At 46.6% G+C, this 43,492-nt stretch carries 48 protein-coding genes, 12 tRNA genes and 1 riboswitch (1 of these 61 cut by a window edge); of the genes, 16 read left to right on the forward strand and 44 right to left on the reverse strand.

Features of this window, described 5'->3' with window-relative positions:
* From G4O42_RS14350 to G4O42_RS14400, 11 genes are all read right to left on the reverse strand, one after another.
* Positions 1 to 677, reverse strand: partial view of an ABC transporter ATP-binding protein gene (locus tag G4O42_RS14350; protein WP_007613227.1) — the 5' portion only. It extends 76 nt beyond the left edge of the window; 677 of the gene's 753 nt are visible here — the first part of the coding sequence; it begins with the start codon at positions 675 to 677; its stop codon lies off the left edge, out of view.
* 105 nt (positions 678 to 782) lie between these two features.
* A complete protein-coding gene (locus tag G4O42_RS14355) occupies positions 783 to 1,787 on the reverse strand; it encodes a sensor histidine kinase (protein WP_032873576.1) in 1,005 nt (334 codons plus the stop codon).
* Complete coding sequence (locus G4O42_RS14360; protein ID WP_007613229.1) at positions 1,780 to 2,475, reverse strand: response regulator transcription factor; 696 nt, start codon at positions 2,473 to 2,475, stop codon at positions 1,780 to 1,782. The genes G4O42_RS14355 and G4O42_RS14360 overlap by 8 nt, the downstream gene beginning before the upstream one ends.
* 63 nt (positions 2,476 to 2,538) lie before the next feature.
* Entirely contained in the window at positions 2,539 to 3,849 is a 1,311-nt protein-coding gene (locus G4O42_RS14365; protein WP_012118242.1) for an ABC transporter permease, read from the reverse strand.
* A complete protein-coding gene (locus tag G4O42_RS14370; RefSeq protein ID WP_007408816.1) occupies positions 3,839 to 4,534 on the reverse strand; it encodes an ABC transporter ATP-binding protein in 696 nt (231 codons plus the stop codon). Before G4O42_RS14370 ends, G4O42_RS14365 begins: the two co-directional genes overlap by 11 nt.
* 15 nt (positions 4,535 to 4,549) lie before the next feature.
* On the reverse strand, positions 4,550 to 5,530 hold the full coding sequence (locus G4O42_RS14375; protein ID WP_032873574.1) for an ABC transporter permease ytrC: 981 nt from the start codon (positions 5,528 to 5,530) through the stop codon (positions 4,550 to 4,552).
* Positions 5,531 to 5,566: 36 nt separating this feature from the next.
* Positions 5,567 to 6,553, reverse strand: coding sequence for an ABC transporter permease (locus G4O42_RS14380; RefSeq protein ID WP_032873572.1), 987 nt, complete (start codon positions 6,551 to 6,553; stop codon positions 5,567 to 5,569).
* A gap of 15 nt (positions 6,554 to 6,568) precedes the next feature.
* Positions 6,569 to 7,549, reverse strand: a complete 981-nt coding sequence (locus G4O42_RS14385) for an ABC transporter permease subunit (RefSeq protein WP_032873570.1) — start codon at positions 7,547 to 7,549, stop codon at positions 6,569 to 6,571.
* Positions 7,543 to 8,421 (reverse strand): ABC transporter ATP-binding protein, encoded by an 879-nt coding sequence (locus tag G4O42_RS14390; protein WP_007613240.1) that lies wholly within the window; start codon positions 8,419 to 8,421, stop codon positions 7,543 to 7,545. The genes G4O42_RS14385 and G4O42_RS14390 overlap by 7 nt, the downstream gene beginning before the upstream one ends.
* Positions 8,414 to 8,806, reverse strand: a complete 393-nt coding sequence (gene ytrA / locus G4O42_RS14395) for a GntR family transcriptional regulator YtrA (RefSeq protein ID WP_003152275.1) — start codon at positions 8,804 to 8,806, stop codon at positions 8,414 to 8,416. The genes G4O42_RS14390 and ytrA overlap by 8 nt, the downstream gene beginning before the upstream one ends.
* Positions 8,807 to 9,154: 348 nt before the next feature.
* A complete protein-coding gene (locus G4O42_RS14400) occupies positions 9,155 to 9,427 on the reverse strand; it encodes a YtzC family protein (protein WP_016938496.1) in 273 nt (90 codons plus the stop codon).
* 236 nt (positions 9,428 to 9,663) lie between these two features.
* Between G4O42_RS14400 and mnmL the strand changes: the two genes are divergently transcribed.
* From mnmL to G4O42_RS14415, 3 genes are all read left to right on the forward strand, one after another.
* Complete coding sequence (mnmL, locus tag G4O42_RS14405; protein ID WP_007408822.1) at positions 9,664 to 10,632, forward strand: tRNA modification radical SAM protein MnmL/YtqA; 969 nt, start codon at positions 9,664 to 9,666, stop codon at positions 10,630 to 10,632.
* The gene (mnmM, locus tag G4O42_RS14410; RefSeq protein ID WP_032873567.1) at positions 10,629 to 11,210 is read left to right on the forward strand and encodes a tRNA 5-(aminomethyl)-2-thiouridylate-methyltransferase MnmM; all 582 of its coding nucleotides are present in this window, start codon (positions 10,629 to 10,631) and stop codon (positions 11,208 to 11,210) included. The genes mnmL and mnmM overlap by 4 nt, the downstream gene beginning before the upstream one ends.
* Before the next feature lie 122 nt (positions 11,211 to 11,332).
* Positions 11,333 to 11,527 (forward strand): hypothetical protein, encoded by a 195-nt coding sequence (locus G4O42_RS14415; RefSeq protein WP_003152265.1) that lies wholly within the window; start codon positions 11,333 to 11,335, stop codon positions 11,525 to 11,527.
* Between the two features lie 17 nt (positions 11,528 to 11,544).
* Here G4O42_RS14415 and G4O42_RS14420 read toward each other — a convergent pair whose 3' ends face one another.
* The 3 genes from G4O42_RS14420 to G4O42_RS14430 form a co-directional block, all read right to left on the reverse strand.
* The gene (locus G4O42_RS14420; RefSeq protein ID WP_032873564.1) at positions 11,545 to 12,354 is read right to left on the reverse strand and encodes a glycerophosphodiester phosphodiesterase family protein; all 810 of its coding nucleotides are present in this window, start codon (positions 12,352 to 12,354) and stop codon (positions 11,545 to 11,547) included.
* A 106-nt stretch (positions 12,355 to 12,460) separates the two neighbouring features.
* Positions 12,461 to 13,540: a tetraprenyl-beta-curcumene synthase family protein gene (locus G4O42_RS14425; RefSeq protein WP_025285155.1), complete on the reverse strand. Its 1,080-nt coding sequence runs from the start codon at positions 13,538 to 13,540 to the stop codon at positions 12,461 to 12,463.
* A 20-nt stretch (positions 13,541 to 13,560) separates the two neighbouring features.
* Positions 13,561 to 14,340: an alpha/beta hydrolase gene (locus tag G4O42_RS14430; protein WP_003152261.1), complete on the reverse strand. Its 780-nt coding sequence runs from the start codon at positions 14,338 to 14,340 to the stop codon at positions 13,561 to 13,563.
* A gap of 46 nt (positions 14,341 to 14,386) precedes the next feature.
* On the opposite strand from G4O42_RS14430, the gene G4O42_RS14435 reads away from it, so the two are divergent.
* Positions 14,387 to 14,902, forward strand: a complete 516-nt coding sequence (locus tag G4O42_RS14435; RefSeq protein ID WP_029326247.1) for a gamma carbonic anhydrase — start codon at positions 14,387 to 14,389, stop codon at positions 14,900 to 14,902.
* Between the two features lie 176 nt (positions 14,903 to 15,078).
* On the opposite strand, the gene alaP is transcribed toward G4O42_RS14435, so the two are convergent.
* The 3 genes from alaP to metK all read right to left on the reverse strand — a co-directional run bounded on the left by alaP (position 15,079) and on the right by metK (position 19,931).
* On the reverse strand, positions 15,079 to 16,482 hold the full coding sequence (gene alaP, locus G4O42_RS14440) for an alanine permease AlaP (protein ID WP_032873562.1): 1,404 nt from the start codon (positions 16,480 to 16,482) through the stop codon (positions 15,079 to 15,081).
* Positions 16,483 to 16,686: 204 nt separating this feature from the next.
* Positions 16,687 to 18,585, reverse strand: a complete 1,899-nt coding sequence (gene asnB, locus G4O42_RS14445; RefSeq protein WP_003152255.1) for an asparagine synthase (glutamine-hydrolyzing) — start codon at positions 18,583 to 18,585, stop codon at positions 16,687 to 16,689.
* Positions 18,586 to 18,728: 143 nt separating this feature from the next.
* The gene (gene metK, locus G4O42_RS14450) at positions 18,729 to 19,931 is read right to left on the reverse strand and encodes a methionine adenosyltransferase (RefSeq protein ID WP_003152253.1); all 1,203 of its coding nucleotides are present in this window, start codon (positions 19,929 to 19,931) and stop codon (positions 18,729 to 18,731) included.
* A gap of 169 nt (positions 19,932 to 20,100) precedes the next feature.
* A riboswitch (SAM riboswitch) is annotated at positions 20,101 to 20,240 on the reverse strand.
* Positions 20,241 to 20,437: 197 nt separating this feature from the next.
* Between metK and pckA the strand changes: the two genes are divergently transcribed.
* Positions 20,438 to 22,021: a phosphoenolpyruvate carboxykinase (ATP) gene (gene pckA / locus G4O42_RS14455; protein WP_007613256.1), complete on the forward strand. Its 1,584-nt coding sequence runs from the start codon at positions 20,438 to 20,440 to the stop codon at positions 22,019 to 22,021.
* A gap of 42 nt (positions 22,022 to 22,063) precedes the next feature.
* Here pckA and G4O42_RS14460 read toward each other — a convergent pair whose 3' ends face one another.
* Positions 22,064 to 22,306, reverse strand: coding sequence for a DUF2584 domain-containing protein (locus G4O42_RS14460; protein ID WP_003152249.1), 243 nt, complete (start codon positions 22,304 to 22,306; stop codon positions 22,064 to 22,066).
* Positions 22,307 to 22,363: 57 nt separating this feature from the next.
* Complete coding sequence (locus tag G4O42_RS14465) at positions 22,364 to 23,137, reverse strand: alpha/beta hydrolase family protein (protein WP_032873560.1); 774 nt, start codon at positions 23,135 to 23,137, stop codon at positions 22,364 to 22,366.
* A gap of 139 nt (positions 23,138 to 23,276) precedes the next feature.
* Here G4O42_RS14465 and G4O42_RS14470 point away from each other — a divergent pair, with 139 nt between their 5' ends.
* The 3 genes from G4O42_RS14470 to G4O42_RS14480 are packed head-to-tail and all read left to right on the forward strand — an operon-like array spanning position 23,277 to position 25,862.
* A complete protein-coding gene (locus G4O42_RS14470) occupies positions 23,277 to 24,281 on the forward strand; it encodes an ABC transporter substrate-binding protein (RefSeq protein ID WP_032873558.1) in 1,005 nt (334 codons plus the stop codon).
* A gap of 11 nt (positions 24,282 to 24,292) precedes the next feature.
* Positions 24,293 to 25,075, forward strand: a complete 783-nt coding sequence (locus G4O42_RS14475; protein WP_032873555.1) for an ABC transporter ATP-binding protein — start codon at positions 24,293 to 24,295, stop codon at positions 25,073 to 25,075.
* Positions 25,050 to 25,862, forward strand: a complete 813-nt coding sequence (locus G4O42_RS14480) for an ABC transporter permease (protein WP_032873553.1) — start codon at positions 25,050 to 25,052, stop codon at positions 25,860 to 25,862. The genes G4O42_RS14475 and G4O42_RS14480 overlap by 26 nt, the downstream gene beginning before the upstream one ends.
* Before the next feature lie 35 nt (positions 25,863 to 25,897).
* Here the strand turns inward: G4O42_RS14480 and ytkD are convergent, their stop codons facing one another.
* The 3 genes from ytkD to G4O42_RS14495 all read right to left on the reverse strand — a co-directional run bounded on the left by ytkD (position 25,898) and on the right by G4O42_RS14495 (position 27,503).
* Positions 25,898 to 26,377: an RNA deprotection pyrophosphohydrolase gene (ytkD, locus tag G4O42_RS14485; protein ID WP_003152244.1), complete on the reverse strand. Its 480-nt coding sequence runs from the start codon at positions 26,375 to 26,377 to the stop codon at positions 25,898 to 25,900.
* A gap of 132 nt (positions 26,378 to 26,509) precedes the next feature.
* Positions 26,510 to 26,914: a phage holin family protein gene (locus G4O42_RS14490; RefSeq protein WP_007408834.1), complete on the reverse strand. Its 405-nt coding sequence runs from the start codon at positions 26,912 to 26,914 to the stop codon at positions 26,510 to 26,512.
* A gap of 151 nt (positions 26,915 to 27,065) precedes the next feature.
* Positions 27,066 to 27,503 (reverse strand): Dps family protein, encoded by a 438-nt coding sequence (locus G4O42_RS14495; RefSeq protein ID WP_007408835.1) that lies wholly within the window; start codon positions 27,501 to 27,503, stop codon positions 27,066 to 27,068.
* Positions 27,504 to 27,627: 124 nt separating this feature from the next.
* On the opposite strand from G4O42_RS14495, the gene ytzI reads away from it, so the two are divergent.
* Positions 27,628 to 27,777 carry a YtzI protein gene (ytzI, locus tag G4O42_RS14500; RefSeq protein ID WP_007408836.1) on the forward strand — a complete coding sequence of 50 codons (150 nt, stop codon included), beginning with the start codon at positions 27,628 to 27,630 and terminating at the stop codon, positions 27,775 to 27,777.
* Here the strand turns inward: ytzI and G4O42_RS14505 are convergent.
* Complete coding sequence (locus G4O42_RS14505) at positions 27,774 to 28,217, reverse strand: FixH family protein (protein WP_014418701.1); 444 nt, start codon at positions 28,215 to 28,217, stop codon at positions 27,774 to 27,776. The two genes, ytzI and G4O42_RS14505, sit on opposite strands and share 4 nt — an antisense overlap.
* Before the next feature lie 114 nt (positions 28,218 to 28,331).
* Entirely contained in the window at positions 28,332 to 28,805 is a 474-nt protein-coding gene (locus tag G4O42_RS14510) for an S-ribosylhomocysteine lyase (protein ID WP_003152237.1), read from the reverse strand.
* 124 nt (positions 28,806 to 28,929) lie between these two features.
* Here G4O42_RS14510 and yidD point away from each other — a divergent pair, with 124 nt between their 5' ends.
* Positions 28,930 to 29,157, forward strand: a complete 228-nt coding sequence (gene yidD / locus G4O42_RS14515; RefSeq protein WP_007408838.1) for a membrane protein insertion efficiency factor YidD — start codon at positions 28,930 to 28,932, stop codon at positions 29,155 to 29,157.
* On the opposite strand, the gene G4O42_RS14520 is transcribed toward yidD, so the two are convergent.
* On the reverse strand, positions 29,154 to 29,723 hold the full coding sequence (locus tag G4O42_RS14520; RefSeq protein ID WP_003152233.1) for a beta-class carbonic anhydrase: 570 nt from the start codon (positions 29,721 to 29,723) through the stop codon (positions 29,154 to 29,156). The two genes, yidD and G4O42_RS14520, sit on opposite strands and share 4 nt — an antisense overlap.
* 117 nt (positions 29,724 to 29,840) lie before the next feature.
* Complete coding sequence (locus tag G4O42_RS14525; protein ID WP_007613295.1) at positions 29,841 to 30,089, reverse strand: type B 50S ribosomal protein L31; 249 nt, start codon at positions 30,087 to 30,089, stop codon at positions 29,841 to 29,843.
* A 197-nt stretch (positions 30,090 to 30,286) separates the two neighbouring features.
* Here G4O42_RS14525 and G4O42_RS14530 point away from each other — a divergent pair, with 197 nt between their 5' ends.
* The 4 genes from G4O42_RS14530 to G4O42_RS14545 all read left to right on the forward strand — a co-directional run bounded on the left by G4O42_RS14530 (position 30,287) and on the right by G4O42_RS14545 (position 33,286).
* Complete coding sequence (locus G4O42_RS14530) at positions 30,287 to 31,618, forward strand: cytochrome ubiquinol oxidase subunit I (protein WP_003152226.1); 1,332 nt, start codon at positions 30,287 to 30,289, stop codon at positions 31,616 to 31,618.
* A 22-nt stretch (positions 31,619 to 31,640) separates the two neighbouring features.
* Positions 31,641 to 32,681: a cytochrome d ubiquinol oxidase subunit II gene (locus G4O42_RS14535; protein ID WP_032873551.1), complete on the forward strand. Its 1,041-nt coding sequence runs from the start codon at positions 31,641 to 31,643 to the stop codon at positions 32,679 to 32,681.
* Between the two features lie 57 nt (positions 32,682 to 32,738).
* Positions 32,739 to 32,897: a DUF1540 domain-containing protein gene (locus G4O42_RS14540; RefSeq protein ID WP_007408842.1), complete on the forward strand. Its 159-nt coding sequence runs from the start codon at positions 32,739 to 32,741 to the stop codon at positions 32,895 to 32,897.
* A 98-nt stretch (positions 32,898 to 32,995) separates the two neighbouring features.
* Positions 32,996 to 33,286 carry a hypothetical protein gene (locus G4O42_RS14545; RefSeq protein ID WP_108720616.1) on the forward strand — a complete coding sequence of 97 codons (291 nt, stop codon included), beginning with the start codon at positions 32,996 to 32,998 and terminating at the stop codon, positions 33,284 to 33,286.
* On the opposite strand, the gene menC is transcribed toward G4O42_RS14545, so the two are convergent.
* The 6 genes from menC to G4O42_RS14575 form a co-directional block, all read right to left on the reverse strand.
* Positions 33,270 to 34,385 carry an o-succinylbenzoate synthase gene (menC, locus tag G4O42_RS14550; RefSeq protein WP_032873547.1) on the reverse strand — a complete coding sequence of 372 codons (1,116 nt, stop codon included), beginning with the start codon at positions 34,383 to 34,385 and terminating at the stop codon, positions 33,270 to 33,272. The genes G4O42_RS14545 and menC overlap by 17 nt on opposite strands.
* Positions 34,382 to 35,845 (reverse strand): o-succinylbenzoate--CoA ligase, encoded by a 1,464-nt coding sequence (locus G4O42_RS14555; RefSeq protein ID WP_032873545.1) that lies wholly within the window; start codon positions 35,843 to 35,845, stop codon positions 34,382 to 34,384. Before G4O42_RS14555 ends, menC begins: the two co-directional genes overlap by 4 nt.
* Positions 35,846 to 35,932: 87 nt before the next feature.
* Positions 35,933 to 36,751: a 1,4-dihydroxy-2-naphthoyl-CoA synthase gene (menB, locus tag G4O42_RS14560; RefSeq protein ID WP_007408846.1), complete on the reverse strand. Its 819-nt coding sequence runs from the start codon at positions 36,749 to 36,751 to the stop codon at positions 35,933 to 35,935.
* Between the two features lie 58 nt (positions 36,752 to 36,809).
* The gene (menH, locus tag G4O42_RS14565; protein ID WP_032873544.1) at positions 36,810 to 37,634 is read right to left on the reverse strand and encodes a 2-succinyl-6-hydroxy-2,4-cyclohexadiene-1-carboxylate synthase; all 825 of its coding nucleotides are present in this window, start codon (positions 37,632 to 37,634) and stop codon (positions 36,810 to 36,812) included.
* Positions 37,622 to 39,358, reverse strand: coding sequence for a 2-succinyl-5-enolpyruvyl-6-hydroxy-3-cyclohexene-1-carboxylic-acid synthase (gene menD / locus G4O42_RS14570; RefSeq protein WP_032873542.1), 1,737 nt, complete (start codon positions 39,356 to 39,358; stop codon positions 37,622 to 37,624). The genes menH and menD overlap by 13 nt, the downstream gene beginning before the upstream one ends.
* Positions 39,355 to 40,767 (reverse strand): isochorismate synthase, encoded by a 1,413-nt coding sequence (locus tag G4O42_RS14575; protein ID WP_032873540.1) that lies wholly within the window; start codon positions 40,765 to 40,767, stop codon positions 39,355 to 39,357. The genes menD and G4O42_RS14575 overlap by 4 nt, the downstream gene beginning before the upstream one ends.
* A 282-nt stretch (positions 40,768 to 41,049) precedes the next feature.
* On the opposite strand from G4O42_RS14575, the gene G4O42_RS14580 reads away from it, so the two are divergent.
* Complete coding sequence (locus G4O42_RS14580) at positions 41,050 to 41,769, forward strand: TraR/DksA C4-type zinc finger protein (RefSeq protein ID WP_007613312.1); 720 nt, start codon at positions 41,050 to 41,052, stop codon at positions 41,767 to 41,769.
* Positions 41,770 to 41,925: 156 nt separating this feature from the next.
* Positions 41,926 to 42,396: a TspO/MBR family protein gene (locus G4O42_RS14585; protein WP_032873537.1), complete on the forward strand. Its 471-nt coding sequence runs from the start codon at positions 41,926 to 41,928 to the stop codon at positions 42,394 to 42,396.
* 34 nt (positions 42,397 to 42,430) lie between these two features.
* Here G4O42_RS14585 and G4O42_RS14590 read toward each other — a convergent pair.
* From G4O42_RS14590 to G4O42_RS14645, 12 genes are all read right to left on the reverse strand, one after another.
* A tRNA-Glu gene (locus G4O42_RS14590) sits at positions 42,431 to 42,502 on the reverse strand.
* A 3-nt stretch (positions 42,503 to 42,505) separates the two neighbouring features.
* Positions 42,506 to 42,596: transfer RNA gene (locus G4O42_RS14595), tRNA-Ser, on the reverse strand.
* A gap of 3 nt (positions 42,597 to 42,599) precedes the next feature.
* Positions 42,600 to 42,674 (reverse strand) — tRNA-Asn (locus G4O42_RS14600).
* Positions 42,675 to 42,684: 10 nt separating this feature from the next.
* Positions 42,685 to 42,761 (reverse strand) — tRNA-Ile (locus G4O42_RS14605).
* Between the two features lie 15 nt (positions 42,762 to 42,776).
* Positions 42,777 to 42,850, reverse strand: a tRNA-Gly gene (locus tag G4O42_RS14610).
* An 8-nt stretch (positions 42,851 to 42,858) separates the two neighbouring features.
* Positions 42,859 to 42,934 (reverse strand) — tRNA-His (locus G4O42_RS14615).
* 20 nt (positions 42,935 to 42,954) lie between these two features.
* Positions 42,955 to 43,030, reverse strand: a tRNA-Phe gene (locus G4O42_RS14620).
* Positions 43,031 to 43,040: 10 nt separating this feature from the next.
* Positions 43,041 to 43,117 (reverse strand) — tRNA-Asp (locus G4O42_RS14625).
* A gap of 6 nt (positions 43,118 to 43,123) precedes the next feature.
* A tRNA-Met gene (locus G4O42_RS14630) sits at positions 43,124 to 43,200 on the reverse strand.
* A gap of 19 nt (positions 43,201 to 43,219) precedes the next feature.
* Positions 43,220 to 43,312 (reverse strand) — tRNA-Ser (locus G4O42_RS14635).
* A gap of 7 nt (positions 43,313 to 43,319) precedes the next feature.
* Positions 43,320 to 43,396 (reverse strand) — tRNA-Ile (locus G4O42_RS14640).
* A gap of 2 nt (positions 43,397 to 43,398) precedes the next feature.
* Positions 43,399 to 43,475, reverse strand: a tRNA-Met gene (locus G4O42_RS14645).
* Positions 43,476 to 43,492: the final 17 nt, after the last annotated feature.

Raw genomic sequence — 43,492 nt, forward strand, 5'->3', positions numbered from 1 at the left:
TTATTCAGCTGTGTATACACACGGCCGTCTTTAATGAAAACCACACGTCCGGAATAGCTGGCGGCAACCGGATCATGCGTCACCATCACAATGGTGGCGCGGCGTTTTTGATTCAGACGGCTGAGTTTATTCAGTAAATCCATGGCAGCCTTTGAATCGAGCGCTCCGGTCGGCTCATCAGCAAAAATAATGCCCGGTTCGTGAATAACAGCTCTTGCGGCAGACGTCCGCTGTTTTTGCCCGCCGGAAATTTCACTCGGATACTTATGTCGCAAATCATAGATCCCAAGCTCCTCTGCCGTCTCGGCAAATCGCAGGTCCGCCTCTTTCTTAGACATTTTCGTAATGGATAACGGCAGGAGTATGTTTTCCTTCACGGTCAGCGTGTCCAATAAATTATAATCCTGAAAAATAAAGCCGAGATGCCGTTTTCTGAATTCGGCAAGCTGTTTTTCTTTCATGGATGTTATCTCCGTCTCATTCAGTTTAATGGTGCCCGCGCTCACTTTATCAATGGAGGAAAGCACATTCAAAAGGGTCGTTTTCCCTGATCCCGACGGGCCCATAATGCTGACGAATTCCCCTTTGTGAATCTGAAGATCAATTCCTTTCAGCACCTCTTGTTTATTCAGCTTGTTTCCGTAGCTTTTTTGTATATTGCCTGCTTCTAAAATCATCGCGTTATGATTCTCCTTTTACATTGGTTATCTTTATTTTAAAAACAGAAGCCGTTTTTTTCGTTTGATTAAGCGAACAAAAGAGAAAAGCATGTGACACTTTTGTCACACGCTGAACATGCTGACGGCATCGTTCTGTTTCGGAAACACCAAGGTAAAAACCGTGCCGCTTTCCGGCTCAGAGCGCACGCTGATCTGTATGAGAAGCGGAGCCGCGGCTTTTCGAGCCAAATACAGGCCCATCCCCGTTGACGCGTGATCACGCCTCATTCGCGTCGAAGTAAATCCCTTTTCAAAAATGCGCGGAAGATCTTTGGGCTCGATGCCGATGCCGCGGTCTTCAATATCCACGTGCACCCGGCCGTTTTGTTCATAGCTTTTTACGGTAATGTCATCCGCTTCACTGTATTTGACGGCATTGCTTAACAGCTGCCTGATGATGAAGGAAAGCCATTTTCCGTCACTGTGAACGTCTGGTGAATCAAGCTGAATGTCAAACCCGATCCCTTTTTGTATACACCATGATTGCAGATTTTTAATTTCTTTGAAAACGAGCGGTCTGAGCTGAACGCGCTGGAATGATAAATCATTTTCAATAAAGGACAATCGTTTCTGATGAAGCTGCTGGTCCAGGAGATGGTGAATCCGCAGCCATTCATACAGCAAAGGGGCTTTCAGCGGCTGTTCATCAAGGCGCTCAATCATGAGATGCATCGCTGTCAGCGGTGTTTTGACCTCGTGAATCCATGACATCAGATCGTCCTTTTCATGCTCTGAAGCCGCCTGAAGGTGAAGTGAGCTTTTTCGTAATTGCTCCGTCTGCCCTTCAATGCTTTCTTCAACGATAGACTCAAACGGACTGTCAGGCGCTTTAAGATAAGACATGTCTAAATTGGCGTCCCACTCTCTTAAGCTTTTATAATAGGCGGTCTCTTTACGATAGCGGAACAAGAGAAATACAAGAAACACAAGAAGCGACAGGTAAACGAAATACAGCACTGAAAAAAACGGAATAGACGGATCAATATATGCCGCAAAAAGGAGCACAGCCTGCTGCAAAAGAAACATCGCAATCCAGCTTTTTCTTTCGAGCAGAAATGATTTAATCATAAAGACCGTCTTCTTCCTTTGCGATGTATCCCTGCCCCACCTTGGTTTCAATCATTTTCCCGATGCCTAATTGTTCGAGTTTTTTCCGCAGCCGGTTGACATTCACCGTCAGCGTATTATCACTGACGAAACGTTCATCATTCCAAAGGCTTCTGATGAGTTCTTCCCGACTGACGATTTTATTTTTCTGCTCAGCCAGCAGTTTTAAGATCAGCATTTCGTTTTTGGTCAGCTCGACCGAACCGTTTTTACGGCTGACCGTGTTGGTTTCTGTGTCAATGACCGCCCCGCACCATCTTTTCATCAGCGCCGGTTCTGTGCCGTATTGATGCACACGGCGGAACACCGCCTGTATTTTCGCGATTAACACATCAAAGTGAAAAGGCTTCTGAATAAAATCATCTGCCCCGAGCTGCATCGACATGACCATATCCGCGGGATGATCACGCGAGGACAAAAAGAGAATCGGCACGTTTGATTGGGAGCGTATCATTCTGCACCAATGAAAGCCGTCAAATTTCGGCAGCTGTACATCAATGATCACCAAATCAGGCTTGATTTCGGAAAACTCCCGGATGACCCGGCTGAAATCTTTTATTCCGTGCACCGCAAATGACCAGCCCGTTAATCTCTCTTTCATCTCGTGAAACAAAGTGTTATCATCTTCTATTAACAAAATGTGAAACATGGTATCCGCCCTTTTCTGATAAATAGAGGAAAAACCGGCTGATGTCCAGCCGGCTTTTTTCCTTTACAGTTCTCTTCTTAATGCGGTCAGAACGTTGGTTTTTGTCGCTTTGCGGGCCGGATTCATACCGGAAATCACCGCGACCCCCGCACAAATGACAACTGCGATCACAACGAGGCTGAGCGGGATATAGGAGAAGGTATAATGAAGATCTTCAGCTCCGGTGTTTCCCCCTACCGCTTTTAAGATAACCGGCACAGCCAGATTGACGGCAAAACTCACTCCGTAAGAAATGATAATCCCGATGACAGAACCTAATATCCCGATATAGGCGCTTTCCATCAGGAACATTCTGCGGATGATGGACGGGCTTGCGCCGATCGCTTTCATAATCCCGATTTCCTGCGTTCGTTCCGTCACCGCCATCGTCATCGTATTGAAAATACCGATAGCAGAAATCACGACGGCGATAAAGCCGACAAAGATCAGGCCGATTTTAAAGACGAGGAAAAAGGTGTTGACGCCCTTCAGCTCGGTAGTGACAGACCTGACATAAAAGCCGTCATCCGTGAGGTCATGGGTAAGCTGATCGACATGATCGAATTTGTCCGCATACACATTGATGCTTTTTTCCGCATTTCCATTCTTCAGATCCAAGAATGTCGAGAAGTCTTTCTTGAATTGATCACTCACAAAAATATTTGTATCCTCCATCCAATCTTGGGACGGTTTTTTTGTAATTCCAACTACTTTAAAGTCGTACGTTTTCGTTTTTTCAACGTCTCCGTCTTTGTTTGTTTTGGAGATGCTCAGCTGTATCGTTTTATTAAGCAGGTCTTTCGTATAGCCTTTTGGTTTTTTCACCTCCGACATGTCGCCTTGGTGATCCTTTAACTCTTTGTCGTAAGCGTCAGCCTCTTTTTTCGTCAATAGGTTCTTCGCAAAATCATAGCCGACCACGATTTCATTCTCTGTGCGGGCGACCCTTCCCTGATCAAGCTCCATATTGGCTTTGACTTCATCGTTCATGTTTGTCAGCACAATGGCTGAATCTTCATTTGTTCGGTTTCCCAATGACGCTTTATTCGGTTCATACACTTGTGTTCTTTCAACGACAGACTTGACATTTTTATACTTTTCCAAGTCTGATTTCTTCACGGCTTTTCCGTTTTCTTGGCCGAGTACGTTGATTTCCGTAACAATCTGCTGGCTCATCGTAATGTCTGTAATCGTTTTTTGGATGCCGAATCCGACGGAAGCCAGCACCACTAAAAACGCGCACGCCATTGTCGTTGCCAGCACCGTCATGAAAACACGCAGCCGGTTTTTCTTCATATTTCTTCTGATAAAGTGAATCTGATCCTTAAATCTCAACAGTAACGCCCCCTTTTAATACACCGTCATGCAGCTGGAATTTTGAATGCGCGATCGAAGCGACTTCATCGTCATGCGTAATGATGACAAATGTAATCCCGCGCTCCCGGTTCAGCTGCTGAATTAATGCAAGCACCTCAAGTTCCGTCTCTGAATCAAGGCTTCCCGTCGGCTCATCAGCTAAAATAATCGACGGATTTAAAATCAGGGCTCTTGCGATACTGACACGCTGCTGCTGGCCGCCTGACAGCTCATTCGGATAATGATTCGCATGATTCTCAAGTCCGACCCGTTTCAGCATATCCGCGACCTTCTGCTTGCGTTCAGACGGTTTGACGCCTTTTAAGGCAAGCGGCATTTCAACATTTTCATAGGTTGTCAGACTCGGAATGAGCTGAAAACTTTGAAAAATAAAGCCGAAATGCCCGAGGCGGAACTGCGCCCACTCTTTTTCACTGAAGCCCGTCACATCAGTGCCGTTAATGACGATACGGCCCTTCGTCGGCGCTATGTATCCGGATATTAAATTCAGAAGCGTTGATTTTCCGGAACCGCTCCGACCGACGATACAGGCAATTTCCCCTTTTTCAACGGTCAAAGAGACATCCTTCAATACCGGAACTTCACTCTCTCTGCCTTTCCTGCCGATTTTAAATGAATGATCAATATGCTGTACTTCTATCACGTACACCACTCCCCCTTATATCTGTTTCGTTTTTTTATAGATGAAGTAATAACTGATGAAAAACCCGATAATCGCACCGAGAAGCATGCCGAATATGTAACCGGTATACGAGCCGTTATAAGCATATCCGCATACCCCCGCACTTCCCAGCATACTGAGCACCATGACGAGCACTTGAATGATGCGCTCAATGTGTTTGCTCAGGATAAAATGACCGCTTCGTTCACTCGGCATTTTCAGGAAATTCGCATAGCCGAATAGATAGAAACAAAATCCCATTAATGCGGAGATTAACAATGCGTGTTTCATGTAATACATCCATGATGTATGGATGTAAGCGGCAGGCATGAAATAGATCAGAAACCCGCTCCAAGGGAAATCAATATCCGGCACAGCCTGCCTGCCAAAAAGGAACTCAGCGTTTAACAGGTAAATCGTCATAACCACGATCGGAAAGACGGAAACCGTAAACGCCGTGATCAGATGTGCCGCTAAATTGCCCGTTATCGTGCCGGCAGCTGTCACTAATGCATAAATCATCAAGCTGATGACCAGCATCCCTGCGCTGAATGATTGAAAATGATGGACAGCGTCAGGTTTAAGCGCCAGAAACAATATGTCAGATACTCCGTAAGAAACAAATTGCGAGCCGGCTAACACGGCTGCTCCCAAGAAAAACTTCGTATGAAATATCCGGCTTCTCGAATACGGAAGACTCAGTGTAAACATCCTTTCAGCCCGGCCTCCTCTTATCAGAAAAAGCCCCATCATAACCGGAGGAATGAAATGCAGCCCGATCAAATTCCGATTGCTGTAATCAATGCTGAACGTACAAACTGAATCTGAATATTGATGAAGCGCACTCAAACAATCCTTATAGTGAAAATATTCATTTATAATTGCCAAAGGGCCTAAAATAGCTAAGAACCCCGCTGTAAGAAGCAGCAGCGTCTGCCGCTGCTTCCATTCTTTATAAAGCAAACCGCTAATCGGCACCTTGCTTTCCTCCAAACTGTTCATTTTCAAACAGATCTACATATGCTTTGACTTCCTGTAAACCGTAAAATAACTGATGAAAAACCCGATAATCGCGCCGAAGATAATGCCGGCTAAATAGCCGAACATCGTGTCTGTGACCCCATATCCGAAAACGCCGAAACCCATAACGGCAAAGGCAATCACCAATATCTGCACCGGCCGGTCCAATTTTCTCCAAAGAAAGAATCTGCCGTTCCGTTCATTCGGGTGTTTCAGAAAGCTGACGTAACCGATCAGATAAAAGACAAGGCTCATCACAATCGGAATGATTAAAATCAAATCTCTTTCTCTGATCCAGTCGTTAAACACATATACAATAGGGGTTATAAATATAAAAAGACGGGATTCGATATAACTGCTGATAAAAGAAAATTGATCTCCGACACTAAAATCGAAAACGACCTCCAAATTCGCGGCCGGCAGACCGATGAGTAAAAAGGGCAGAACCGTTACTGTAAACGCCGTTAACAGCTGGGCGAATATCTGTCCCGTTAATGCTCCGGATGCCATTAACAAGGCGTAAGCCATAAAACTGATGACAATCATTCCGATTGAAAAATGATCAAAATCGTACGTATGGCTCGGTTTCAGCAAAGATATCAGCAATGACGCCGCTCCATAGCCTATCACCTGAGGAACAACAATGACTGCCCCGCCGAGCCAGAATTTCGTCTGAAAGATTTGGCCTCTGCTGTAAGGCATGCTTAACAAAGCATCCATCGTTCCCTTTGTCCGTTCTAACCCTAATAAGAAGACAGCAATGATAACACTCACAATCCAGCTGAAGGAAAGAAGCGACCCATTCGTATAATTAACAACGAATTCACAATCTTGAAGAGCTGGGTTATTCAAACATTCTTGATATGTTGAGTAGTTGTTATAAACCATAAAAGGGTTTGCCGCCATTAAAAGAATGCCGCTGCATAAAAACAACCACTGATTTTTCTTCCATTCTGTGTACAACAATCCCCGCGGTATCATTCCGGCCCTCCTTTCTTATACATGCTTCGTTTTTTTAAATATGGCAAAGTAACTGACCAAAAATCCGATCGCTCCTCCGACCAGCATCCCGGCCACATACCCTGTCATCGTCTGTCCCATCGAGTACCCCGCCAGGCCAAAACCGAGAACGGCGATTAAGATCACCACAATCTGAATGGGCCGGTCAAGCTGTCTCCAGAGAAAAAAACGGCCGTTCCGTTCCACCGGCTGCCTGACATAGCAAAAGTACCCGATGGCATAAAATACAATGCTCATCACTGCCGGAATGATTAATATATACTTGCTGGCAGATACCCAGTCCGTATTAACATACATGATCGGAATCAGATATTGAAACGAATCGTTTAAGTAAGCATTGACTGATGGCATCAGCTCATGCATGCCGACCCCGAAGATAACTTCCGCATTTGTCAGCGGCAGCGTAATAATCAGGTAAGGCGCTATCGACACGGCAAACGCCGTTAACAGCTGGGCGAACGTATTGCCCGTTAAGCAGCCTGCGCTCGCGACCAATGTAAAAGCCAAAATACTCACAATGATTTCGCCGACGCTGTAATGGTGAAAGAAATATACGCGCTCAGGCTTTAACAGAAGAATGAGCAGCTCAGCCAGCCCGTAGCCGATCACCTGAGCGCCGGTAATGACCGCCGCCCCGAGCCAAAATTTGGTGTGAAACACCTGAGCGCGGGAATAAGGCAGACTGAACAGCGCATCAATCGTTCCTTTTGTACGCTCCAGTCCGAATAAGCAAACCGCCAAAATCACAGCGGGCGCCCAGTTCAAGTTCAGCATTCCGCTATCCAAAGAATTCACATAAAACTTACAATATGCTCCGTGGGTATCCAGACAGCCCTGATAGACAAGATAGGTATTTAACACTTCAAATGGATTGACCGCCGCTAAAAAAATGCCGACCATCACAAGAACAGTTCGATTCTGCACCCATTCCCTGTACAGCAATCCCCTGTCTACCATCTCCGGTTCCCTCCAAACTTCGCGATGAAGACTTCTTCTAAGTTGACAGGAAGTTCGTTCCATACTTTCGGCTGCAGCTCTTGCAGAAAGTTCTTTTTCTTTTCATCATTCTTTTGAATCAGCACCGTATAAAACACACCGGCATGGTCGAGAATCGGTATATTTTGTTCTCTGATCTTCAAGGCGACGTTTTCTTCAAATGCCATTTGGATTTTCATGTACTCTTCCTTCATATCATCCAAGTCCATCACATTCGTCAGCTGATTTCCTTCCAAAAACCCGATCCGGTTGCACATTCGCTCAATATCTTCTAAACGGTGTGAGGTAATCAGAATGCTCGTTTCCCGTTCAGCCACTTCATCCACCATAAGCTGAAGCACATCATGACGCGTTACGGCGTCAATTCCGTCCGTCGGTTCATCCAAAAGGATAAGTGCCGGGCGTGAAGCAAAGGCAAGGACGAGCGCAAGCTGTTTTTTCAGGCCTGTCGATAATTCACGGTATTTCTTCGTTTCCGGAATGCCGTACCTGTTCATCAGCTCATTGGCGTAAGTCACATCAAAATTCGGATAGATTCTGCTTACAATCGCAACAAGCTGTTTATATGTATACTTGTCATAAAAAGGATTTTCAACAGGCATATAAATGATGTTCTGTTTTACTTTCGGATGCCGCTTTATTTCCACCTGATTAAATAAAACCGTCCCTTGATCCGGCAGCAGAATCTGCTGAATGAGCCGGAGCAGTGTTGTTTTCCCTGATCCGTTTCGCCCGAGCAGCCCGAAAATTTCCCCTTTTCCGATGGTGAGCGAAATATCCTTGAGCACTTCTTTACCGTCTATCGTTTTTGAGAGATTCCGCAATTCAATCATGATCCTTGCCTCCTTTCACATCAGCGCTGATTTCCTTTATCCATTCCTGCAGCTTCTCCAGCTCAACTCCCGCGTAATGGGCATCGATGATGAGCTGTTTCAATTGCTCTTTTATCATCGTCATCTTCCCTTCAACCAATGTCGTTTTTGCATTCTCCGATATATACGTTCCTCTTCCCCTCAGCGTTTCAATGACACCATCGCGTTCGAGCTCCTTGTACGCTTTGCTGACTGTGTTCGGATTGGCGATAATGATCGTTGCCAATTCCCTGACAGAAGGAAGTTTATCCCCCGGCTTCATGATCCCTTTTAAACAAAGCTCTTTCAGTTGCTGTATGATCTGCTCATAAATCGGAGTTGAGCTTCTCGGATCGATTTGAATCATTTACTTCCCTTCTTTCTTTTACGAGCTGCTCTCTTTCTTCAAATGTTCTGCCATTGAAATCCGAGTACGACAAGAACGGCAAACAGACTGCTGGCCAAAACCGAGGCGGCGATAATAAGAGGCACATCTTGTTTTACGGATCTTTTGTTTTTCATGAAAGTTCCCCTTCCCTATGCTTAACATTTATATATCGATTTCATTTTTTGAGTGTTTTATGTGTATTACATCAAGTAGTACACGTAATACAATAAACACACTCAGGCCTATTGTCAATTCTTTTTTTAAAAGAAATACAAAAAAACCCGCCGGGATTCCGGCAGGTTTGCTGAACCATTTGAAACGGCGCGGTCAGTAATCAAAATTACGCTGCAAAATCATATTGTTTTGCAAGGTCTGCAGCTGCAATCTCATTCGGTAAAGCTGCTCTCTTTGCTGATCATTCGCAGATAATGACAGCTTGTTTAATTCATTCACCGCGTTTTCAAGCATCATTTGCGCTTCACTGTACTCATTATCATTATAATGCTCTTGTTTTGAAGCGGTTATAAATTGCTCATTCGCAAATTCATACGCCTGTTCGCTTCTTTGGAGATGTTCATCTACTGATTGTCTTGTTGCCAACGAAACCCCTCCTCAGTGAATGGGAAATCAAACTTAGTTTGAGCGGACCAAAAATAATAACACCCGAAGGTTGAAGGAAAGAGAACCAAATTTTCCGTGTTTAACTAAAGGAATGAGAATCCTGCCTGCAGTCATAATAAACAAAAGAAAGCCGCATCCTGTTTTCAGATTGTGAACCCCCATCATTCATGCTACAATTTTAGGATGCATCTGATGTGAGGGAGGCTTTTTGAACATTGAACGAGAATAACCCTTTTCCTTATTCAAATACGGAAAAACGGTACCATACATTAAATTATCATCTGCGGGAGCATTTCGGGCATAAAGTGTTTAAAGTCGCGCTTGACGGCGGTTTTGACTGCCCGAATCGGGACGGCACGGTTGCACACGGAGGCTGCACATTCTGCAGCGCGGCGGGCTCCGGCGATTTTGCCGGCAATCGGGCCGATGACTTACTCACGCAATTTCACGATATCAAAAACCGCATGCACGAAAAGTGGAAAGACGGCAAATATATCGCATATTTCCAAGCGTTCACGAATACGCATGCCCCGGTAGAGGAGCTGCGTGAAAAATTCGAATCCGTCCTCAAGCTTGACGGCGTTGTCGGCATGTCGATCGCGACCCGTCCGGACTGCCTGCCGGACGATGTCGTGGAATATTTGGCCGAACTGAATGAGCGGACCTATTTGTGGGTTGAACTCGGGCTGCAGACCGTGCATGAGCGGACCGCCCTTCTGATCAACCGCGCCCATGATTTTGACTGCTATGTTGAGGGTGTCAATAAACTGAGAAAACACGGCATCCGCGTTTGTTCCCATATCATTAACGGGCTTCCGCTTGAAAACAGGGACATGATGATGGAGACGGCCAAAGCCGTCGCTGATTTGGATGTACAAGGCATTAAAATTCACCTGCTTCACTTATTAAAAGGCACACCGATGGTGAAGCAATATGAAAAAGGAAAGCTGGAGTTCCTTTCTCAAGAAGAATATGTAAGTCTTGTATGTGATCAGCTCGAAATCATTCCCCCGGAAATGATCGTTCACCGCATTACGGGAGACGGGCCGATCGAATTAATGGTCGGACCGATGTGGAGCGTCAATAAGTGGGAAGTACTGGGCGCCATTCAAAAAGAGCTGGAAACACGGGGAAGCTATCAAGGGAAGCTCTTCAGAAAGATCGGGGAGGAGACCGCCCTATGACCTTAATGCACATCCTCCCTTTCAGTAAAGAATTGCTGAAGTCCGCCGCACAGGAAGGTGATATCACAGTTGACGCGACGATGGGCAACGGACATGATACATATTTCCTGGCCGGCCTTGTCGGTGAGACAGGACATGTCCATGCCTTTGATATTCAAGCGGACGCACTGGCTAAAACGAAGGAGCGGCTCGGTGCCGACTTCGGCCCGCGCGTCACGCTTCACCATAAGAGCCATGATCAAATAAAGGCATCGCTGCCTGAAGATGCGCACGGTCGTGTGGCTTGCGCCGTGTTTAATCTCGGCTATCTGCCCGGCGGCGATAAAAGCATTACGACAAACGGTCACTCAACCATTTCCGCGATCGAACAGCTCCTTGAACTGCTGAAGGAGAACGGGCTGATCGTTCTCGTTGTGTACCACGGGCATCCTGAAGGCAAGACGGAAAAAAGTGCATTACTGGAGTACTGCGGCAATCTTGATCAGGAAAAAGCGCGCGTGCTGAGCTACGGCTTTCTCAATCAGCGAAACGACCCTCCGTTTATTATAGCGATTGAAAAGAAATCTGCCGGCAAATAAAGAATCGGCCTGTCATAAGCGGGCCGATTCTTTTTGTGTTTACTTTTCAAGAAAAATCAATTACTATGAAATAATGGAAAAAATCATATCTTTTAAGTGTAACATCTGGGAGGAGCGGCAGTTTGAATATTCTTCGCATCATATTTTCAAGTGTTCCCTATGTGATGTTCGTCATCATTTTATCAAGACATTTAGGATTTGAGTTCGCAAAAACCTATTACTGGTGGTTTGCTGCATTTTTTGTCATCGGGCTGATCGGCAAATTCGCAATGCACCTTGCGGCAAAAAAGAAACCGTTAAAAAAAGAGACAGCGTAAAATGCGCATGTCTCTTTTTATTTACTGTTTTGCAGCACGCTGCGTGTATAAGCGGGATTGTTTGTAAAGATACCATCTGCTTTTTGTTTCAGCATAATAGGCGTCAGCGTATGCTCGTCTTCCTTATCAAAAAACACGTGCACTTTCATCTTATTGTGATGAATGCGCTTCACGACTGCTTCATTTGCCAATTTGGCGTTGAGCCCGACTGTATCAGCATACGTTCTGATGGTTTGCAGCTGCTTATCATTTATCTCCTCAGCCTCGTTATCTTTTAATAATCGAACAAGAGGAACTTTTTTATTCATAGATCGAACTTTCTTTAAGCTCTTCCCGCTAAAAGACTCAATGACTGCTTTATGGCTGGAAATCAGCTTATGTTTTTGTAATATGTCAATCAGTTTCTTTTCCATCACCAGGCTGCCGTTGCTTTCTCTTGTCTCAATATAGTAATTGGCAGTTTGTCCGAATTTCTGTATGATTTCTTCTAATGTTAAAATCTTTTCTCCTTTTCCCGCATTCAGTTTCTTAATCTGAGCCAAAGACAGATCATCTGTCATCCCTTTACCATCTGTTGTCCGATCTACCGTTTTATCGTGAATGGCAATCAGATGGCCGTCCTTTGTCTCCCGTAAGTCTATCTCAATATAATCTGCTTTGTCTTTAATGGCACGCGCATAAGACAAAGCTGTATGTTCCGGCTCAATCGCAGAAGAGCCCCTGTGCGCTATCAAGACAGGATGATAGCCGGCGGAAGCATGGATGACGGAGCAGCCTCCGGAAATGGAAAGTAATGCTATGACGGCTAAATACTTTAATTTTTTCATAAAATTAAAGTATCATATTCTGCAGGCGCAAACAATGTTTCATTCTTCACGTCATAAATAAAAAAACTGCGCCGTCATGATTTACACGAGAGGCGCAGTCCACCCATTACGAACTTTTCGTCCAAGCCATCTTCTGAAATTTGCGGTAGGCTCTTCCGTTAATATAAAAGAAAAATGACGTTTTTCCGCTTGCCCTGATCAGCTTTCGCGCGAGGCGGCCCATTTCTTTTTGGCCGGCGACTTTGTCATCGGATAAATAGACGCCGAGCAGCCCCCTGTTGATCAGCCGGTGAAAATTTTCATGCGGAATGCCTTGCAAATGTTCATCCGCTTTTTCAATAAAATGCTGCAGTCTCTGCATCATTTCTTCATGAGACTGATAATACGTACAGAAATTCAGATCGCCTTCAAGCAGATCCTCTTCCTGGTCAATTAAATAATCAAGCAGTATATGCAGCCCTTGTATGTACGGAAAATAACTGCTGCGGATTTTCTCAGCGGTATGTTCGTTAAAATCAGGCTGGAATGAGTAAGCAACGAGACAGAAAATGCCTAACGTCGATCCGGCGCAGGCCGAGAACTCAAACCACTCCATTTCCGGAAGCTGTGACCGGTACTGCTCAAACCAGCCTTTAAGCCTCGGAACGCGTTCATGCTCAACGACATGCTTATGAACCTGAAGGTCGCAATAATAATCACACAGCTCAAGCAAATAAGGTTTAATGATACCGTAATGTTCTATTGACCCGAGCACCCGCTGGCATGTTCTCACCAGCTCATGAAGATAACCGCCGTCATCCCGCTCGTCTCTGTACTGATAGTACGGCCGCACCTCGGCGCCGACCGTCAGCGCGTCACGCATGGAAAGATGAAGCATGCGGAAGTCCTCGGGATCAAGCGAGGTGCTGCGGTCGCACAGATTGTCCAGATAATCACTGATTGTCTGATACGCGATGATAAATTGCACGCATTTCTGTTTCTGCTCTCCCGAAAGCAGGGCTAAAATGCCGCCGCCTTCACAATGAAACGATTTATCGCGGATACTTGCGGCCGCCTGCTGCCGCAGTTCGGTATTTTTAATGGAATCTGATTTTTCCCGCCACATGTTCAATTCCTGATGAACGAGCGGAAAAATTTCCCGATACACTTTTGCCATAAGGTTAAAAGGATGTTCCGGTACTGTCAACATATGCACCCCCAGCGAATTCAAATATACTGATCTGTAAAGGCTTTTGCCGCCTTAAACACAGTTTCTCTTTCCGGTTCATTAAAAATTTCATGATAAAGCCCTTCCCATTCGCGGTACGATTTATTATGGGAAGCCACACCGGAAAACCATTTGCGGACCTTCATTTTATCGACGATTTTGTCATCACCGCCCTGCATAAGCAAAAGCGGCACCTTTAAAAACGCATCAGTCGGCACCATAGCGGCATCAATGGTTTTTAAAAGCTCTCTATACCATCTTACGGATACCTTCGTGACATATAAAGAATCGTTTTGATCCGCTTCAATCATATCCGCATTCCTCGTTGCCATATCAGGTGATAAGCCGGAATCCACTCTGAGGGACGGAGCGAGGACGTTCAGTCCTTTAGACGCAAAATCAAGGACTTTATTGACTTTTATTTGCAGACCCAGACAAGGTGATGATAAAATGAGTGCCGTAATGCGGGGATTTCTCTGCTGCTTAAACCATTCTATCGCAATCAGTCCGCCCATGCTGTGGCCCAAAAGGAAAACGGGCGCTTCAAGCGTTCTCGCTTTATCAATCCATATATCTACTTCATCAATGTATTCTTGGAAAGAGCGAATATGCCCTCTGGCGCGGGTCGACGTTCCCTGACCGGGCAAATCGCCCATCACCACGTTATATCCGGAAGATCTCCACATTTCAACGAGCCATTTATAGCGCCCGTGGTATTCGCTCGCCCCGTGGATAATGACAATGGTACCGACGGGCCTGTCTGCTTTCCAAGTCCACATGCAGTTCACCTCTTACATAAATTTAGAGAAAGAAGGATGAGACATGATAATCTACCCTTATAAACAATTTACGCCTGACATACATCCTGAAGCGTTCATTGCGGATAACGCCGTCATTACGGGCGACGTCGTGATCGGAGAACAATCGAGCATTTGGTTCTCGGCAGTCATCCGGGGGGATGTTGCGCCGACAAGGATCGGAAAAAGAGTCAGCATACAAGACTTGAGCTGTCTGCATCAAAGTCCGAACCGCCCGCTTCTTATTGAAGATGACGTCACGATCGGCCATCAGGTTACACTGCACAGCGCAATCATCAGAAAGAATGCTTTAATCGGTATGGGCTCCGTCATTCTTGACGGGGCGGAAATCGGAGAAGGCGCGTTTATCGGCGCCGGAAGTCTCGTTCCTCCGGGCAAAACCATTCCTCCCGGCTGTCTTGCGTTCGGCCGGCCCGCAAAGGTTATCCGCCGGCTGACAGAAGAAGACATACGGGACATGGAAAGAATCAGAACGGAATATGTTGAAAAAGGCCGATACTATAAAACACTGCAAGAGAAATAAAAATAGATCAGCTTTGTTTTACTACTGTACCATTTTTCAAAATATTATTTAAGTAATAACCATTTGCGTTCCGCTGATTGTCAGGAAACAGTAGCAAAATGTTCAGGAATTTGTTTTATTCTTCCCCCTTTTACCCGATCCTATGAAAAAAGAGCCCATTTCAGCGGGCTCTTTTTTTACGCTTTTTCGGCGAATGTCTGTCCGTTTTCCAGGTTTATGTGTTTTCTTTTGTGGAAGCCTTTCCCGTAATAGGCTGCTAATAAAATGCCGAACCAGACAGGGCCGATGATGACAGCCACCCTGGTTTCTGCATCAAAAGCCATCAGCACAACGACAAAAGCCAGAAATGCCAGCGAGATATATGAGGAAAAGGGGTATAAAGGCATTTTATATTTCAGTTTTTTCCGTTGTTCCGGCTGTAAGCTTTTACGGTATTTCATTTGGGAAAGCAAAATAATCGACCATGTCCAAATCGCCCCGAACGTCGCAATGCTCGTCACCCACGTAAACACTTTCGCCGGCACCACGTAGTTCAGCAAAACGCCGATGCATAACGCACCCGCTGAAACCAATACCGCTTTTCCCGGCACGCCGCCTTTTGTGACCGTACCGTATGCTTTCGGGGCTTCATTTTGCTCCGCGAGATTAAACAGCATGCGCCCCGTGCTGAAGATCCCGCTGTTGCAGGAAGAAAGAGCCGCCGTCAAAACGACAAAATTAATGATTCCGGCCGCTGCGGGAATTCCGATTTTTTCAAATGTCAAAACAAACGGACTTCCGACTGAACCGATTTCCTGCCACGGATAAATTGACATAATGACAAACAAAGCTCCGACGTAAAAAATGAGAATGCGCCAAAAAACAGTATCTATGGCCCGCGCCAGTGATTTTTCCGGATTTTTGACCTCACCGGCTGTGACACCGATCAGCTCAATCCCGAGATAGGCAAACATGACCATTTGAAGCGACAGCAGCACCCCTTTAATCCCATTCGGGAAAAAGCCGCCGTGGCTCCATAAATTGCTGATTCCGAGTGCAACGCCTCCATTTCCGAAACCGAATACGATCATCACCAGACCGATCGCGATCATTGACAGAATCGCCAAGACTTTAATGAGCGCAAACCAGAATTCAAGCTCACCGTACGCTTTGACCGCCAGAAAGTTGACAGCCGTCATAATGACGAGTGCACAAAGCGCCCAGATCCATGACGGCACGTCAGGGAACCAGTAGCCCATATAAATGCCGACCGCGGTGATTTCCGCCATGCAGGTAACAACCCATAAAAACCAATAATTCCAGCCTGTTAAAAACCCGGCAAGCGGACCGAGATAATCTCTGGCATACCGGCTGAATGAGCCGGCTACAGGCTTTTGAATCGCCATTTCCCCTAATGCCCGCATAATAAAAAACATAATCAGTCCGCTGCAGGCGTAAGCGGCTAAAATCCCCGGCCCGGCAAGCTTTATGGCAGAAGCCGACCCGAGAAACAGCCCGACTCCTATCGCGGCGCCCAACGACATAAGCGAGATATGCCGCTCTTCCAAGCCGCGGTGAAGCGTTTTTTCTTTGTTTTGCATAACTCTCCCTCCCCCTGATTTTGACAAAGAAACAACAAACCGAGACGAAATAGCCAGAAAACACTTTCCGGAATCTACCCGATTAGTCCTATTATAACCTTTTTCTGAATATTGCGTAATACTTTGTCGAAAACAGAGCGGAATAGACGGTTTACAAAAGAACAATAGAAAAAAGGCTTTCGATAACATCGAAAGCCTTTTGGATTAAACGAAAATGACTTCTTTCGGCTGATGATTCAGCTCTTCCGGCACAAGTCTTTTTTCAACATTGATGCTGTGCCAGATCATGAAGATCAGCACGGTCCAGATTTTGCGGCTGTTGTCCGCTCTGTCGGCACAATGATCTTCCAGAAGCTGAAGGACATAATCCTTTTCAATATAAGCATCTGTTTCACTTTCACGAATGATGTTGCGAACCCATTCGTTCATTTCATTTTTCAGCCAGTGGCGGATCGGCACAGGGAAGCCGAGTTTTTTGCGGTTAAGCACATGATCAGGCACTACCCCTTCAGCAGCTTTGCGCAGAAGGTATTTCGTCGTGCCGTTTTTCGTTTTCAGTTCATCCGGAATTTTAGAAGCCACGTCAAACACGACTTTATCAAGGAACGGCACGCGCAGTTCCAATGAGTTGGCCATCGTCATTTTGTCAGCCTTTAACAGGATGTCGCCGCGCATCCACGTATGGATGTCAACATACTGCATTTTATTAATGTCGCTGTATGAACGGCTTTCCGTAAAGTACGGCTTCGTGACATCACGGTATGAAAGCTCTGGATTGTAATGTTTGAGCAGCTGTTTTTTCACGGGCTCTTCAAAAATCTTCGCATTACCGATATAACGCTCCTCAAGCGGTGTGCAGCCGCGGACTAAGAGGCTTTTCCCTCTCATTCCTTCAGGCATGACGGACGCCACATGAAGAAGCATTTTTTTCAGACCGGACGGAATGCGTTCAAACGGTTTAAGCGAAAGCGGTTCGCGGTAAATATTGTACCCGCCGAACAGCTCGTCCGCGCCTTCCCCGGATAACGCGACCGTTACATGTTTTTTCGCTTCTTTCGCGACAAAGTACAAAGGAATCGCCGCCGGATCTGCAAGCGGGTCATCAAAGTGCCAGACGATTTTCGGAAGCTCGTTCATATACTCCTCGGGAGAAATGACTTTGCTGATGTTTTCAATCCCGAGCGCGGCAGCCGTTTCCTTCGCTACGTCAACCTCACTGAAGCCCTGCTGCTCAAAACCGACGGAAAATGTTTTAAGGCTCGGGTGAAATTCTTTCGCAACTGAGACGATAAAAGAAGAGTCGATACCGCCGGATAGAAATGAACCGACAGGCACGTCACTTCTCATGTGAACTTTGACAGAGTCAAAGATTGCGTCTCTGACTTCTTTCACCAATTTATCTTCATCAGACTGAACAGGCTTAAAGTTCGCTTTGAAATATGTTTTAAACGCGATATCGCCTTCCGGACGGATCGTAAACTGGCTGCCCGGCTCGACTTTTTTCACTTCAGCGTCAAGCGTGCTCGGTTCAGGAACGAATTGGAAAGACATATATTGCTGTAAAGAAGCTGTATCGAGATCAATACCGTTTTGAGCGGCCATTAAACTCTTTCTCTCAGAGGCAAAATATACTTTGTCCCCGATCGTTGTGTAATACAGCGGTTTAATGCCGAACGGGTCTCTCGCGCCGTACATGACGCGGTCAGCTTTGTTCCAGATTAAAAACGCAAACATTCCGCGAAGCTTTGAAGCGGCTTCTTCTTTATAATGACGGTATGTCGCAAGGAGCACTTCGGTATCGGAATCTGTATTGAAAGTGTAGCCTTTCGCTTCAAGTTCTTCTCTCAATTCAATGTAGTTATAGATTTCGCCGTTAAAAATGATCCAATATTTTTCGTCTTCATATGATAAAGGCTGTCCGCCGTTTTCTACGTCAATAATACTGAGCCGTCTGAAGCCGAATCCGACGTGCTCGTCATGATAATACCCATCGCTGTCAGGACCGCGGTGAACGATCATTTGGTTCATTTGTTTGATTAGCTCTTCTTGATCTGCGGTTTGAGTTAATGGATGCTTATTAAAAACACCGACAAATCCACACATAGTATAGCCTCCATAAGTGTAATTTTCTAATTGGACCCCCTTTTTATAGACGCTTTGTTACGCCATTGGTTTCACGCTATGTAAAAAATAAGCATGGCAGCATCTACAAAAAGGGAAAGCCGCTTAAGTAAGCGGCTATAAAATTATTCTCCTAGTGCTTCTTTGCGAAGCGCATCCGCCTTGTCAGTACGCTCCCAAGGAAGATCCACATCATGACGTCCGAAGTGGCCGTAAGCAGCTGTCTGCTTATAGATCGGGCGGCGCAGATCAAGCATTTTAATAATGCCGGCAGGTCTCAGGTCGAAGTTATTCCGTACGACTTCGATCAGTTTTTCTTCAGAAGCTTTTCCTGTATCAAATGTATTGATGGAAATAGAAACAGGCTGTGCCACGCCGATTGCGTATGCAAGCTGCACTTCACAAGAATCAGCAAGACCTGCTGCCACGATGTTTTTCGCTACGTATCTCGCAGCGTATGCCGCAGAACGGTCTACCTTCGTCGCATCCTTACCGGAGAATGCACCGCCGCCGTGGCGTGCATATCCGCCGTATGTGTCAACGATGATTTTACGGCCGGTAAGACCCGCATCACCTTGAGGTCCGCCGATTACGAAACGTCCCGTAGGGTTGATGAAGTATTTTGTCTCTTCATCGATCAGTTCCTCAGGCACGACTGGGTTAATGACATGCTCTTTCAGATTGCGCTGAATCTGCTCAAGCGTAATTTCCGGGTGGTGCTGAGTTGAAATGACGATCGCGTCGATGCGGACCGGCTTGTTGTTTTCATCATATTCAACGGTAACTTGCGTTTTGCCGTCAGGGCGAAGGTACGGAAGAATGTCTTCTTTGCGGACTTCGCTCAAACGGCGGGCTAATTTATGCGCCAAAGAGATCGGAAGCGGCATAAGCTCTTTCGTTTCGTTACACGCATAACCGAACATCAGGCCTTGGTCTCCCGCTCCGATTGCTTCGATTTCAGCATCGCTCATTGTGCCTTCACGCGCTTCAAGAGCCTGATCGACACCCATTGCGATATCCGCAGACTGTTCATCAATTGATGTTAAAACAGCGCAAGTCTCCGCATCAAATCCATATTTGGCGCGTGTGTAGCCGATTTCTTTAATCGTTTCACGGACTGTTTTCGGAATGTCAACGTATGTTGATGTAGTAATCTCTCCGCTTACCAGCACAAGTCCTGTCGTTACAGATGTTTCGCAGGCCACGCGCGCGTTCGGGTCATTTTTTAAAATCTCATCTAAGATACTGTCAGAAATTTGGTCACAGATTTTGTCCGGATGACCCTCAGTAACAGATTCAGATGTAAATAGTCGACGGTTTTTACTCATTCACTTTTCCTCCTGAAAAAAGATCTTTTACAAGACCTTCTCATATGATACGGAACTCGCTCCCTCTTAATACAATGTCATACTATATCAGAGAATGTTAATTGGCATATTTTATGAAATAAAAAAACCTTTTCCACTCGAGGAAAGGGTTTGGTCTGTGTGCCTTTCACTCTTATCGCTCAAGGAAAATATTAAACCTTGCATCAGGTTAGCACCTTGGTTTCCCACAGTGTTTTCACCTGCTTTTTTACAGAGAAACCGGTTGCTGGGCTTCATCGGGCCTGTCCCTCCGCCAGCTCGGGATAAGAGTATCCGCTCAATGAAATATCTTATCGTAAAAGGGCGGAAAGTGTCAATATGAATTAAAGCGATTACGCGCCTTTATTTCGGGAAGCAATGGAAAAACACAAACAAAAAACCTCAAATAGTATAGACTATTTTCAGATATATGTTATACTAATTCCACATTCAGCGAAATACAAATAAACCGGCAAAGGAAGGTTTTTATGAAATTAGTTGATTTAACCGCAGATCTTCAAGCATTACTTGCAAGTCCGAATGTGCATCATAATTTATCGGCTCCAAAACTTACCGAAAAAGTGATCAGCCGAAATGAAGGAACGCTGACATCAACGGGCGCCGTACGCGCCACCACCGGCGCATATACAGGCCGGTCACCTAAAGATAAATTTATCGTACGTGAACAAAGCACAGAAAATCAAATTGATTGGGGCGCGGTGAATCAGCCCATTTCTGAAGAGGCGTTTGAAAAGCTGTACGCCAAAGTCGTCAGCTACTTAAAACAGCGGGATGAACTGTTTGTTTTTGAAGGATTCGCGGGAGCGGATGAAAAATACAGACTGCCGATTACGGTCGTAAATGAATTTGCGTGGCACAATTTATTCGCGCGCCAGCTGTTTATCAGACCGGAGACGGATGAAAGAGATCCGCAAGCGCAGCCTTTCACCATTCTCTCGGCTCCGCATTTTAAAGCAGATCCGGAGACGGACGGCACGCATTCGGAAACGTTTATCATTGTCTCTTTCGAAAAACGCGTCATTTTAATCGGCGGCACCGAATACGCCGGAGAAATGAAAAAATCAATATTCTCCATTATGAACTTCCTGCTTCCGCAGCAGGATATACTGCCGATGCATTGCTCAGCCAACGTCGGTGAAAAAGGCGATGTCGCCCTGTTTTTCGGCCTTTCCGGCACAGGGAAAACGACGCTTTCAGCCGATGCAGACCGCAAACTGATCGGCGATGACGAGCACGGCTGGTCAGATTCCGGCGTTTTCAACATTGAAGGCGGATGTTACGCTAAATGTATCAATCTGAGCGAGGAAAAAGAACCGCAGATTTTTCGTGCGATCCGCTTCGGGTCTGTTCTTGAGAATGTCGTGCTTGATGAAAAAACGGGTGAAGCGGATTACGACAATTCCTTCTACACGGAAAACACAAGAGCCGCATATCCGATTGAGATGATCGGCAATATCGTGCAGCCGAGCATTGCCGGCCATCCGCAGGCGATCGTCTTTCTAACGGCGGACGCATTCGGCGTGCTTCCTCCGATCAGCAAACTGACGAAGGAACAGGCGATGTATCATTTCTTAAGCGGGTACACCAGTAAACTCGCGGGAACCGAGCGCGGCGTGACATCTCCGCAAACGACTTTCTCGACGTGCTTCGGTTCACCGTTCCTTCCGCTTCCGGCGCATGTATATGCCGAAATGCTCGGGCATAAAATCGACGAACACGGCGTTCAAGTCTTTCTGGTCAACACAGGCTGGACCGGCGGAGGGTACGGAGTCGGAGAACGGATGAAACTTTCGTATACAAGAGCGATGGTTAAGGCCGCTATTGAAGGCAGACTGAACCAGACTGACATGACGGCAGACAGCATTTTCGGCCTGCGCAGCCCCGTTCATGTTCCGGGCGTGCCGGATGAAGTTCTTCAGCCTGAAAACACGTGGAGCGATAAACAAGCATACAACGAAAAAGCGCTGTTTTTAGCCAATGAGTTTAAAGAAAACTTTAAAAAGTTTTCCCATGCAGACTCGATTGCCAAAGCCGGCGGACCTCTCGTGTAATCAAAAAAGCCAAGGGCGTTTATGCCCTCGGCTTTTGTTTTTTCAGTTTGTCGAATGAAGCGACGTGAGTCTGTATGTAATGCTTGTCCGGCCGTTCGCCCATTCGAGCTTTTGGACCTCGCCGGTGCCGGATTTCTCGCCGGTTTTCGTTTTGCGCACGTCCATCGGAATATCAAGAGGATAGACGCGGTAGCCCTCTTTCTCCAATAAAAAGATATTTTCCTCTATCCGTTTTTCATTGCCTTTTGTCACAATCATGGTATTAAATTCAACAGGCATTCCCAAAATGAAAATCCCCTTTCATTCTCTTATTCTTTATTATCATATCATAAATCAGGCATCTTACCGCGTCTTCATCCATTCTGCCAGCCGCCGGACAATGCGTCTGTTTTCCTGCGGCGGAAAATAATGCGTAAAACCGCTGTAATACCAAGTTTCCACCGGTTTCCCCGCCTCTTTCAGCTTGTCCTCGATCAGCCGGGCGTGTTCGATCGAAACATTCTCATCATTCTCTCCATGGATGAGCAGCACAGGGGCCTGAATGCGGTCTGCTTTTTCAAACGGCGAACGCCATCTGTATTCATCCGGCACCTTTTTCGGCGTGCCGCCGATCACCCGCTTCATCATCCGCCGCATATCCTTCCGCTCTTCATAAGTAAGCACCATATCGCTCACACCGCCCCATGATACGAGCGAAGCCGCTTGATGCCCCATTTCAATCGCGGTTAAAAGCCCCATGATTCCGCCCCGGGAAAAACCGAAAATATGCACCCGCCCTTCCCTGACGTTCGGATGCTCCCGAAGCAGGCGAAAAGCGGAAAACGCATCCTCTCTGTCCTCTCCCGCAAAATCTTCATTTCCCTCGCCGCCCTGGTTGCCTCTGTAATAAGGCGCAAACACGACAAAGCCTTGGGAAGCGAATTGAACGATTCTTCCGGGGCGTACCATGCCGACATTTTTTATGCCGCCGCGCAAATATAAAAAACCGTCATATGTGCCCGGCGCCGCAGGCTCGGCAAGGAGCCCCTTTACCTTCAGCCCTTCTGACTCATAGCATACCGCAAAGAGGCGGACATGCGGACTCGGAGACGGGAACCTTTTCTTTTCTGCCAGCAAAACAATGCGCCTCCTTATATCATCAGTTTTTTTATTCTTTCCCAACGTGAATATGGGCACTCACACATTTTTTATACCCATCATACGATATGTAAAGCAGAAAAGGTTATTTTAACGCTTAAAACAAGGAGGTTACACCGTGAACAAATGGCTCAAAACGGGCTGCGTTTTTGTCATATGCGCCTTTTTCCTGCTCATTCTTCCGGCCTGCAGACAGGAAGAAAGTCTGACGAAGGTAAAGGTGGCGGAAGTCACACACTCCATCTTCTATACGCCTATGTATGTCGCTGAAGCAAAAGGTTTCTTTAAAAAAGAAGGGCTCCAAGTGTCACTTCAAACAACATGGGGCGGAGACAAAACGATGACATCGCTTTTGTCAAACGGGTCTGATATCGCGCTGGTCGGTTCTGAAACATCCATTTACGTGGAGGCGCAGGGAGCAAAAGATCCGGTCATCAACTTCGCGCAGCTGACACAGACGGACGGCACATTTCTCGTGTCGCGGAAGGATGAGAAATCATTCAAATGGAGCGATTTAAAAGGAAAAACATTTCTCGGCCAGCGAAAAGGCGGCATGCCCCAAATGGCCGGTGAGTACGTCCTGAAAAAGAATCACATAGAGCCGAAAGAAGACATTAACCTCGTTCAAAACATTGATTTCGCCAATATTTCCAACGCATTCGCATCCGGAACGGGTGATTATGTGCAGCTGTTTGAACCGACGGCATCCCAATTTGAAAAAGAAGGCATCGGCCATATCGTCGCATCTTTCGGAGAAGCTTCCGGCCAAGTGCCATACACAACCTTTATGGCAAAAGAAAGTTATTTGAAAACCAATGAAAAGACGGCGGAAAAATTCACCCGCGCCATCTATCGCGCCCAGCAGTGGGTGGAAAGCCATCCGGCCAAAGACATCGCAAAAACGATTCAGAAGGAATTTGCCGATACCGATCCGGCCATAATCGAAACATCAATAGAGCGCTATAAAAAACAAAAGTCATTCTCTGCAGACCCAGTTCTGCAAAAGGATGAATGGGAACAGCTTCAATCTATTATGGATGAAGCCGGAGAGCTCCCGAAACATATTCCGTACAGCAAACTCGTCAACACAAAAATCGCCAAAAAAGTCACCTCAGAACAATAGGAGGAACATGAATGTCTTTTTTACATGTCGATCATGTAACACATACTTATTTCTCGCTGAAAGAAAGAACAACCGCCGTGAAAGATATACATTTTCAGATTGAAAAAGGGGATTTCATCTCCTTCCTCGGGCCGAGCGGATGCGGAAAAACAACACTCCTGTCCATTCTGGCCGGTCTTATCACCCCTGCGCAAGGCAGGGTGCTGATTGAAGGGAGCGTGCCGAACCATAAAGAACACCAAATCGGTTATATGCTTCAGCAGGATTACTTATTTCCTTGGAAATCAATTGAGGAAAACGTGCTGCTCGGTTTACTCATTTCAAAAACATTAACAGAAGAAAAAAGAGCTGAAGTTCTCAGCCTTCTGCCTAAGCTCGGATTAATCGGCGTTGAAAAGAAATACCCGAAAGAGCTGTCAGGCGGAATGCGGCAGCGGGCGGCACTTGCCAGAACTCTTGCGCCGGACCCGGGCCTGCTGCTCCTTGATGAACCGTTTTCCGCGCTGGACTTTCAAACGAAGCTTTCTTTGGAAAACCTTGTCTTCAGAACATTAAAGGATTTTCAAAAAACCGCCGTGCTCGTCACCCACGATATCGGTGAAGCCATCGCCATGAGCGATACGATCTATTTATTTTCGAATCAGCCGGGCACCATCCACCAAATATTCACCGTGCCTAAGGAGCTCGCGGCTTTAGATCCGTTTGACGCGCGTCAGGATCCGGCCTTTCAGCCGCTGTTTCAAACCATATGGAAGGAGCTGAATTCCCTTGAAAAACAGCAGCGGCACGATTGAACAGCTTCATCAGCAGTTTAAGAAAAGACACCAAAAAGAAAAGCTCCGGGTCCGTGCGTATCAGGCCGCCATTTTCATCGTATTTTTTGCCGGCTGGGAAATATCGAGCAGGGCGGGCTGGATCGATCCGTTAATCTTCAGCTCACCCTCCGCCGTTTGCAGGCTTTTAGTTGAAAAGATTGCGGACGCATCCCTTGCGGCGCACATCGGCGTAACCTTAGGAGAAACCGTTCTCGGCTTTTTGCTCGGCACGCTCCTCGGCACATGCCTCGCCGCTCTGTTATGGTGGTCAAACGGGCTCGCCCGGGTTTTAGACCCGTACCTCGTCATTTTAAACGCGATGCCGAAGGTCGCACTCGGACCGATTCTCATCGTGGCACTCGGACCGAATTTCACAAGCATTGTCGCCATGGGAGCAGTCATCAGTGTCATTATCACGACAATCGTCGTCTTTACGGCTTTTCAGGAAGTGGATGAAAACTATATTAAGGTGATGAAAACCTTCGGAGCGAAAAGAAGCATCATGTTTAAAGAAGTCATTCTGCCGGCATGCGCCCCCGCGATTATTTCCGCGCTTAAAGTGAACGTCGGTTTATCCTGGGTCGGTGTCATCGTCGGCGAGTTTCTCGTTTCCGAAAAAGGTCTGGGCTACATGATCATTTACGGATTCCAGGTCTTCAATTTCACTCTTGTGTTCTTAAGCCTTCTGATCATCGCGATTTTTGCGACATTGATGTATCAGGGAGTCGAACTGTTAGAAAGAAAATGGACGAAAGGAAAAATATAAAAAAGACCCGTGCGTAAGCGCCGGGTCTCCGTTTTTTATGATTGAAATACGCCGTCTTCTTTCAGCTTTTTCAGACTGATCGGAAGCACCGAATCTTTCATAATGAAACTGAATTTTTTATTTCGGGGGAGATTCTCCGGCAGTTCGCTGAACAGCACCGGCCCCTTTGTTTCAAAATAATCAGCCTGTTTTTCAAGCTTTTCAATATCGGCAAAATAAATATTCTTCACGATTACCTTTTCCCTGCCGAGAACTTTATACTGTCCGACGTACTTCAGATGTCTTACCGCGGCACCGGTTTCTTCTTTCACCTCGCGCAGGGCCGCTTCCTCCGCACATTCCATCGGCTCCACTTTTCCGCCTGGAAATTCAAACCCCCGGTCTTCGTGCTCAGTCAAAAGCCACTTATCTCCGTATCGGCATATGACCCATACGTGCTTCGGGCTGTCTGAAAAAGGCTGGTGTTCAAAGGAGAGCTGAACAGTGTTCTGATAATAGTCTTTAAACTCGTACATGTTTATCCCTCTAATCCGTTCCTTCATATCTTCCATACATCATACCACAGTTGCGTTTGTTCGGAAGCCCTTTATCAAAAATTCAGAGGAAAACCATCATACCCGCTAGTATAGCCTCCTTTGAAGCAAATGTTACGGTTTGCGCTTGAATTTATTTTTCAGGGTATCCAATAGATCGACGAGCACCTGCGGGACCGGTATGCCCAGCGAGCTTGCCGTAATCACGATCTGAACAGATTCGTATAAGATATAAAACATGATAGCCAAATTACGGATGGCGCCTTCGGTATGAAGCAGCTGGTCAAAAAAATGGCAAACTGAGACTAATGCCAGGGTCACGATTTTTTTGACCAGCCGCGCAAAAAGCTTTCTTGCGCTCAGCTGCTGCAAAAGAGATTCTTTTAAGCTTGTACTGATAAACTCAATCGCCATGACCGATAGCAAAATCAGAAACGAATACTGAAAACCTCCGAAGAAAAACCCCGCTGCCGACACGATCACTGCAAAAAACGAAAAGATGCCAAAGTCTTTGCCCACTTGATCCAACATCCTTTCACAGAAACGGCCTTACATTATTCTATGAAAAGTGAATGGAACGGACTGGATTTTTCAGAAAAATGGACAACACCTCTCTTCGGCAGCCAAATAAAAGACCGAGTGCTTTACAGCCCCGGTCTTCCCTTGTTGATTATCCTAAATACGCTTTCAGCATCCAGTTATGTTTTTCGATATTCTGGTGAATAGCAAGCAGCATATCACCGGTCGTTTCGTCTCCTACCTCATCTGCGAGGTCCATGCCGCTTTTCAGCTCTTCCGCAATGACAGTGAAATCATCATAAATGTTCTGTACCATTTGTTCTGCGCTCTCATTGCCTTCCGCTTCTTTTACAGACGCTGTCTTCAATGATTCCGTCATTGTGCCGATCGGCTTGCCGTTTAATGCCAGCAGACGTTCCGCCAGATCATCAATATATGTAGCCGTTTCGTTATACAGCTCCTCGAATTTTTCATGCAATGTGAAAAAGTCCTTCCCTTTGACGTACCAATGATAGTTATGTAATTTCACATACATGACCGTCCAGTTTGCAACTTGCTTATTGACTGCATCCAATAGTTTTTCTGACATGCCTATCTTCCTCCTTTGGTTTACTATTGATATACCCTATATATCGTGTGTTAAAACATAAATTTTTAGCCCTTGATTTTACGGATGGAAAATATGTTATGATTTGTTAAAAAGGAGGGATTTCATGCTGCTTCTTCTGAGCTTCGGCTTTCTTATCGTGCTCGCCGTGCTGCTTTTATCCATCTGGTCGACTGTAAGAGCTTATAATGTAAAACATACGATTGACCCGCCGGAGGACGCATCAAAAGGCTTGACGGATAAAAAAAATCCTTAATGGTGATGCGTCTGTTCCTCATGGCCGGAGGAATCATCGGCAGCTTCAGCATCCCCGACACGCACTTTTACAGTCGGCATATTATGCTGCTGTTTTGCCGTTACGTGGGATTGAACGGTATACACACCCTCTTCATCAAATTCAGTCCGCAGGTGATACGCCCCTTTTTCCTCCTTGGCCTTGCTTGTTTTGCTGCTGCCTTTTTTTCCTTCTTTCCATACTTCAAACATAACTTCATCCGCATCCGTGACACGCTTGCCGCCGTAAAAAACCTCCGCCTTGTATTCCGCTTTTTCATGCGGTGCTGCCGTTTCCGGTCCTGTAAGCTTGACCTCAAGCGCTTTAGGCTCTTCATCCGCGGAGGTTTTGTCCGAATTGCCCCCGCAGGAAGATAATAGAAATACCATACCGCACATACCTGCCAATACAGCCCGTTTCATCCCATCACTCCTTCATGTTTGCTTCTATTTTAGCAAACGCTTACACATAAGGTGTGACATTTTTTAGAAATATGTAAAAAAGCCTTTTTGCATGTCAGCAAAAAGGCCTGTTTTTTATCCGAACACTTTCAGCAAATCTTCTTTATCTTGTGACAGCCAGAAACGCATCAGACGTTTTGCGCCTTCTAAATCATGAAGTTTCGCCTGGCCGCACTGTTTTTCGTTGGCCGCCGGAATCTCCGTAATATCGATGGCTTCTTTCAGCGTAGCGTCAAGCAGGTCTACAATTTCTTCCGCTGTCGGCTCGCCGCTGACAACAAGATAATAGCCTGTCTGGCAGCCCATCGGTGAGATATCTATGATGTCGAAGTGATCGTATTTCTCAGAATGTGTGCGAATCGTAAACGCAAGCAAGTGCTCAAGCGTATGAATCGTATCCGGCTTCATCGCCTGTTTGTTCGGCTGGCAGAAGCGAATGTCAAACTTATTCACGACGCCGTCTGTTCCGACTTTATGCACTCCGCAATGTCTTACATACGGAGCCACAACCGCATTATGGTCAAGCTCAAAACTTTCTACTGAAGGCATAATGGCACTCCCTTTTTTTCAGAATATGCATCCATTATAACACAGTTTTCCGATAAGAATTGTGGCGGAAGCTTTTCAATCTGAAATTTTTTTTCTATACTAGCATCAGAAAGGTGGTTTTTTGATGAAAACCATAATGATTGCGTTCATCCGCGGATACCAGAAGTTCATCTCTCCGCTGACACCGCCGTCATGCCGCTTTTATCCGACGTGTTCGCAGTACGGAATCGAAGCCGTCAAGACTCACGGCGCATTAAAAGGCGGATGGCTGACACTGAAGCGGATTTTAAAGTGCCACCCTTTTCATCCGGGCGGTGTTGATCCCGTACCGGACAAAAAACAAAAACATTAGTCCATATGCTGGTAGCCGTCGATCACCAGATCAAGTTTACCGGTTTCAGGATCAATCACCAGACCGTGCACCGGCACATTGTCAGGGAATAGCGGATGGTGTTTAATGACGTTTACGCTGTCTGTAACACTTGCTTCTACTGAATCAAAGCTTTTCAGCCATTGATCAAGATCAACTCCTGAGTGCTTCAGCATGTCAATCCGCTCTTTCGGAATACCGCGGTCGATAATTTTATCGAGCATATCCTCGCTGTTGATTTTGCTCATGCCGCAATCATGGTGGCCGATAACGCAGACTTCATCGGCGTTTAATTCGTATACGGCCACTAAAAGGCTGCGCATGATACTTCCGAACGGGTGGGCGACAAGCGCGCCGGCACTTTTAATAATTTTCACATCGCCGTTTCGCATGTTCATCGCATGCGGAAGCAATTCTACAAGACGTGTGTCCATACAGGACAAAATCGCCATCTTTTTATCCGGGAATTTAGATGTTTGGTATTTTTCATAATCTTTGTTTTTAGTGAACTGCTCATTAAATTGCATGATATCGTTTAGAAGACTCATCTTGGTGTTTCCTTTCTGCTTTTTTATTCACAATATAACATAAGACGGGTCATTTCGTCACTCCCCGCACGGATGACAAAGTGCTCAATAAATAAGACAAACCCCATTGGGCTTGTCTTATTTCCCCATATTGTATTTTTTGTTGAACTGTTCGACTCTCCCGCCTTTTTCGTTGAATTTTTGGCGGCCTGTATAAAATGGATGCGTATCTGAGCTGACCTCTACTTTAATCAGCGGGTATGTTTTTCCGTCTTCCCACTCTGCCGTTTCCTCTGATTTTTTCGTAGAATGGCTTAAAAAGCGATAGCCGCTGTTCACATCTTGAAAAATCACCTGATGGTTATCCGGATGAATATCTTTTTTCATGCTGATCTCCCTTTCTCAAATCGTAATAATTACGTTTTATTCTAAACCTTAAATAACCGCTTGTCAATCATATATGCCCTGATCCCTTGATTTCTAAACCCTGCACATATATGGAATCGGAAGAATAATCTAATCGCTTCAGCAAATAATATAACCACATTACATAAAACGGTAATTTAGAAAGGCGGTTTATGATCGTGGATGATTTAGTGTTAGCCAGAAGCCTGTTCGGGACAACCATGGGCTTTCATATTATTTTTGCGACGCTTGGTGTCGGCTTGCCTCTGATGATTTTAATGGCTGAATTGATTTATCAAAAAACAAAAGATCCGCATTATGCCATTATGGCGAAAAGGTGGACGAAGGCGCAGGCTGTTCTGCTCGGCGTGGCGATACCGACCGGAACGATCGCGGGTACACAGCTTGCCCTTTTGTGGCCCGGATTCATGGAAGTCATCGGCAGGGTGATGTCCCTCCCGTTTCAGATTGAAATTTATGCTTTCTTTATCGAAGCGCTGTTTATGTCCATTTATGTCTACGCCGCTGACCGGCTGACTCCGGCGATGCGTATCATTGCCGTTATTTTTGTTTTGATCGGCGCCGCGGCATCCGCCGTCTTAATCACAAATGTTCACGCATTTGAAGGAACGCCGGCCGGCTTTAAAATTTTAAACGGCAAAATCACTGACGTCGAACCTTGGGCAGCGTTTTTTAATCCAAGCTTTTTCACCACCGCGGGCCATGTCGTACTGACGGCTTTCATGACCGGTGCATTTATCGTTGCGTCAGTTGCGGCTTATAAAATGCTGAGAACGAGAAAACAGGAGCAGGTATACCGCTTTCACCGAAAAGCGCTGCTGCTCGCCTTAACGATCGGCGGGATATTCTCCATTATTGCCTCTTTAAACGGTCACGAGTCAGCCCAGCTTCTTTACGAATACCAGCCTGAGAAGCTTGCGGGCGCAGAAGGGCTGTTTGAAACTAGATCACACGCTCCGCTTGCGATCGGAGGTTTTACTGATGCAAAAGAAGAAAAAGTAAAATGGGCGATAGAAGTGCCATGGGCTTTAAGCTTTTTGGCTGCAAACAGCTTTGATACCGTCGTCAAAGGATTGAACGCCTTTCCGAAAGACGAGTGGCCGCCTTTATTCATCCATACACTGTTTAACGGAATGGTCGGCATCGGGATGCTGCTCATTTTGTACTCAATCATCGGCATCGTGTGGAGAAAAATTTTAAAGAAAGACAGCTTTCCGACTTGGCTTTTGATTTTATTTTTAACCGCAGGACCGCTCAGTCTGATCGGAATTGAATTCGGGTGGATATTCGCTTGTACGGGGCGGCAGCCGTGGGTGATTTACCATCTCTTGAAAACGTCAGATGTCGTCACGACAACCGGTTCAATCGGTTTGCTGTTCATCCTGTTTACAGTGGTTTACGCCATTTTGGCAGCCGCAGTCATTTATGTGCTGCTTTATTATTTCCGCAAACATCCCGTTGAGGAGGATGTAAAAGCGGCGGAATCCTAACAATAGAAAGGGCTGAATTGAAATGGACATTACCATGGATGCTCTCATTGCGATATCCATCGTATGGGGCTTCGTGTTTATCTACGCGGTCATGGCAACGATGGACTTCGGAGCCGGCTTTTGGTCGATGATTTATTTAAATAGAGAACAAACAAAGGCGACAAACATCGCCAACCGTTATTTGTCCCCGACATGGGAAGTGACCAACGTCTTTATCGTCGCAATCGTTGTCGCCCTATTCAGCTTCTTTCCAGGGGCAACCTTCGTGCTGGGAACCGTTTTATTGATCCCGGGGAGTATTATTTTGCTGCTTTTAGCCATCCGCAGCGGCTTTCTCGTCTTCTCCAATACGGCGAAGGAAAGAAAAATCATGAGATATATCTCCGGAATTTCGGGCTTCATTATTCCCGCTGTGCTGATTTTGGTCCTTCCGGTCACACACGGAGGATTTATTGATAAGACGGGCGGCGTGTATCACCTGAATTTGGCAAATGTCTTTACAAGCCTTAATGCGTATGCGTTTATCGGCTTTGCCATTTTAAGCACTTTATTTTTATCTTCACTGCTTCTGGCCGATTTTTCAAATGTTGCGGAAGAGGAGCATGCGTACCGCATCTACAGACGGAGCTCTTTAATAACAGGGCCGCTGTCGCTTCTTTTTGCCTTCTTCATTATGCTGACATTACGCTCTGAAGCCGGCTGGCTGTATACGGGCATGATGAAAGACAAGACATGGCTCATTCTGTCTGTCATTACATTTATCATTGCCGGCGTGGCTCTGTTTTTGCCGAATAAGCACTTCGGCCGCAACCTCGGCAAACCGAGAATCGCCATGATCGCCATTGCGCTTCAATACTTTCTGGCAAGCTATGCATACGGACGGGCGCATCTTCCTTATATGATTTATCCGGATATTACGGTCATGTCAGGATTTACGGAGCCGGCAACCTTCAGGGCGCTGTTTATGACGTATATCGTCGCTTTCATCATTTTGTTTCCCGGGTTTTATTTCTTCTGGAAGCTCTTTATGAAAGACAGACGTTATATCCGCCAGGAGGAATAACAAAAATCAGGGCGGCTCATACTAATGGCGTACCTTTTATCTTGGAGGGGAGCCAGCATGGACCAAAAAATTCTGTGTGAAGTCAATAACTGTTCATATTGGGGCAGAGGAAACAAATGCACGGCCGACGCTATTTATGTGGTCAGCCATACAGGCGAAACCGCTGAAAAAAGTGAAGAAACGGATTGCAAAACCTTTAAACCGCATGATTTATAAAAGAAAAGAGCTGTTTTATACAGCTCTTTTTCATTTCCGTGCCGCAAGCCTTTTTGAAATCAGCCCCTGAGCCGGAGAAAACCGCGCGGATGAGAAGCATGGCAGAAAGGCGGTTCGCCGGCAAATATATGCGGCGGCAGACAGTACAATATCGCATTCATGACAAGCACATAATTTTTTATCAAGATGTACATCTTGGCCCCAGCCAGAGAGCAACACCTGCGCGCTGTTTGAAGAATAAAAAAATCATCGCATTCGCCTATAAAAAAAACCGGCTGATACAGCCGGTTCAAACTGGGGAAGGGGTGATGATGAACAATTTCAATATAACAGCAGCATACAGGCAGCTCAACTCGCTGAAATGTCTTTTTATCAGTTGTTTGTCGTAAAAACGTCCATTTGGGTGACGTATTTTCTCATTATTTCCTGATTGACTTCAACACCCAGTCCGGGACCGTCCGGAACAGAGATGAACCCCTCTTCGATACGGATGTCGGGAGTGACAATATCCTCCTCCCAGTATCGGTCTGATGAGGAAATGTCACCCGGTATCGTAAATTGCGGCAGCGAAGCGAGCGCGACTGTCTGCGCTCTCGAAATGCCGGTTTCAAACATTCCGCCGCACCAAACCGGCATGTGATGCTCTCTGCATAAGTCATGTATTTTTAAAGCCTCTGTCAGGCCTCCTACACGCGCTGGTTTTATGTTAATGATTTTACAGCTCCCAAGCTCAATCGCCCGCCTTGCGTCATCATATGAGCATATGCTTTCATCGAGGCATACCGCGGTTCTCAAGTGTTTCTGCAGGTGGCGGTGATCGACAATATCATCTGCCTGAAGCGGCTGTTCTATCATCATGAGCTGGAATTCATCCAACTCTTTCAGCCTGCTGATGTCTTTCAGTTCATATGCCGAGTTGGCATCCGCCATCAGCGGTACGTTCGGAAAACGGCTGCGGATGACTCTGATCAGATCAACGTCATGGCCGGGCTGAATTTTTATTTTTATACGTTGATAACCTTCTTTTACGTATTGCTCAATTTCCCGAAGCATCTCATCAGCCGAAGCCAGACCCACCGCCACGCCGGCGGGCACTTTATCTCTTTTTCCCCCTAAGGCTTCTGCGAGAGATATCCCCTTTTTCTTGGCATATAGATCCCACACGGCTGATTCAAGCCCCGCTTTTGCCATGCGGTTTCCTTTGAAACGCGCGAGACTGTCAGGCACTTCTGACGGATGGAAAAACTCGCGGCCTACGACATTTGGGATAAAAAAATCTCTCAGCATATGCGCGCATGTCTGAATCGTTTCTTCTGTATACCACGGAGAAGAAAACGCCGATACCTCCCCCCAGCCGGTTCTCCCGGTTTCATCGATCGCTTCCACGATCAAAAATTTACGGTCCTGCAGCGTTTCAATACTTGTTTTAAACGGTTTTTTCAGCCTCATACTTACATGATAAAGGGTGATTTTTTCAATCTTAATCATGACAATTCTCCTTTACGAAGCTCATTCAGCCGATGCCTCATCAGTTTATTGGACGCGTTCCGCGGGAGCCCGTCAACCTCGAAAAAAGCAGCCGGTATTTTATATTTTGCAAGCCGCTCACGGCAAAAGGCGGTCAGCTCCTCAGAACTGACAGAAGAAGTCAGCACGAGAAAAGCATGCGGCACTTTCCCCCACTTCGGGTCTTCGGCTCCCGAAACACCGGCCTCCCCTACAGCCGGATGGGCAAGCAGCGCCGCTTCCACTTCTGCCGGGTAGATGTTCTCTCCGCCTGAAATAATGAGGTCCGACCGCCTGTCCAGCACGTATAAAAACCCTTCATCATCCAAATATCCAAGATCGCCCGTTTTAAACCATCCATTATGAAAAGCGGCCTGGTTTGCGTCATCACGATGGTAATACCCTTTCATTACATTCGGGCCTTTCACCGTAATTTCACCGTGTTCAAACGGCGCACAAGGGTTCCCGTCTTTTTCAATTCTAATTTCACATGAAAACAGCGGTTTACCGGCCGAGCCGAGCTTGTCCATACTGAATTCCGGAGAAAGCGTGACAATCTGTGAGCAGGTTTCAGTCAAGCCGTAAGATTGAAACACCGGAAATTGTTTCCTGCGGCATTCTTCAAGGAGCGGCAGCGGTGCAGGACCCCCGCCAAGCAGAATGCAGCGCAGTGATTCAGGACATTGTTCAGTTTCCGCAAGCAGGCCCGAAAGCATGGTCTGCACCGCTGAAATGATCGTGACCTGATGGGAGCTGATGCTGTCAAGCACATCAGTGACAGAAAATTTTTGATGAAGCACGACAGGCATGCCGTAAATGACCGACTTAAACAGCGCAGACAGACCGCTGATATGAAACAGCGGCAGCGCAATAAGCCAGCGGTCCCGCTCCGTGACCCCCAGATTCAGCGCAGACGATACAGCGCTGGAATAATGATTACCGAAAGTCTGCTGCACCCCCTTCGGCCTTCCTGTTGTTCCTGACGTATACATAAGAGTCGCCGTATCATCAAGCGTTACATAAGCTTCTGGCTCCATGTCACCCGCCTCTTCAGCCTGCAGCTCGTCCACATCTGCGGTGGCGACCGCAGATTCATATTCTTCGCGGCAAAAACCGTCCTCCGTCAATAAAAGCTTTGCCTGTGAATCTTCGAGCTGAAACAACCGTTCCTGTTTTGAGAGCTTCGTATTCAACAGCACAGCTTCCGCCCCTAATAAGAAGCAGGCGTGAACGGCATAAACCATTTCCGGTCTGTTAGAAAGCAAAATCGCAGCGCGGTCTCCTTTTTTAAGCGAGCAGTATTTGGACAGCCGCGCGGCCATTTGCCTAGAAGCATGATATAATTCTCTGAATGTCATCTGTTTGTTTTCAAATATGAGAGCGATTCTCTCTGGTGTCAGCTGAGCCCTTTGAATGAGCCAATTCGGCTGTTCTGTCAGCATGTTATCATCTCCGAGGTAAAAGTACTTTTTTTGAAAAGAAAACAGCTTGGACCAGAGCGGCTCAAGCTGTTTCGTAGTGTCATCTGATCACGGAAAACGAGGGAACTGACCGAAATCGGGACTGCGTTTCTCTTTAAAGGAATCGCGGCCCTCTTTCGCTTCGTCAGTCGTGTAATAAAGAAGCGTTGCATCTCCTGCAAATTGCTGAATTCCGGCGAGGCCGTCTGTATCTGCGTTAAATGCCGCTTTAAGGAAACGAAGGGCTGTAGGGCTTTTCTCAAGCATTTCTTCACACCATTTAATTGTTTCCTCTTCAAGTTTCTCTAATGGGACAACTGTATTGACAAGCCCCATGTCGAGCGCTTCCTGCGCGTTGTATTGACGGCACAGGTACCAGATTTCACGGGCTTTCTTATGTCCGACGATACGCGCCAGGTAACCTGAGCCGTAACCGGCATCAAAGCTTCCCACTTTCGGTCCGGTTTGGCCGAAAATCGCGTTATCGGCCGCAATCGTTAAATCACAGACGATATGAAGCACATGTCCTCCGCCGATGGCATAGCCTGATACCATCGCTACGACCGGTTTAGGAATCACGCGGATCAAACGCTGAAGATCAAGCACATTCAGACGAGGGATCTGATCGTCTCCGACATATCCGCCGTGACCGCGGACTTTTTGGTCTCCGCCTGAACAGAATGCTTTATCTCCCGCTCCCGCAAGAACGATGACACCAATATTGGAGTCATCACGCGCACGAGCAAACGCGTCAATCATTTCTGATACCGTCTTAGGAGTAAATGCGTTATGTACCTCCGGGCGGTTAATTGTTATTTTTGCAATACCGTTATACGTCTCGTACAGGATTTCATCGTACTGACGTTCACTTTTCCATTCTGCAGCCATTGATATGACCTCCTTCATTTTTGCCTGAGTCCGGCCGAAAAGCTATTTTCTTTATGCTTTACAAGCCGTATAAAAACTCACTTACTATCTTACCAAAAATTCGCGGCTGTTCCACATGTACCGTGTGCCCCGCCTGTTTGACAACCTCTATTTTACTTGATGGGAGCAGGTTATGCACCTTTTGATTAATAGCGCAAAACTTTTCATCCCATTCACCGCATATGAGCAGGACGGGCGCCTTGATGCGGTGTAATGCCTCCCACCAGGAAGGCTGTGAGCCCGTCCCCATTCCGAGCAGGCTTCCTGCAAGTCCGGACGGATTATTTTTCAGCCTGCCGGCACGGATGGATGCCTTTACGCTGTCCGGCAGAGAAAGCTGCGAGGCAAACAACGGAATGCCCTCCCAATAATCGACAAACGATGTTATACCTTCCCGCAATATAAAGTCAGCAAGCTTCCGGTCTGACTGAATCCGCTTTTTGCGTTCCTGAAGCGTGCTCAGGCCCGGGGTTGTACTTTCCAAAACAAGCGCTGACACCCGATGCGGAAATGCCTGTGCAAAGGAATACGCAAGTCTTCCCCCCATAGAATAACCAATAAGTTTCACTTTGTGAAGTTTTAATTGATCAAAAACGGCGGCAAGGTCCGCAACCTGCCGGCTCGCACTGTACCTTGCCGCTTGCACAGGCGCGTCTGTCTCCCCGTGACCCAGACAGTCAATCATCACCATTCGTTCGCCGGGAAACATGCCGCGTAAAAACATCCATGATTCTTTGCTGCCCGTAAATCCATGCAGACAAACAATAGCTTCAGATGATTCGTGGCCGCTATCAGCAGCCCGATAGCACACGCCGTCGGCCGTTTTAACTGTTACAGCTTCCATTCTTTTTTCACTTCCCGCACTGCGGCCTGCAGCAGATCGCGATGGAATTGAACTCTTGATGTCCGATCTGTTTTCAGCTCGATTATATGAAGTCCGGGCTTGTCCGCCTGCGGCTGATACGCATCCTTAAATGCTTCCCATGTCTCAGGGCAAGTATACGTCCCGCCGTACAGTGCGGCGGCATGCCGGAAATCAAGGCCCGTCGGCGTACCGAACAGTTCTTCAAAATGAGTCTTATCAGATGCCTGCGGCAAAAACGAGAAAATCCCGCCGCCATCATTGTTTATTAAAATAACCGTAAGCGGAATTCCAAGTTTTTTAGCCGCTAACAGCCCGTTTAAATCATGGTAAAACGATAAATCTCCAATTACAAGCGTGACAGGAGCTTTTGTACCTTCACACAGTCCCATAGCCGAGGAGACAACCCCGTCAATGCCGTTAGCGCCGCGGTTGGCATAAACACGGAAGGAACGATCTTGTTTTTCAAAGAACGTATCCACGTCGCGAATCGGCATGCTGTTGCCGACAAAAATCGAACTGCCTTCAGGGACAAGATGCTGAAGCTGACGATATACATTTCCTTCAAAAGATAAATCATCCATGCTCGCATCCTGTAAATGACTCCGGAACCGCTCATTGACAAACTGCCATTTCTCAAGCCATCCGGACGGCCGTTTTCCGGTTTCAGCTGAACGGACCGCTTCCAAAAACACAGACGGATGGCAATGAATCATATGCGCGCCGGCCTGGGTGGGATCTCTCCATCCTCCGTCTTCATCGACGATAAACTGCTCAATGGCAGGATCATCTCTGAGCCATAAAAAGAGCGGTTTCGAAACCGGCATCGGGCCGAAGCGGATCACAGCGTCCGGGCGCAGCGCCTCTTTTATTTCTTCATCTTTTAAAAACGAGTCATAAGCATCAATAATCAGCGTCTTATCATGCTCCCCGTTTCGGAGGTTTGAAAGCGGGTCAGCTAAAATCGGGAACTGAAGCATCTCGGCAAGCGCGATGATTTGCTGCTTTTCTGCTTCACCGTGAATTTCGCCGCAGACGATCACACCTTTTTCGGTACCCGCAAGACGCTCTGTAATATGACAGAGAGAATCTTGATCAGCTGACTGAATCCCTGTTGTGACTGAGACGTGCCGCCCCTTTCTCATTCTTTCAAAAGGTCCGGCTGATAAATCCGGCATCAAAGGCTCTCTGAGCGGCACATTGATATGGACTGGCCCCATCGGGCGCTTCCCGGCTTCACTCACGGCTCTGCCGGCCAATGTTCTGATATAGCTCAGCATTTGAGGATTTTCTTCAGGCAGAGCCGAGTCTGTGAAAAACTTAACAAAGTTACCGAACAGAAAATGCTGGTTAATCGCCTGAGGCGCCCCCACTTCCCTCAATTCATGAGGCCGATCAGCAGTCAGGACAATAAGAGGCACTCTTGAATAATGAGCTTCAATCACGGCCGGATAGAAGTTAGCCGCCGCCGTTCCTGACGTACAAATCAGCATGACCGGACGCTGACGGGCTTTTGCAAGACCGAGTGCGAAAAAACCTGCGGATCGTTCATCAATCTGTATATGGACTTGAATATCCGGGTGGGCCGCCGCCAAAACCGCCAAGGGAGTTGACCTCGACCCCGGGCAAACAACCGCGTCGGTGACACCCGATAGAGCGAATTCATCAATAAAGCTTCCGATATAATGTGTAATCGGGTTTGTCAAAGCCTTTCACCTCCTAAAGCAGAGATCATCGGCTTTAGTTTAATTTGTGTTTCTTCATATTCTGATTGCGGATCTGAATCTTCAACAATGCCGCAGCCTGCGAAAAGCCGCGCATTTTTGCCTTCAATCAGCCCTGATCGGATAGCCACGACAAATTCTCCGTTTTCCCTGCCGTCCATCCAGCCGATCGGAGCCGCATACCATCCGCGTGTCATCGGTTCAATATCAGCGATAACTTCAACAGCTTTCTGCTGGGGAGCTCCGCCCAATGCCGGCGTGGGATGCAGCTTTTCAATTAAATCAAACAGCGAAGCGGACGTTTTAAGATGGCCTGTGATCGGTGTATATAGATGCTGAACACTTTTTGTTTTATATAATTGCGGACCTGCAGGCTTTTTCACATCGCTGCAGCTCGACAAGAAAGAATCGTGTATCATCTGAACCACAAAATCATGTTCCGCGAGATTTTTTTCGTCATGCAGCAGCTCTTTGCCGAGACGGTCATCTTCTTGTTGATTTTCTCCGCGCTTAATTGAACCTGCCAGACAGGTGGACATAACGTCTTTGCCGGATTTTTTGATCAGCCGTTCCGGTGAAGCGCCGACAAAGCATTTATCTCCCTGCTCAATCGCAAAAACATAGCTTGTCGTTTGGTCCTTCAAAAGCTTGCGGACAACGCTCTCTGTCGGAATAGGCCCATCATATGACAAAACGACTTCCCTTGCCAGCACGACTTTATCATATTGATTTGCTTTCATATCATTTGTTGCTGTTTTAATGGCTTCAAGCCAGTTTTCCACATCAAGTTCTTCCGCTTTTGTTAAAACAGGATATTCTTCATACTCGATTGAAGAAACTGAAAAAGCTTCCGAAAAAGATTTCAGACGTTTCAGCGTATCTTCTGCCTGATTACCGTCTGCCGCCCATTGATTGACGGTTAAATAATCACCATCTGCCGTCTTTGTCAGCATGAGTGAGGGGATAAAGAACAGTCCTTCTTCGAACCCGTTCCATTCGTCTCCTCTCTCTTCAGCGGGATTAAATGAAAAACCGCCGAATAAGACAGGGCCGACCGCGGTATGCGCCGCCTCTTCTTCATGAATATGAAAAGCCGTCTTTTTAAAGCGCTCCCATTGTTCAAAAACGTCGTGATAACGCTTTCCATTTTTTTCATTCGATTGGAACAGCGCTTCTGTGCCAAGACCGACTATTGTTAATTCACTACCGGGTTCTGACCAAAAAAATCGTTTGCCTTTATATTTTTTTGCTCCGTCTTTGAAAAATGATAGAGGGTCTAAAGACGCAATACGTCTTGAATAGCTCAATAAGACAGCATGGTTGACTTGTTTGGCTTTATGTAATGCATGATCTGCTTCCTCTCGGAACGTATGCTGCACCGTTGTCACCATGAGACATTCCTCCATAATCCGTTAAATGCTTTTAATACAATACACCTGTGATGACTTTGTGTCAAACACACAGATTTGAGCACGACAAAATGCCTGCATTTCTTATTATAAACCTTTTTGCGCAAATGAATAAAGAAACAAACTTGAATTTTCTTTCCCCACTCTCGGCAATCACTGTATCCTTTTACTTCCTCATGGGAAAATGACTATTTTTATCCACCATTTTTCTGCGCAAAAGCGTTCATACTAACAGTAAGCATCACATAGAAACGAGGGATTGATGTGCTTACAAACGAACAGATTACACACTTAAAAAAAGAATTGGAAGAAGCCAGACATGATATTTTGAGCCGCTTTAAAGAAAATGATCAATTTCAGTTAACTGATGAATTCCCGTATCAGTCATCCGGCGAATTGTCTTCCTATGACAATCATCCCGGCGATCAGGCGACCGAATTATACGAGCGGGAAAAAGACCTGGCTCTGCTCGACCATGAACGAGAGCACCTTCGCGATATTGATTACTCTCTGAAACAAATTGAAAACGGCACATACGGCACGTGTGAAGTCAGCGGCAAGGACATTCCTTATGACAGACTCGAAGCTCTGCCGACGGCTACAACATTGGCGGAATATTCCTCGCAGGATGCCGTTTCCAAAGACAGGCCGATTGAAGAGGAAACACCGTTCGGACAGTTTGAATTTGATGATGATGAATCAATCCGGGCTGCTTACGATAGTGAAGATGCTTATCAGGATGTTGAGGAATACGGAAACTCAGAAACGCCTCAGGATTTAGAGGATCCGCCGCTCAGCTATGGGGATATGACAATGAACTCCGAAGAAAACATCGGCTATGCTGAGGATTATGAAAACTTTATCGCGACAGATATTACCGGAAAAAACATTTCCGTGTATCCAAGCAAAGCACACGAAAAATATGAACAGGAACTGGACGAAGAAGGAATAATGACGACCTTTGGCGATCTTCATGCTGATTAAAACCCCGGCCTGCCGGGGTTTTTGAATACAAATAAATGGTTTGCTGCATTTTCACACTGAAAACTCATACACTTAATGGTGCATGAACCTTTTAAAAGGTTTAACATTTCCAAAAAAGGGAATTAACGTGTTGACATTGAATGACGGAGGGGACAAATGAAAAAGAAGTATATCGGTGCGATTATTGTATTTATCATTACATATGTCTTGTTTTCTTTAGCGGGAGTTCTCTTTCCCATCGACCGGGAATGGTATGACGCGCTGCAAAAACCTGACTGGACGCCGAGCGGATCAGTGATCGGCATCATATGGGCGGTTTTGTTTGCGCTTATTTCGCTCTCAGCAGCCTTGATATACGCAAAGTTTTCATGTAAAGAATCCAAAGCTTTTTGGGTGATGCTTCTCATCAATTATATCGTGAATCAAGGGTTCAGCTATTTTCAATTCACACAGAAAAATTTGCTTGCTGCATCTATCGATTGCCTGCTTGTGGCGGTGACAACACTCATTCTGTTGCTCATTGCCGGTAAATACAGTAAAGCTTCAGCCTGGCTTCTGGTTCCTTATTTATTATGGAGCGCTTTTGCCACATACCTGTCTTTTACCATTTACGCTACGAACGCATAATAAAAAACCTTGCATAGTATGCAAGGTTTTTTAATGACCCGTACGGGATTCGAACCCGTGTTACCGCCGTGAAAGGGCGGTGTCTTAACCGCTTGACCAACGGGCCTTATGGCGGAGAAGGAGGGATTTGAACCCTCGCGCCGCTTACACGACCTACACCCTTAGCAGGGGCGCCTCTTCAGCCACTTGAGTACTTCTCCGTATGGCTCCACAGGCAGGATTCGAACCTGCGACCGATCGGTTAACAGCCGATAGCTCTACCACTGAGCTACTGTGGAAAAATCATCATGGTGGGCCTGAGTGGACTCGAACCACCGACCTCACGCTTATCAGGCGTGCGCTCTAACCAGCTGAGCTACAGGCCCATGACAATATAAAAATGGAGCGGGTGATGGGAATCGAACCCACGACATCAGCTTGGAAGGCTGAGGTTTTACCACTAAACTACACCCGCATGTTGTTTGGGGCGATTGATGGGAATCGAACCCACGAGTGCCAGAGCCACAATCTGGTGCGTTAACCACTTCGCCACAACCGCCAAAACAATATTAAATTAAATGGTGGCTCGGGACGGAATCGAACCGCCGACACACGGATTTTCAGTCCGTTGCTCTACCAACTGAGCTACCGAGCCTTGTTATAAATGGCGGTCCGGACGGGACTCGAACCCGCGACCTCCTGCGTGACAGGCAGGCATTCTAACCAACTGAACTACCGGACCATTTTTTGGTTGCGGGGGCAGGATTTGAACCTGCGACCTTCGGGTTATGAGCCCGACGAGCTACCGAACTGCTCCACCCCGCGATGATAATTAAATTAGATATGGCGGAGGAAGAGGGATTCGAACCCCCGCGGGCTTTGACACCCCTGTCGGTTTTCAAGACCGATCCCTTCAGCCAGACTTGGGTATTCCTCCGTATAAGTGGTGGACCTTGTAGGACTCGAACCTACGACCGGACGGTTATGAGCCGTCTGCTCTAACCAACTGAGCTAAAGGTCCAATGGTAGCGGCGGAGGGGATCGAACCCCCGACCTCACGGGTATGAACCGTACGCTCTAGCCAGCTGAGCTACACCGCCAAAAAACAATTAAAATC

This window comes from Bacillus sp. LUNF1, assembly GCF_011008975.1.
Classification (GTDB): Bacteria; Bacillota; Bacilli; order Bacillales; family Bacillaceae; genus Bacillus; species Bacillus velezensis.

Bases quoted from the DNA above. Each gene is read 5' to 3' on its own strand.
- G4O42_RS14505 (WP_014418701.1), bottom strand. From the start codon at position 28,217: ATGAAACGGGCTGTATTGGCAGGTATGTGCGGTATGGTATTTCTATTA.
- pckA (WP_007613256.1), top strand. From the start codon at position 20,438: ATGAAATTAGTTGATTTAACCGCAGATCTTCAAGCATTACTTGCAAGT.
- G4O42_RS14555 (WP_032873545.1), bottom strand. From the start codon at position 35,845: ATGCTGACAGAACAGCCGAATTGGCTCATTCAAAGGGCTCAGCTGACA.
- G4O42_RS14355 (WP_032873576.1), bottom strand. From the start codon at position 1,787: ATGATTAAATCATTTCTGCTCGAAAGAAAAAGCTGGATTGCGATGTTT.
- G4O42_RS14380 (WP_032873572.1), bottom strand. From the start codon at position 6,553: ATGATACCGCGGGGATTGTTGTACACAGAATGGAAGAAAAATCAGTGG.
- alaP (WP_032873562.1), bottom strand. From the start codon at position 16,482: ATGCAAAACAAAGAAAAAACGCTTCACCGCGGCTTGGAAGAGCGGCAT.
- G4O42_RS14545 (WP_108720616.1), top strand. From the start codon at position 32,996: ATGGCAGAAAGGCGGTTCGCCGGCAAATATATGCGGCGGCAGACAGTA.
- G4O42_RS14475 (WP_032873555.1), top strand. From the start codon at position 24,293: ATGTCTTTTTTACATGTCGATCATGTAACACATACTTATTTCTCGCTG.
- ytrA (WP_003152275.1), bottom strand. From the start codon at position 8,806: ATGATTCAAATCGATCCGAGAAGCTCAACTCCGATTTATGAGCAGATC.
- menC (WP_032873547.1), bottom strand. From the start codon at position 34,385: ATGATTAAGATTGAAAAAATCACCCTTTATCATGTAAGTATGAGGCTG.
- asnB (WP_003152255.1), bottom strand. From the start codon at position 18,585: ATGTGTGGATTTGTCGGTGTTTTTAATAAGCATCCATTAACTCAAACC.
- G4O42_RS14495 (WP_007408835.1), bottom strand. From the start codon at position 27,503: ATGTCAGAAAAACTATTGGATGCAGTCAATAAGCAAGTTGCAAACTGG.
- menB (WP_007408846.1), bottom strand. From the start codon at position 36,751: ATGGCTGCAGAATGGAAAAGTGAACGTCAGTACGATGAAATCCTGTAC.
- G4O42_RS14535 (WP_032873551.1), top strand. From the start codon at position 31,641: ATGGACATTACCATGGATGCTCTCATTGCGATATCCATCGTATGGGGC.
- ytkD (WP_003152244.1), bottom strand. From the start codon at position 26,377: ATGTACGAGTTTAAAGACTATTATCAGAACACTGTTCAGCTCTCCTTT.
- G4O42_RS14430 (WP_003152261.1), bottom strand. From the start codon at position 14,340: ATGTGGACTTGGAAAGCAGACAGGCCCGTCGGTACCATTGTCATTATC.
- G4O42_RS14525 (WP_007613295.1), bottom strand. From the start codon at position 30,089: ATGAAAAAAGATATTCATCCGGATAACCATCAGGTGATTTTTCAAGAT.
- G4O42_RS14420 (WP_032873564.1), bottom strand. From the start codon at position 12,354: ATGAAAAAATTAAAGTATTTAGCCGTCATAGCATTACTTTCCATTTCC.
- G4O42_RS14520 (WP_003152233.1), bottom strand. From the start codon at position 29,723: ATGAGTCTTCTAAACGATATCATGCAATTTAATGAGCAGTTCACTAAA.
- yidD (WP_007408838.1), top strand. From the start codon at position 28,930: ATGAAAACCATAATGATTGCGTTCATCCGCGGATACCAGAAGTTCATC.
- metK (WP_003152253.1), bottom strand. From the start codon at position 19,931: ATGAGTAAAAACCGTCGACTATTTACATCTGAATCTGTTACTGAGGGT.
- G4O42_RS14540 (WP_007408842.1), top strand. From the start codon at position 32,739: ATGGACCAAAAAATTCTGTGTGAAGTCAATAACTGTTCATATTGGGGC.
- menH (WP_032873544.1), bottom strand. From the start codon at position 37,634: ATGGAAGCTGTAACAGTTAAAACGGCCGACGGCGTGTGCTATCGGGCT.
- G4O42_RS14390 (WP_007613240.1), bottom strand. From the start codon at position 8,421: ATGATTGAATTGCGGAATCTCTCAAAAACGATAGACGGTAAAGAAGTG.
- G4O42_RS14385 (WP_032873570.1), bottom strand. From the start codon at position 7,549: ATGGTAGACAGGGGATTGCTGTACAGGGAATGGGTGCAGAATCGAACT.
- G4O42_RS14575 (WP_032873540.1), bottom strand. From the start codon at position 40,767: ATGGTGACAACGGTGCAGCATACGTTCCGAGAGGAAGCAGATCATGCA.
- G4O42_RS14510 (WP_003152237.1), bottom strand. From the start codon at position 28,805: ATGCCTTCAGTAGAAAGTTTTGAGCTTGACCATAATGCGGTTGTGGCT.
- ytzI (WP_007408836.1), top strand. From the start codon at position 27,628: ATGCTGCTTCTTCTGAGCTTCGGCTTTCTTATCGTGCTCGCCGTGCTG.
- G4O42_RS14585 (WP_032873537.1), top strand. From the start codon at position 41,926: ATGAAAAAGAAGTATATCGGTGCGATTATTGTATTTATCATTACATAT.
- mnmM (WP_032873567.1), top strand. From the start codon at position 10,629: ATGACCTTAATGCACATCCTCCCTTTCAGTAAAGAATTGCTGAAGTCC.
- G4O42_RS14360 (WP_007613229.1), bottom strand. From the start codon at position 2,475: ATGTTTCACATTTTGTTAATAGAAGATGATAACACTTTGTTTCACGAG.